The 40,579-nt window shown below is 70.8% G+C and carries 35 protein-coding genes and 1 pseudogene; 21 read left to right on the forward strand and 15 right to left on the reverse strand.

Annotated elements, in window-relative coordinates; all coding sequences use genetic code 11:
* Positions 1 to 95 precede the first annotated feature (95 nt).
* From ACIPUC_RS23295 to serA, 4 genes are all read left to right on the forward strand, one after another.
* Positions 96 to 1,982, forward strand: coding sequence for an acetolactate synthase large subunit (locus ACIPUC_RS23295; protein ID WP_446591824.1), 1,887 nt, complete (start codon positions 96 to 98; stop codon positions 1,980 to 1,982).
* Positions 1,983 to 2,013: 31 nt separating this feature from the next.
* Positions 2,014 to 2,538 (forward strand): acetolactate synthase small subunit, encoded by a 525-nt coding sequence (gene ilvN / locus ACIPUC_RS23300; protein ID WP_030010002.1) that lies wholly within the window; start codon positions 2,014 to 2,016, stop codon positions 2,536 to 2,538.
* Positions 2,539 to 2,694: 156 nt separating this feature from the next.
* Complete coding sequence (ilvC, locus tag ACIPUC_RS23305; protein ID WP_446591826.1) at positions 2,695 to 3,696, forward strand: ketol-acid reductoisomerase; 1,002 nt, start codon at positions 2,695 to 2,697, stop codon at positions 3,694 to 3,696.
* A gap of 264 nt (positions 3,697 to 3,960) precedes the next feature.
* A complete protein-coding gene (gene serA / locus ACIPUC_RS23310; protein ID WP_446591827.1) occupies positions 3,961 to 5,550 on the forward strand; it encodes a phosphoglycerate dehydrogenase in 1,590 nt (529 codons plus the stop codon).
* A gap of 87 nt (positions 5,551 to 5,637) precedes the next feature.
* On the opposite strand, the gene ACIPUC_RS23315 is transcribed toward serA, so the two are convergent.
* Positions 5,638 to 7,194, reverse strand: coding sequence for an MFS transporter (locus ACIPUC_RS23315; protein WP_446591828.1), 1,557 nt, complete (start codon positions 7,192 to 7,194; stop codon positions 5,638 to 5,640).
* A gap of 102 nt (positions 7,195 to 7,296) precedes the next feature.
* On the opposite strand from ACIPUC_RS23315, the gene ACIPUC_RS23320 reads away from it, so the two are divergent.
* Positions 7,297 to 7,911, forward strand: a complete 615-nt coding sequence (locus ACIPUC_RS23320) for a TetR/AcrR family transcriptional regulator (RefSeq protein WP_446591830.1) — start codon at positions 7,297 to 7,299, stop codon at positions 7,909 to 7,911.
* Positions 7,912 to 8,062: 151 nt separating this feature from the next.
* On the opposite strand, the gene ACIPUC_RS23325 is transcribed toward ACIPUC_RS23320, so the two are convergent.
* On the reverse strand, positions 8,063 to 9,271 hold the full coding sequence (locus ACIPUC_RS23325; RefSeq protein ID WP_446591831.1) for a PucR family transcriptional regulator: 1,209 nt from the start codon (positions 9,269 to 9,271) through the stop codon (positions 8,063 to 8,065).
* A 160-nt stretch (positions 9,272 to 9,431) separates the two neighbouring features.
* On the opposite strand from ACIPUC_RS23325, the gene ACIPUC_RS23330 reads away from it, so the two are divergent.
* Both ACIPUC_RS23330 and pruA read left to right on the forward strand, forming a co-directional pair.
* The gene (locus ACIPUC_RS23330; RefSeq protein ID WP_446591832.1) at positions 9,432 to 10,358 is read left to right on the forward strand and encodes a proline dehydrogenase family protein; all 927 of its coding nucleotides are present in this window, start codon (positions 9,432 to 9,434) and stop codon (positions 10,356 to 10,358) included.
* A 31-nt stretch (positions 10,359 to 10,389) separates the two neighbouring features.
* Positions 10,390 to 12,021: an L-glutamate gamma-semialdehyde dehydrogenase gene (gene pruA, locus ACIPUC_RS23335; protein WP_446591833.1), complete on the forward strand. Its 1,632-nt coding sequence runs from the start codon at positions 10,390 to 10,392 to the stop codon at positions 12,019 to 12,021.
* 85 nt (positions 12,022 to 12,106) lie between these two features.
* Here pruA and ACIPUC_RS23340 read toward each other — a convergent pair whose 3' ends face one another.
* Positions 12,107 to 12,808, reverse strand: a complete 702-nt coding sequence (locus ACIPUC_RS23340; protein ID WP_446591835.1) for a nitroreductase family protein — start codon at positions 12,806 to 12,808, stop codon at positions 12,107 to 12,109.
* An 88-nt stretch (positions 12,809 to 12,896) separates the two neighbouring features.
* Here ACIPUC_RS23340 and ACIPUC_RS23345 point away from each other — a divergent pair, with 88 nt between their 5' ends.
* Entirely contained in the window at positions 12,897 to 13,604 is a 708-nt protein-coding gene (locus ACIPUC_RS23345) for a tyrosine-protein phosphatase (protein WP_446591836.1), read from the forward strand.
* The gene (locus tag ACIPUC_RS23350) at positions 13,601 to 14,146 is read left to right on the forward strand and encodes a GNAT family N-acetyltransferase (protein WP_446591838.1); all 546 of its coding nucleotides are present in this window, start codon (positions 13,601 to 13,603) and stop codon (positions 14,144 to 14,146) included. The genes ACIPUC_RS23345 and ACIPUC_RS23350 overlap by 4 nt, the downstream gene beginning before the upstream one ends.
* Positions 14,147 to 14,149: 3 nt before the next feature.
* Here the strand turns inward: ACIPUC_RS23350 and ACIPUC_RS23355 are convergent, their stop codons facing one another.
* Entirely contained in the window at positions 14,150 to 16,177 is a 2,028-nt protein-coding gene (locus ACIPUC_RS23355) for a phosphocholine-specific phospholipase C (protein WP_446591839.1), read from the reverse strand.
* 119 nt (positions 16,178 to 16,296) lie between these two features.
* The gene (locus ACIPUC_RS23360) at positions 16,297 to 17,310 is read right to left on the reverse strand and encodes an NADP-dependent oxidoreductase (RefSeq protein WP_446591841.1); all 1,014 of its coding nucleotides are present in this window, start codon (positions 17,308 to 17,310) and stop codon (positions 16,297 to 16,299) included.
* A 66-nt stretch (positions 17,311 to 17,376) separates the two neighbouring features.
* On the opposite strand from ACIPUC_RS23360, the gene ACIPUC_RS23365 reads away from it, so the two are divergent.
* From ACIPUC_RS23365 to ACIPUC_RS23380, 4 genes are all read left to right on the forward strand, one after another.
* On the forward strand, positions 17,377 to 18,294 hold the full coding sequence (locus ACIPUC_RS23365) for a LysR family transcriptional regulator (RefSeq protein WP_446591843.1): 918 nt from the start codon (positions 17,377 to 17,379) through the stop codon (positions 18,292 to 18,294).
* A gap of 260 nt (positions 18,295 to 18,554) precedes the next feature.
* A complete protein-coding gene (locus tag ACIPUC_RS23370) occupies positions 18,555 to 18,686 on the forward strand; it encodes a hypothetical protein (protein ID WP_446591844.1) in 132 nt (43 codons plus the stop codon).
* A gap of 111 nt (positions 18,687 to 18,797) precedes the next feature.
* On the forward strand, positions 18,798 to 19,853 hold the full coding sequence (locus ACIPUC_RS23375; protein ID WP_446591845.1) for a 3-isopropylmalate dehydrogenase: 1,056 nt from the start codon (positions 18,798 to 18,800) through the stop codon (positions 19,851 to 19,853).
* 225 nt (positions 19,854 to 20,078) lie between these two features.
* On the forward strand, positions 20,079 to 21,164 hold the full coding sequence (locus ACIPUC_RS23380) for a branched-chain amino acid aminotransferase (RefSeq protein ID WP_446591846.1): 1,086 nt from the start codon (positions 20,079 to 20,081) through the stop codon (positions 21,162 to 21,164).
* An 85-nt stretch (positions 21,165 to 21,249) separates the two neighbouring features.
* Here the strand turns inward: ACIPUC_RS23380 and ACIPUC_RS23385 are convergent, their stop codons facing one another.
* Positions 21,250 to 22,665: a cytosine permease gene (locus tag ACIPUC_RS23385; protein ID WP_446591848.1), complete on the reverse strand. Its 1,416-nt coding sequence runs from the start codon at positions 22,663 to 22,665 to the stop codon at positions 21,250 to 21,252.
* A gap of 157 nt (positions 22,666 to 22,822) precedes the next feature.
* Here ACIPUC_RS23385 and ureA point away from each other — a divergent pair, with 157 nt between their 5' ends.
* The 6 genes from ureA to ACIPUC_RS23415 all read left to right on the forward strand — a co-directional run bounded on the left by ureA (position 22,823) and on the right by ACIPUC_RS23415 (position 30,457).
* Positions 22,823 to 23,560: an urease subunit gamma gene (gene ureA, locus ACIPUC_RS23390; protein ID WP_446591850.1), complete on the forward strand. Its 738-nt coding sequence runs from the start codon at positions 22,823 to 22,825 to the stop codon at positions 23,558 to 23,560.
* A 47-nt stretch (positions 23,561 to 23,607) separates the two neighbouring features.
* The gene (locus ACIPUC_RS23395; protein WP_446591905.1) at positions 23,608 to 25,290 is read left to right on the forward strand and encodes an urease subunit alpha; all 1,683 of its coding nucleotides are present in this window, start codon (positions 23,608 to 23,610) and stop codon (positions 25,288 to 25,290) included.
* Positions 25,291 to 25,341: 51 nt separating this feature from the next.
* On the forward strand, positions 25,342 to 26,388 hold the full coding sequence (locus ACIPUC_RS23400) for an agmatine deiminase family protein (protein WP_446591852.1): 1,047 nt from the start codon (positions 25,342 to 25,344) through the stop codon (positions 26,386 to 26,388).
* A 37-nt stretch (positions 26,389 to 26,425) separates the two neighbouring features.
* Positions 26,426 to 27,046, forward strand: coding sequence for a TetR/AcrR family transcriptional regulator (locus ACIPUC_RS23405; protein ID WP_446591854.1), 621 nt, complete (start codon positions 26,426 to 26,428; stop codon positions 27,044 to 27,046).
* A 327-nt stretch (positions 27,047 to 27,373) separates the two neighbouring features.
* Positions 27,374 to 28,993 carry a citramalate synthase gene (cimA, locus tag ACIPUC_RS23410; protein ID WP_446591856.1) on the forward strand — a complete coding sequence of 540 codons (1,620 nt, stop codon included), beginning with the start codon at positions 27,374 to 27,376 and terminating at the stop codon, positions 28,991 to 28,993.
* A 120-nt stretch (positions 28,994 to 29,113) separates the two neighbouring features.
* On the forward strand, positions 29,114 to 30,457 hold the full coding sequence (locus tag ACIPUC_RS23415) for a hypothetical protein (RefSeq protein WP_446591857.1): 1,344 nt from the start codon (positions 29,114 to 29,116) through the stop codon (positions 30,455 to 30,457).
* A 37-nt stretch (positions 30,458 to 30,494) separates the two neighbouring features.
* On the opposite strand, the gene ACIPUC_RS23420 is transcribed toward ACIPUC_RS23415, so the two are convergent.
* Positions 30,495 to 31,106, reverse strand: coding sequence for a YceI family protein (locus ACIPUC_RS23420; RefSeq protein ID WP_446591858.1), 612 nt, complete (start codon positions 31,104 to 31,106; stop codon positions 30,495 to 30,497).
* A 262-nt stretch (positions 31,107 to 31,368) separates the two neighbouring features.
* On the opposite strand from ACIPUC_RS23420, the gene ACIPUC_RS23425 reads away from it, so the two are divergent.
* A complete protein-coding gene (locus ACIPUC_RS23425) occupies positions 31,369 to 32,952 on the forward strand; it encodes an acyl-CoA carboxylase subunit beta (RefSeq protein WP_446591859.1) in 1,584 nt (527 codons plus the stop codon).
* Between the two features lie 17 nt (positions 32,953 to 32,969).
* Positions 32,970 to 33,161 carry an acyl-CoA carboxylase subunit epsilon gene (locus ACIPUC_RS23430; RefSeq protein WP_446591860.1) on the forward strand — a complete coding sequence of 64 codons (192 nt, stop codon included), beginning with the start codon at positions 32,970 to 32,972 and terminating at the stop codon, positions 33,159 to 33,161.
* A gap of 142 nt (positions 33,162 to 33,303) precedes the next feature.
* On the opposite strand, the gene ACIPUC_RS23435 is transcribed toward ACIPUC_RS23430, so the two are convergent.
* The 8 genes and pseudogenes from ACIPUC_RS23435 to ACIPUC_RS23470 form a co-directional block, all read right to left on the reverse strand.
* Entirely contained in the window at positions 33,304 to 33,891 is a 588-nt protein-coding gene (locus tag ACIPUC_RS23435; RefSeq protein ID WP_073911148.1) for a GTP-binding protein, read from the reverse strand.
* Positions 33,872 to 34,423: a DUF742 domain-containing protein gene (locus ACIPUC_RS23440; protein ID WP_446591861.1), complete on the reverse strand. Its 552-nt coding sequence runs from the start codon at positions 34,421 to 34,423 to the stop codon at positions 33,872 to 33,874. Before ACIPUC_RS23440 ends, ACIPUC_RS23435 begins: the two co-directional genes overlap by 20 nt.
* A gap of 93 nt (positions 34,424 to 34,516) precedes the next feature.
* Positions 34,517 to 34,930: a roadblock/LC7 domain-containing protein gene (locus ACIPUC_RS23445; protein WP_030037347.1), complete on the reverse strand. Its 414-nt coding sequence runs from the start codon at positions 34,928 to 34,930 to the stop codon at positions 34,517 to 34,519.
* A 10-nt stretch (positions 34,931 to 34,940) separates the two neighbouring features.
* Complete coding sequence (locus ACIPUC_RS23450; RefSeq protein WP_446591863.1) at positions 34,941 to 38,138, reverse strand: nitrate- and nitrite sensing domain-containing protein; 3,198 nt, start codon at positions 38,136 to 38,138, stop codon at positions 34,941 to 34,943.
* A 335-nt stretch (positions 38,139 to 38,473) separates the two neighbouring features.
* Entirely contained in the window at positions 38,474 to 39,058 is a 585-nt protein-coding gene (locus ACIPUC_RS23455) for a GTP-binding protein (protein ID WP_073776607.1), read from the reverse strand.
* Entirely contained in the window at positions 39,039 to 39,431 is a 393-nt protein-coding gene (locus ACIPUC_RS23460; RefSeq protein ID WP_215149806.1) for a DUF742 domain-containing protein, read from the reverse strand. Before ACIPUC_RS23460 ends, ACIPUC_RS23455 begins: the two co-directional genes overlap by 20 nt.
* 149 nt (positions 39,432 to 39,580) lie before the next feature.
* Positions 39,581 to 39,994 carry a roadblock/LC7 domain-containing protein gene (locus ACIPUC_RS23465; protein WP_069922098.1) on the reverse strand — a complete coding sequence of 138 codons (414 nt, stop codon included), beginning with the start codon at positions 39,992 to 39,994 and terminating at the stop codon, positions 39,581 to 39,583.
* Positions 39,995 to 40,003: 9 nt separating this feature from the next.
* A pseudogene (locus ACIPUC_RS23470) lies at positions 40,004 to 40,579 on the reverse strand (histidine kinase); the annotation flags it as partial.

The raw sequence follows: 40,579 nt of genomic DNA on the forward strand, positions 1-40,579 counted from the left end.
GACGCGCTCCCCTCGCTTGCCTCCCGGCACGAGGGGTTTTTTGTTGCACTGGCACAGAGTCGAATCCTCGTAAAACCCTCAGCTTCGAGAAGAGAATGCCGATGACCGAGCAGGCCACCGGGGCCCACCATCCGCAGCCGCGGCCCCGTTCCGGCGGACAGCAGTCCGCCGCAGTTGAGCACGTCACGGGCGCGCAGTCCCTCATCCGCTCTCTCGAAGAGGTGGGGTGCGACACCGTCTTCGGCATTCCGGGCGGCGCCATCCTCCCCGCGTACGACCCGATGATGGACTCGAAGAAGGTCCGTCACATCCTGGTCCGCCACGAGCAGGGGGCCGGCCACGCCGCCACCGGCTACGCGCAGGCCACCGGCAAGGTCGGCGTCTGTATGGCCACCTCCGGCCCGGGTGCCACGAACCTGGTCACCCCGATCGCCGACGCGCACATGGACTCCGTCCCGCTCGTCGCCATCACCGGCCAGGTCTCCTCCAAGGCGATCGGCACCGACGCCTTCCAGGAGGCGGACATCGTCGGCATCACCATGCCGATCACCAAGCACAACTTCCTGGTCACCAAGGCCGAGGACATCCCGCGGACGATCGCCGAGGCCTTCCACATCGCCTCCACCGGCCGTCCCGGCCCGGTCCTGGTCGACATCGCCAAGGACGCCCTGCAGGCGAAGACCACCTTCACCTGGCCGCCCGCCCAGGACCTCCCCGGTTACCGGCCGGTCACCAAGCCGCACGCCAAGCAGATCCGCGAGGCCGCCAAGCTCATCTGCCAGGCCAAGCGCCCGGTGCTGTACGTCGGCGGCGGCGTCATGAAGTCCGGCGCGACCGCCGAGCTGAAGGTCCTCGCCGAGCTGACCGGCCTCCCGGTCTGCACCACGCTGATGGCGCTCGGCTCCTTCCCCGACAGCCACCCGCTGCACGTCGGCATGCCCGGCATGCACGGCGCGGTCACCGCCGTCACCGCGCTGCAGAAGTCGGACCTGCTGATCGCGCTCGGCACCCGCTTCGACGACCGCGTCACCGGCAAGCTCGACAGCTTCGCCCCGTTCGCCAAGATCATCCACGCGGACATCGACCCGGCCGAGATCGGCAAGAACCGCGCGGTCGACGTCCCGATCGTCGGTGACGCCCGCGAGGTCATCGCCGACCTGATCCAGGCCGTCCAGGCCGAGCACACCGAGGGCAACGCCGGTGACTACAGCGCCTGGTGGAAGGACCTCAGCCGCTGGCGCGACACGTACCCGCTGGGCTACGACCTGCCCGAGGACGGCAGCCTCTCGCCGCAGCAGGTCATCGAGCGCATCGGCGCGCTCGCGCCGAAGGGCACGGTCTTCGCGGCCGGTGTCGGCCAGCACCAGATGTGGGCCTCGCACTTCGTCAAGTACGAGGAGCCCCGCACCTGGCTGAACTCCGGCGGCGCCGGAACCATGGGCTACGCGGTCCCGGCCGCCATGGGCGCCAAGGTCGGCATGCCCGAGCGCACGGTCTGGGCGATCGACGGCGACGGCTGCTTCCAGATGACCAACCAGGAACTGGTCACCTGCGCGCTGAACAACATCCCGATCAAGGTCGCGATCATCAACAACGGTGCGCTGGGCATGGTCCGCCAGTGGCAGACGCTGTTCTACAACCAGCGCTACTCGAACACCGTGCTGCACGCGGACGAGACCGGCCACGACACCGTCGGCTCGCAGCTCGGCGAGTCCGTCGCCCCCCGCAAGGGCACCCGCGTCCCGGACTTCGTCAAGCTGTCCGAGGCCATGGGCTGCGTCGCCCTGCGCTGCGAGGACCCGGCCGACCTCGACAAGGTCATCGCCGAGGCCAACGCGATCAACGACCGTACGGTCGTCATCGACTTCATCGTCCACGAGGACGCCATGGTGTGGCCGATGGTCGCCGCCGGCACCTCCAACGACGAGGTCATGGCAGCCCGGGGCGTCCGTCCCGACTTCGGCGACAACGAAGACGACTGAGCCGAGAGAGCCGAGAGAGAGAACGCCTCACATGTCCAAGCACACGCTCTCCGTCCTGGTCGAGAACACGCCCGGCATCCTCGCCCGGATCGCCGCGCTGTTCTCCCGCCGCGGGTTCAACATCGACTCCCTCGCGGTCGGTGTCACCGAGCACCCCGACATCTCCCGCATCACCATCGTCGTGAACGTCGAGGACCTCCCGCTGGAGCAGGTGACCAAGCAGCTCAACAAGCTGGTCAACGTGCTCAAGATCGTCGAGCTGGAGTCGCACAACGCGATCGAGCGCGAACTCGTCCTGGTGAAGGTCCGCGCCGACAACGAGACCCGCTCGCAGATCGTCGAGATCGTCCAGCTGTTCCGCGCCAAGACGGTCGACGTCTCCCCGGAGGCCGTCACCATCGAGGCCACCGGCGGCAGCGACAAGCTCGGCGCGATGCTCAAGATGCTGGAGCCCTTCGGCATCAAGGAGCTCGTGCAGTCCGGCACGATCGCCATAGGGCGTGGCGGACGGTCCATCACGGACCGCAGCCTGCGCGCGCTCGACCGCAGCGCCTGACGTGCCGCCCGTGCCCGACGTGAGCGAGGCGGCCGGTACAACGGACACGCAAGACACGTCGGACACGCTCACGTTCGCATAGCGAGACCGAGAAACTCAGATTCCGTTCCCCGCCGTACGGTGGGAGCAACACCAGCGCACCAAGGAGATATCCCAGTGGCCGAGCTGTTCTACGAGAACGACGCCGACCTGTCCATCATCCAGGGCCGCAAGGTCGCGGTCATCGGTTACGGCAGCCAGGGCCACGCCCACGCGCTGTCGCTCCGTGACTCCGGCGTCGACGTCGTCGTCGGCCTGAAGGAGGGCTCGAAGTCCAAGGCCAAGGCCGAGGAGCAGGGCCTGAAGGTCCTCCCGGTGGCCGAGGCCGCCGCGTGGGCGAACGTCATCATGATCCTGACGCCGGACCCGCTCCAGGCCGAGATCTACGAGGAGTCCATCAAGGACCACCTCAAGGAGGGTGACGCGCTCTTCTTCGGCCACGGCTTCAACGTCCGCTACGGCTTCATCAAGCCCCCGGCCAACGTGGACGTCGCCCTGGTCGCGCCGAAGGGCCCGGGCCACCTGGTCCGCCGCCAGTACGAGGAGGGCCGCGGCGTTCCGTGTATCGCGGCCGTCGAGCAGGACCACTCGGGCAACGCCTTCGCCCTCGCGCTCTCGTACGCGGCCGGCATCGGCGGCACCCGCGCCGGCGTCATCAAGACCACCTTCACCGAGGAGACCGAGACCGACCTGTTCGGTGAGCAGGCCGTCCTGTGCGGTGGCGCCTCCGCGCTGGTCAAGGCCGGTTTCGAGACCCTGACCGAGGCCGGCTACCAGCCGGAGATCGCGTACTTCGAGTGCCTGCACGAGCTGAAGCTCATCGTGGACCTCATGTACGAGGGCGGCCTGGAGAAGATGCGCTGGTCGGTTTCCGAGACCGCCGAGTGGGGCGACTACATCACCGGCCCGCGGATCATCACCGACGCCACCAAGGCCGAGATGAAGCAGGTCCTCGCGGAGATCCAGAGCGGCGAGTTCGCCAACACCTGGATGGCCGAGTACAAGGCCGGTCTGCCGAAGTACAACGAGTACAAGAAGGCCGACGAGGCGCACCTGCTCGAGACCACCGGCAAGAAGCTGCGCAAGCTGATGAGCTGGGTCGACAGCAGCGAGAGCTGATCGGGTGAACGGCGGGGCCGGGACGGTGTGTCCCGGCCCCGCGGCACATGGCCGGACGGCCGCGGGACACCCCGGCTTGTCCAAGGCGGCCAACCACGGACGGGTGATCCTTCCGTACAGGCGGAAATTCGGTCCGCCGCCGCCACTACACTGCTCAACACATACGCGTCAGGCCCACAGTGTCGTGCGTCTTCCACGCGGCTACCCCCTCCACCGCCTGCGGCCGTCGGGACGGCCGTCCGCACTGGACCTGTGAGGACCCACGTGAGCTCGAAACCTGTCGTACTCATCGCCGAAGAGCTGTCGCCCGCCACCGTGGAGGCGCTCGGCCCGGACTTCGAGATCCGGCACTGCAACGGCGCCGACCGCGCCGAGCTGCTGCCCGCGATCGTCGACGTCGACGCGATCCTCGTCCGCTCCGCGACCAAGGTCGACGCCGAGGCCATCGCCGCCGCCAGGAAGCTGCGGGTCGTCGCCCGCGCCGGCGTGGGCCTGGACAACGTCGACGTCTCCGCCGCCACCAAGGCCGGCGTGATGGTCGTCAACGCGCCGACCTCCAACATCGTGACCGCCGCCGAGCTCGCCTGCGGCCTGCTCGTCGCCACCGCCCGCAACATCCCGCAGGCCAACACCGCCCTGAAGAACGGCGAGTGGAAACGGAACAAGTACACGGGTGTCGAGCTCAGCGAGAAGACCCTCGGCGTCGTCGGCCTCGGCCGCATCGGCGTCCTGGTCGCGCAGCGCATGTCGGCCTTCGGCATGAAGGTCGTCGCGTACGACCCCTACGTACAGCCCGCGCGCGCCGCCCAGATGGGCGTCAAGATGCTGACGCTGGACGAGCTCCTCGAGGTTGCCGACTTCATCACCGTGCACCTGCCCAAGACCCCCGAGACCCTCGGTCTCATCGGGAACGAGGCCCTGCACAAGGTGAAGCCGTCCGTCCGCATCGTCAACGCCGCGCGCGGCGGGATCGTGGACGAGGCCGCGCTGTACTCGGCCATCAAGGAGGGCCGCGTCGCCGGCGCCGGCCTCGACGTGTACGCGAAGGAGCCCTGCACGGACTCCCCGCTCTTCGAGCTCGACCAGGTGGTCTGCACCCCGCACCTCGGCGCGTCCACGGACGAGGCCCAGGAGAAGGCCGGTGTCTCGGTCGCCAAGTCGGTGCGCCTCGCGCTCGCAGGCGAGCTCGTGCCGGACGCGGTCAACGTCCAGGGCGGTGTCATCGCCGAGGACGTCCGCCCGGGCCTGCCGCTCGCCGAGAAGCTCGGCCGGATCTTCACCGCCCTCGCGGGCGAGGTCGCGGTCCGCCTCGACGTCGAGGTCTGCGGCGAGATCACCCAGCACGACGTGAAGGTGCTCGAACTCTCCGCGCTCAAGGGTGTCTTCGAGGACGTCGTCGACGAGACGGTCTCGTACGTCAACGCCCCGCTGTTCGCTCAGGAGCGCGGTGTCGAGGTGCGCCTGACCACGAGCTCGGAGTCCCCCGACCACCGCAACGTGGTGACCGTCCGCGGCACCCTCTCGGACGGCCAGGAGGTTTCGGTCTCCGGCACGCTCGCGGGTCCGAAGCACCTGCAGAAGATCGTCGGCGTCGGCGAGTACGACGTGGACCTGGCGCTCGCCGACTTCATGGTCGTGCTGCGCTACACCGACCGCCCCGGCGTGGTCGGCAAGGTCGGCCAGCTGCTCGGCGAGGCCGGCCTGAACATCGCGGGCATGCAGGTCGCCCGCGCCGAGGAGCACGGCGAGGCGCTCGCGGTCCTCACCGTCGACGCCGAGGTCCCGGCGAACGTCCTCACGGACATCGCCGCCGAGATCGGCGCCGTCTCGGCGCGTACGGTCAGCCTCGGCTGATCCGCAGGACCGACGGGGAAGGGCCCGGGGGAGCACCCCCGGGCCCTTTCGCGTCCTACGGCTCCCGCGCCGTGGTCGGTTCCCCGATCAGTTGTACGTCGGCTCCTGCACGCCGTCTCCGGGAACCGGGGCCTGCTCCGCCGCGGCCGGGGCAGGGGCTTCGATCCCGCGCATCAGAGCCGCGGCGAGCACGGCCGCCGCGAGCAGCAGCGCCGTACCGCCCCAGGCCGCGTACTGCATGCCGTGGACGAAGGCCTCGCGGGCCAGGGCCAGCACCTGCTCGCCCGCGGCTCCGCCGAGCTGCTGGGCGGTGGCCACCGCGCCGCCCAGGGTCTCCCGGACCGCGGGCTCGGAGTCCGCGAGGTCGGCGCGGTAGACCGCGGTGGCGAGGCTGCCCAGCAGGGCCATGCCGAGGGCGCCGCCGAACTCCTGGCCCGTCTCCAGCAGGGAGGCGGCCGAGCCGGCCTTCTCCGCGGGGGCGGAACCCAGCGCCATGGCCGACACCAGCGACATCACGGTGACGAGGCCGGAGGCGAGCACGCCGGCGCCCGTCAGCAGCAGCCACAGCGAGTCTTCGCCGACCAGGCCGATCAGGGCGAATCCGGTCGCGGCCAGCACGAACCCGCCCGCGATGACGTAGGCCGGCTCCACCTTCTGGGCCAGGGCCGCGGAGGCCGGGGCGGCGGCGCCGATGACGACGGACGGGGCGAGGCTCCACAGGGCGGCCTCGAGGGTGCCCATCCCCAGCACCGACTGGAGGTACTGGGTGGTGAAGTAGGCCGAGCCCATCATGGCGAAGGCGGCGACGGTGTTGAGGCCGACGCCCGCGCCGAAACCGCGGCCCTGGAAGAGTGCCCGGCTGACCATCGCGTCGTCACGGGTGCGCTGGCGGCGGACGAAGACGTACGCGAAGGCCAGGCCGACGGCCACGCTGCCCAGGTAGAGGGGCTCGAAGCCCTCGGCGGCGATCTCCTTCAGGCCGTAGACGACGGGCAGGACGGCCGCCATGGACAGCGGCACGCTCAGCAGGTCGAAGCGGCCGGGGGCGGGATCCTTGAACTCCGGGACCAGCACCGGGACCAGGGCCAGCAGGAGCACCATCGCGGGGACGTTGATCAGGAAGACCGAACCCCACCAGAAGTGGTTCAGCATCAGTCCGCTGAGGACCGAACCGAGGGCGATGCCGCCGGTCATGACCCCGGACCAGATCGCGATCGCCTGGCCGCGCTGCTTGGCGTCCTGGAAGAGGTTCCGTACGAGCGCCAGCGTGGAGGGCATCAGGGTGGCCCCGCCGATGCCGAGCAGGACCCGGGCCGCGATCAGCATCTCCGCGCTGGTGGCGTAGGCGGCGGCGACCGAGGCGAGGCCGAAGGCGCCCGCGCCGATCAGGAGCAGCCGGCGCCGGCCGATCCGGTCTCCCAGCGAGCCCATCGTCATCAGCAGGCCGGAGAGGGCGAAGGCGTAGCTGTCGAAGATCCAGAGCTGCTGGGTGGCGCTGGGGTCCAGCTCGCGGGTGATGGCGGGGATGGCGAAGTAGAGGACGGAGACGTCCATCGAGACCAGGAGCAGCGGCAGCACGAGGACGGTGAAGGCGGTCCATTCGCGGCGGCCGGCGAGGCGCGCTGTGGCAGCGGGGTTCGTCATGAGCAGTAATGTACAGACGTCATAAACGTTTGTCTATGACGTTTGTATGGGACGGCTGTCTTGAACTTCCGTCTGTGACGGCTGTCTTGCTACGGTGGCGGCATGGGACATCGTGAAGATCTGCTCGAAGGCGCCAAGAAGTGCCTGGTCGAGAAGGGTTTCGTGCGCACCACGGCGCGAGACGTCGTGAAGGCCTCGGGCGCGAACCTGGCCTCGATCGGCTATCACTACGGTTCGAAGGACGCCCTGCTGACCGAGGCCTTCATCGCCTTGATGCAGGAGCTGGGCGCGGTCTTCCAGGACGGCGTGGAAGGCGAGGGCGGCTCGCTGGAACGGTTCCGCGCGGTCTGGGACGGCTTCCTCGCCCACCGGGACGACGCGGGTCCGGTCTGGGCGGCCAGCCTGGAGGTCGCGCTGGCCCGCGACCGGATGCCGGATCTTCGGGCGCTGCTCGCGGCCTCGCAGGCCGAGGGGCGCCGGGGTCTGATCGCGATGCTCGCCGGGACCCCGGAGGAGGAGATCACCGAACGGGAGGAGCGGACGCTGGGCGCGTTCTACCAGGCGCTGCTGAACGGCCTGATGATCCAGTGGCTGTTCGACCCGAAGTCGGCGGCGAGCGCGGAGGAGCTCACCGAGGGCATGCGGGCGGCCGCGGCGGCGGCGATGGGGCGCCCGCAGCCGCAGTCGGCGCCGGAGCGGGTCGCGGACCCGCAATAGGCGCCAAGGCCTTGGCGGTCTGAACGGGGAACGCACCCAGGCCGCCTGACGGACTGTTGACCAAGACCCGCTGCTTCAGGGCGACCACGTCCTGAAGGGCGCATGCGTAGGGCATCGGGGAACCCCCCTGGGAAGCCGGGGAGTTCAGGGCTCAGGCCAGGCGGGCGGCCTTGAGGGCCATGTGCAGCAGCAGCCGGTCCTCGCCCTCGTCCAGGTCCAGGCCGGTCAGCTGCTCCACCTTGGCGAGCCGGTAGTACAGCGTCTGCCGGTGGATGCCCAGGGCCGCCGCCGCGCGGCCCGCCTGGCCGGCGCAGTCCAGGAACACCTCCGCGGTACGGGCGAGTTCGCGGTGGGCCGGGGTCAGCAGGGTGCGCGTCGCGGGGTCGTCCACGCGGCCGGCTGCCACGGCTGCCAGCAGCCGGTACGGGCCGATCGCCGACCAGCGGGCGACGGGGCCGAGCCGGGGCTGGGCCGCGGCCGCCCGGGCCGCGGCCACCGCCTGTTCCCAGGCGGCGGGCAGCTCCGCGAGCGCCCGGACGGGGTCGGCCACTCCGGCCGTCACCGGCCGCGACCGCGCGTCACCCGCGCCGGCCCGCGGCAGGAGCCGTTCCGTCGCCGTGACGGCCGCGGCGACGGCGTCGGTCGAGCGCAGCCTCAGCAGCACGGCCAGGGCCGGGGCGCGGCCGGACGGCGTACGGCCGCCGTGCGCGCCCCCGGAGCCGTCCGCTCCGCCGGGCCCGGCCCCGCCCGGAACCACGCACACCGCCGCCGCGCCCGGCACCGAAGCCGGAGCCTCCCCGGTCCACGGCGCCACGCACACCGCTGCGTGCAGCCCCTCCGCGGCCGGGCCCAGGGCGACCCGCAGCGCGGCCACCGCCATCTCCTGCTGCCAGCCCGGGCCGGCCGTGAGCACCGCCAGGAACTCCCGCGACAGGTCCGCCCCCGCCTTCGCCTCCTGGTCGAGCAGGACCCCGATGCGCTGGGCCACCTCCATGGCCGCGGCCAGCTCCGCCGGCCCCGGGCCGGGTTCCTGGTCGAGGAGCCACACGTAGCCCTGCACGATGCCCCGGCACCGCACCGGCAGGCAGGTCCGCCCCCGGAAGACCCCGGCCTCGGGCGCCGCCGGGATGTGCACCGGTCCGGTGGCGCGGGCGATGCCGAAGCCCTCGAACCAGGACCGGACGGCCGCCGTCGACTGCCGGGTCAGGATCGAGCGGGTGCGTACCGGGTCCATGGCCTGGTCGTCGTCGCTGTCGTGCGCGCCGAAGGCGATCAGCCGGAAGTCCCGGTTCTCCAGCGTCGCCGGCGCGCCCAGCAGCGCCGAGATCTCGTCCACCAGGTCTTGGTAATCGCCCTTCACCCGGACATTCTCCCACCCCCGCCCGCCCGCTTCAGACAGATGTATGAGATCCGGGACACGGATGCGTGACAGCTGTCGATGGCAGAGGATCAAACCGATCCTTAGGTTTCACGGTGGTTTTACTTGCGCTTTTCTTCTGCCACCCGCTGGAGGTGCACCCGTGCTGGGTCCCGTGATCCTCGCCGCTTCGCGCAGCGACAAAATGCGTCGTATCGTCTCGGCCGCCCCGGTGACCAAGCCCGTGGTGAACCGGTTCATCCCCGGTGAAACCGTCGACCAGGTGATCCCGATCGTCGAGGACCTCACGCGCAGCGGCCTCGAGGTCACCCTCGACGTCGTGGGCGAGGACATCACGGAGGTGGCGCAGTCGCACGCCGCACGCGACGCCTACCTCGAGCTCATCGGGCGCCTCGCGGAGCTCGGCCTCGGCGAAACCGTCGAGATGTCCGTCAAGCTGTCGATGTTCGGCCAGGCGCTGGACGGCGGCCACGAGCTCGCGCTCGCCAACGTCCGCCCGGTCGTCGAGGCCGCCGCCGCCATCGGCACCACCGTGACGCTGGATGCCGAGGACCACACCACCCTCGACTCGATGTTCGCGATCCACGAGGAGCTGCGCCGGGACTTCCCGCAGACCGGCTGCGTCATCCAGGCCTACCTCTTCCGCACGGAGGCCGACGCCCGCCGGCTGGCCGAGTCCGGCAGCCGCGTCCGGATCGTGAAGGGCGCCTACAAGGAGCCCGCCGAGGTCGCCTACCAGGACAAGGCCGAGATCGACAAGGCGTACGTCCGGATCATGAAGATCCTGATGGACGGCGAGGGCTACCCGATGATCGGGTCCCACGACCCGCGGCTGATCGCCATCGGCCAGGAGCTGGCCCGGCAGGCCGGGCGCAAACTGGACGAGTACGAGTTCCAGATGCTGTACGGCATCCGCAGCGAGGAGCACCTGCGGCTCGCCGCCGAGGGCCACCGGATGCGGGTCTACACCGCGTACGGGACGGACTGGTACGGCTACTTCATGCGCCGCCTCGCGGAAAAGCCGGCCAACCTGCTCTTCTTCCTCCGCTCGATGATCACCAAGAACTAGCCAAGAACTAGGTCAAGGAGTTACCAGCCCCATGGATGCTGTGACCCAGGTCCCCGCTCCGGTCAACGAGCCGGTCCACTCGTACGCCCCCGGCACCCCGGAGCGCGCGCGGCTCGAAGCGCAGCTCAAGCAGCTGTCCGAGAACCCGATCGACCTCCCGATGACGATCAACGGCGTCAAGCGGATGGGCGGCGGCGAGCGTTTCGACGTGGTCCAGCCGCACGACCGCAAGTCGGTGCTCGGCACCTACGCCAACGCCACCCAGGCCGACGCGCAGGAGGCCGTCGACGCCGCCCTCGCCGCCGCCCCGGCCTGGCGCTCGATGTCCTTCGACGACCGCGCCGCGATCATCCTGCGCGCCGCCGAGCTGCTGTCCGGCCCGTGGCGCGAGAAGCTCGCCGCCTCGACCATGCTGGGCCAGTCGAAGACCGCGCAGCAGGCCGAGATCGACACCCCGTGCGAGCTCGTCGACTTCTGGCGCTTCAATGTCCACTTCGCCCGCCAGATCCTGGCCGAGCAGCCGGTCGCGAACTCCGCCGGCGTGTGGAACCGCAGCGACCACCGCCCGCTCGAGGGCTTCGTCTACGCGATCACGCCGTTCAACTTCACGGCCATCGCCGGCAACCTGCCGACCGCCCCCGCCCTGATGGGCAACGTGGTCCTGTGGAAGCCGTCCCCGACGCAGACCCACTCCGCGGTCCTGCTGATGGAGCTCCTGGAGGAGGCCGGCCTGCCCAAGGGCGTCATCAACCTGGTGACGGGCGACGGCATCGCCGTGTCCGAGGTGGCCCTGAACCACCCCGAGCTGGCCGGCATCCACTTCACCGGCTCGACCAAGACCTTCCAGTACCTGTGGAAGACGGTCGGCAACAACATCGAGAAGTACAAGTCCTACCCGCGCCTGGTCGGCGAGACCGGCGGCAAGGACTTCGTCGTCGCGCACCCGTCCGCGGACCGCGCGATCCTGAAGACCGCGCTGACCCGCGGCTCCTTCGAGTTCCAGGGCCAGAAGTGCTCGGCGTCCTCGCGCGCCTACATCCCGGCCTCCATCTGGAACGACGGCTTCAAGGAGGCCTTCGCGGCCGAGGTCGACGGCATCGCCATGGGCGACGTCCGCGACCTGACCAACTTCATCGGCGCCGTCATCGACGAGCGGTCCTTCGCGAAGAACAAGGCCGCGATCGACCGGGCGAAGGCCGACCCGACCTGCGAGATCATCGCCGGTGGCACGTACGACGACTCGGAGGGCTACTTCGTCCGCCCGACCGTCATCGCGTGCACCGACCCGGAGAACGAGGTCTTCACGACCGAGTACTTCGGTCCGATCCTCGCCGTGCACGTCTACCAGGACGCCGACTTCCACGCGATGCTGGCCCAGATGGAGTCCGTCTCGGCGTACGCCCTGACCGGCTCGATCATCGCGGCGGACCGGTACGCGGCCGCGGACGCGATGGAGAAGCTCCGCTTCGCGGCGGGCAACTTCTACATCAACGACAAGTCGACCGGCGCCGTCGTCGGCCAGCAGCCCTTCGGCGGCGGCCGCGCCTCGGGCACCAACGACAAGGCGGGCGCGGCGACCAACCTGATGCGCTGGACCTCGACCCGCTCCATCAAGGAGACCCTGGTCGCGCCGACCGAGTACGGCTATCCCCACATGGGCTGACCTCCCCGCCCAGCCGAACCCCGCCCCCGCTCCGGTACCCCCAAGTCCGGAGCGGGGGCGGTTTCCATGTCCGGGACCGCCCGGATCAGACCTCGACGATGACCTGGTCCAGGGACTTGCGGACCAGGTCCGGGACCTCGCAGTCGTCCGCGGGGTAGCCGACCGGGATGACCGCGAAGGCCTTCTCGTTCTCCGGGCGGTCCAGGACGTGGGCGAGGAAGCGCATCGGGCTCGGCGTGTGGATCAGGGCCGCCAGGCCCGACAGGTGGAGCGCGGTCAGGAGCATGCCGACCGCGATGCCGACCGACTCGTCGACGTAGTAGTGCTTGCGCTTCGTGCCGTCCGGGCCGAGCCAGTAGCGCTGCTGGAAGACGACGATCAGGGCCGGGGCGTCCGTCAGGTGGGTCTTCACGGCGTCCGTGCCGAGCGGGCGCAGGGCCTCGAGCCACTCGTCGCCGAGCCGGCCGTCGTACGAGAGCACCTCCTCCTGCTCGGCGGCGTCACGGATCTGCCGCCGCACCGCCGGGTCCTTGACGAGGACGAAGGTCCAGGGCTGCTGGTGCGCCCCGGAGGGAGCGGTCGCGGCGCACGCGACGGCGTCCCGGACGACCTGCTCGGGCACCGGATCGGGCGAGAAGTGGCGCACGGTCCGCCGCTCGTCCATGCGGGCGCGCAACTCGGCGGCCCGCGCGAGGGATTCCTGACTCGGCATCCGTACGGGCCGGTAGGCGGCGGGGCGGTAGGGGTGGCCGTGGGTGGGGGTCCATTGCTGGGTGCTGGGCGACATGACCCGAGTCTGCCGACGCCGGAACCGGCCTGACCAGTGCGACGTCATGACCCACTGTCCGTTGTGTACTGACAAGGGGGCTATGGCGATGGCGATCACCGGTCGATTCCTGGACTGGGAAGGCTGCTTCAACGTCCGCGAGCTGGGTGGGCTCGGCGGTGTCGCGCCGGGGGCGGTGGTCCGGTCCGACGCCCTCGACGGGCTGACCGCACGGGGCTGGACCACACTGGCCGACCACGGCATACGGACCGTCGTCGACCTGCGCAACGACGGTGAGGCCGAAGCAGACCGCGCGGCCCGCCCGGCCGGGCTGACGACCCTGCGGATCCCGCTCGACGGGATCGAGGACCGGGACTTCTGGGACGTGTGGTGGGGGACTCCGGGTTTCGGAACCCCCGCGTATTTCCGGCCTTTCCTGGCGCGCTTCCCGCAGCGCGTGGCCTCGGTCGCCCGAGCGGTCGCCGACGCGCCGCCCGGCGGGGTCGTCTTCCACTGCGGGCTCGGCCGGGACCGTACCGGGATCATCGCGATGGTGCTGCTGCGGCTGATGGGGGCGAGCGCCGAGGAGATCGCCGACGACCACGCGCTGAGCGAGCCCCGGGTCCGCGCGCGGTACGCCGCACAGGGCCGGCCGTACGACGCCGCGGAGATCGAGGAGTACGTTGCCGGGCTCGGCACCACCGCGCATCGGCTGGCCCGGGACACCGCCCGGTGGCTGGAGCCGGAGCCCTACCTGCGCGCGGCGGGCATGAGCGCCCGCGAACTCGCCCGGCTCCGGGCGAGACTGGAGACATGAGCGGGAAGCGGCTGCGCAGCGCGCACACCTCGGAGCTGACCGGGGAGGAACTCGGCGACATCAGGGTGCTGCTCGACCTCGCCTTCGACGGTGACTTCGGCGAGGACGACTTCGAGCACGCGCTCGGGGGGATGCACGTGCTCCTCCGCGAGGACGGGCGGCTCGTCGCCCACGGGAGCGTCGTGCAGCGCCGGGTCCTGCACGGCGGGCGGGCGCTGCGGGCCGGTTACGTCGAGGCGGTGGCCGTGCGGGCCGGCCACCGGCGGCGGGGGCTCGGCGGGCGGGTCATGGCCGAGCTGGAGCGGATCATCGCGGGGGCGTACGTGTTCGGGGCGCTGTCGGCGTCCGAGGACGGGGCCGCACTGTACGAGGGCCGGGGCTGGCAGGTGTGGGGCGGGCAGGTCGGGGTGCTCGGGCCGCGGGGGCCCGAGCGGCTCCCGGACGAGGAGGGGTCCACCTACGTGTGGGTGCCGCCCGGCGGGGTCCGGCTGGACCGCGCCGGGCGGCTCGACTTCGACTGGCGCGACGGGGACGTGCTGTAGCGGCTACCCGGAGATGCTCGGGGCGCCCGACTCGATGTGGCCCGTGTAGCGGCGCGACCAGGTGCCGTCGGAGCCGGCCAGGATCGTGAAGTCGTACCAGCCGCCGCTGTACGCCACCGCGTTGAAGTAGTCCTCGCGCGAGGAGTTCGCCGGGACCGCGTACGTCCACGGGCCGTCGGTGCGGTACGCGTTGGAGCGGATCGTGAAGGTGACCGCGGCGGCCGAGGCGTTGGTCATCTTGAAGTAGACCGCCGTCTTGCCCGTGCCCGGCTCGAGCGCGAAGCGGGCGGCGACCTCCAGGTCCTTGCCCGGCTTCGTGGCGTCGCCGAGGAAGCGCCGCAGGAAGCGGTTCGGGCCGTACATCGAGAGGTCGTACTTGCCCGAGCCGTGCCCGAGGCCGATGTTGAAGTAGTCGGAGGCCGAGGCGCCCGCGTCCACCGTGTACTGCCAGGCGGCCGTGTCCCGGTACTGGTGCGGGTGGATCGAGAAGTGCGCCGCCTGCTTCGCCTCCGCGCCCTGGTTGGCCATCGAGAACCAGGCCAGGATCTTGCCGGCCGCGCCGAACTCGAGCCGGTCCAGGTTGCCGTTGACCTGGTACGGGAGCGCCCGCGCCGGGCGGGTCCCGGGTTCCTGCGCCGGCAGGGCGTTGTCCTGCGGCACCGGGTTGGGCAGCGGGCCGCAGGTCGACTGGCCGATCACCTTGGCGGTGGACGGCAGGCCCGCCGGGACCCCGTAGACCGGATGCGCGAAGTCGAAGACGCCGGTCAGGTCACCGGTCACCTTGCGGCGCCAGGCGCTGATGTTCGGACAGGCGGCGGGGGTGCCGAGGGCGGCCGTCCACTTCTCCATGAACCGCAGCACCGAGGTGTGGTCGAAGACCTCCGAGCTCACCCAGCCGCCCCGGGTCCACGGGGACATCACGATCATCGGGACGCGGAAGCCCAGGCCGATCGGGACGCCGTCCAGGTACTCGCCGGGCGTGCCGGGCGGGGCGACCGGCGGCGGGACGTGGTCGAAGAAGCCGTCGTTCTCGTCGTAGTTGAGGAAGAGGACGGTGGAGTCGAAGACCTCGGGGTCCGCGGCGAGCGCCCGGTAGACCAGGTCGACGAAGTGCGCGCCGTCGCCGGGCGGGGCGTACGGGTGTTCGGAGAAGGCCTCGTTCGCCACGACCCAGGAGACCTGGGGGAGGGTGCCGGAGACGACGTCGGCGCGGATGGCGGCCGCGATGTCGTCCGGAGTGGAGCCGGTCACCTTCGGGACCGAGCCCATGCCGCGGTCCCACAGCGGGTCGCCGGGCCGGGCGTCGGTGAACTTCTTGAAGTAGGCGAGCCCGTTGTCGCCGTAGTTGTCCTGGGCGTTCTGGTAGACCTTCCAGCTCATGCCGGCGCGCTGCAGGGCCTCCGCGTACGTCTCCCAGGTCAGTCCGGACTCGTCGCCGCCGTCCTTGCTGGAGGCGTCGATCCTGCCGCTCCACAGGAAGGTGCGGTTCGGGCCGGTCGCGCTGAGCGTGGAGCAGAAGTAGGCGTCGCAGACGGTGTAGTGGTCGGCGAGGCCGTAGTGGAAGGGTATGGAACCGCGGTCCAGGTAGCCGAGCGTGTGGGTCTTGCCGACGGCGGCGACCCAGTTGTCCATCCGGCCCTTGTTCCAGGCCGCGTGCTGCGAGGTCCAGCTGTGCGGGAGGTCGCCGGTGCACTGGGCCAGGGTCTCGCCGTCGGCGCCGCCGGCGGCCGGGGTGGCGGAGAGCTTCCACGGGTACTGGCGGCCGCCCCAGTTCGGCTGGTTGAACGCGCCCCAGCCGCCCGGGATGTTTCCGGCGGCGCGGTCGCCGAAGCCGCGGACCCCCTTCAGCTTTCCGAAGTAGTGGTCGAAACTGCGGTTCTCCTGCATCAGGATCACCACGTGCTTCACGTCGCTGATCGTGCCGGTCGCGGCGGCCGCGGCTGCCGACGTCGGCGTGATCGCGGGCAGGGCGGCACCCGCCATCAGCCCGGCGCCGATTCCCACGAACCCTCTGCGGCTGATCGCTGTCACTGCCTGCCCGCCTCCAACTCCAGTGCCCCGTCGGCACATTGACCGCAAGAGTGACGGGCCCCGCGCCAAAGGTCTACATGCGTGCGGTAAGAAATCGGTGAACATCCGGGTGGCTGGGATCAGCCGTCGAGCCGGACGAGCATCTTGCCCAGGTTGTCCCCGCGGAACAGGCCCAGGAAGGCCTCCACGGTCTGGTCGAACCCCTGCACAACGGTGGAATCGGTACCGATCCGGCCACTGCGCAGATGGGGGACGAGGAAGTCCTCCAGCTCGTCCTGCAGATTGGTGTGGTTCCGAACCAATACCCCTTCCAGGCGCAGCGATTTGTGTACGACCTCGAAGAGGTTGCGGGGCGCGGCGGGGGAGCGGTCGCCGTTGTACGTCGAGAGGGCGCCGACCCAGGCGATCCGCCCGTACTCGCGCAGCACGTCGATGGCGCCCTCCAGGTGGTCGCCGCCGACGTTGTCCACGTAGACGTCGATCCCGTCGGGCGCCGCCTTCGCGAGCTGCTGGCCGACCGGGCCGTCGTGGTAGTCGAAGGCCGCGTCGAAACCGAGGTGGTCCGTGAGGTGGCGGACCTTGGCCGCCGACCCCGCGCTGCCGATGATCCGGCGGGCGCCGAGCAGCCGGGCGATGCGGCCGGTCGCGGTGCCGACCCCGCCCGCGGCGGCGGAGACGAAGAGGTCCTCGCCCTCCCGCAGCACCGCGGTCCGGGTCAGGGCGGCGTACGCGGTGAGACCGGTGCCGCCGAGGATGGACAGGTACGCCTCCAGCGGGATGCCCTCGTGGCCGCGCAGCTTGCGGGTTCCGGCCGCCCCGAGGGTGACGAGGGCGTGCGTGCGCCAGCCCTCGCGGTGGAAGACCAGGTCGCCCTCGGCCAGCCCCGGGTCGCGGGAGGCGATCACGCGGCCGACCGAGCGGCCCTCCAGAGGGGCGTTCAGCTCGAAGCCGCCTTCACCGCCGTCCATCAGCCCGCGGTGGTACGGGTCCACCGAGAGCAGGAGGTTCTCCACCAGGGCGGTCCCCGGGCCCGGTTCCGGGACGGGGAAGGCGGCGTACGCGAAATCGGCGGCGGTGGGGAAACCGGTGGGGCGGGCGATCTGGTGGACGGCGCAAGCGGTGTTCGTGGTCATGACGCAGACGCTAGGAAGGAATCTCCCGGCCGGGCAGGGGGTTGCGCTCATGGAAGCCGCACATGCATGAATGACGCTCATGGAACGAGGTGGGGGCCGGTGTCCGAGCTCCTCCCGCAGGAACTGCGGGTCCTGGTCGCCGTCGCCGAGTCCGGCGGGTTCTCCGCCGCGGCCGCCGCGCTCGGACTCACCCAGTCGGCCGTATCGCACTCCGTGCGCGGCAGCGAGGCCAAGATCGGTGCGGTGCTCTTCGAGCGCGGGCGGACCGGGGCCTCGCCCACCCCGGCGGGCGAGCGGGCCGTCGGCCACGCACGCAGGATCCTGCGGCTGTACGAGGTCATGGGCGCGGAGGTGCGCGGCGCGGGCCGCGCCGGGCCGGACGGCGGCGCCCTCGCGGGCGTGCTCCGGATCGCCGCGTTCCGCAGCGCGGCCCTGCACCTGCTGCCGCCCGCCCTGGAGCGGCTCACGGCCCGGCACCCGGGGATCCGCCCCGAGGTGCGGGTGGTGCGCGAACTCGGCGCGGGCACGGCAGGGGAGGTGGCCGCCGGCCGCGCCGACCTGGGGATCGCCACCCTGGGCGGGTCGGACGCGATGCCGCCGGGCCTGCTGACCGGGGTGCTCGCGCAGGAGGCGTACGCGCTGGTCCACCCGGCCGGACACCCGGACCCGAAGGCGCTGCCCCTGCTGGACTGGGACGAGAACTGCGGTTCCTACACGCGGGCCTGGTGGCGGGAGCAGGACTGGATCCCGCGGGCCACCGTCAAGGCCGAGGACGACGGCATGGTGCTGACCATGGTCGGCCGCGGGCTCGGCATGGCGATCCTGCCCGAGCTGTCGCTCCGCGAGGCCGGCGAGGCGGTGCAGATCACCGATCTGGGGCCGCGGAGGCCGGTGAGGCAGGTGGGATACGTCACCACGCCGGAATCCGCCGCCACCCTCACCGTACGGGCGCTGATCAGGGAACTTCGCTCCGAGAAAGGCTGAACCGGACCCTCGGACGGGAGCCTTCCGAGGGGTTCGGCGTCTCAGATAGTAGGAAGTCCGAGTAATTGCCGAGACATACAGCGGGACCTGCCCTAGCTTTGTAGAAGCCGAACGTCTCGCCGATCAGGCGAATGGTGGTCGAGAGCGCGCGCCCCCGGCAGGCAACCCCTGCGGCGCACTGCTCCCCGCCTCTTCCGGCGCCTTGAAGGAACCCCTCATCCGTGGCTTCGCCACGCCGTGATCTCAAGGAGTCGATCCACATGACCCACACCACCGCCGCAGTCCGCCGCGTCCGCCGCTCCTCCACGGCCGACGCCGACCGCCGGAATGCCGCCGCAGCGCTCCAGCGGGCCCTCGACCGCCGTGACAACGGCGGGTCGACCGGCCACTGAGCACGGCCGGACACCCGTCCGGCCGCACGAGCCCCCGGACGTGTTGCGTCCATTGGTCCAGATGCTGGACGCAATATGTCTGAGGGCTGATACACGGAGTACGGTTTCGCCATGTCGACCAGCATCAATCTCGCAGTGATCCCCGGTGATGGCATCGGCCAGGAAGTCGTGGCTCAGGGCCTCAAGGTCCTTACCGCGGTCCTGCCCCAGGATGTGAAGCTGGAGACCAGGCAGTACGACCTCGGCGCCCAGCGCTGGCACCGCACCGGCGAGACCCTCCCGGACGCGGAGCTCGAGGCCCTCAAGCACCACGACGCGATCCTGCTGGGCGCCATCGGCGACCCGTCGGTCCCGTCCGGCGTACTGGAGCGCGGGCTGCTGCTCAAGCTCCGCTTCGCCTTCGACCACTTCATCAACCTGCGCCCGTCGAAGCTGTTCCCGACCGCGCTCAATCCCTCCGGGGCCACCCCGCTGGCCGGCGATCACGACATCGACTTCATCGTGGTCCGCGAGGGCACCGAAGGCCCGTACACCGGCAACGGCGGCAGCCTGCGCACCGGCACCCCCGCCGAGGTGGCCACCGAGGTCAGCGTCAACACCGCCTACGGCGTCGAGCGCGTCGTCCGCGACGCGTACGAGCGGGCCAACGCCCGCCCCCGCAAGAAGCTGACGCTGGTGCACAAGAACAACGTCCTCGTGTACGCCGGCACCATGTGGAAGAACATCTTCGACAAGGTCGGCCAGGAGTACCCCGAGGTCACCACCGACTACCTGCACGTCGACGCCGCGACGATCTTCTTCGTCACGCAGCCCGAGCGCTTCGACGTCATCGTCACGGACAACCTCTTCGGTGACATCCTCACCGACCTGGCCGCCGCCGTGACCGGCGGAATCGGCCTGGCCGCCTCCGGGAACATCAACCCGACCGGCGCCTTCCCGTCCATGTTCGAGCCCGTCCACGGCTCGGCCCCGGACATCGCCGGCACCGGCAAGGCCGACCCGACCGCGACGATCCTCTCGGTCGCGCTCCTGCTGCGCCACCTGGGCTACGAGGCCCAGGCCGTCCGGATCGAGGACGCGGTGTCCGCCGATCTCGCGGAGCGGGACGGCACCTTCCGCTCCACCGACGCGATCGGCGACGCCCTGGCCGCGCGCGTAGCCGGCTGACCCGGCAGCACCACTCCAGGAAGCCGTCGGGTCAGATAGGGGACCCGGCGGCTTTTCCTGTGCGGCCCCGGGTGCCACCATCTCCCCTGGGCCGCTACCCCGCTTCTCCGAAGCCACCGTCCGCGCGATAATCGAACGCGAGGCCGCGGAATGCGGGGAAGCTCGGACGTCCTAGTACGCCGTGAGCGCGGTCCGCCATACACAACCGGTGAAGGACAAGCACTCATGACGACGCCCACGATCGAGCTCAAGCCCTCCTCGAACCCGCTGTCCGACGCGGAGCGCGAGGCGATCCTGGCCAGCCCCGGCTTCGGCCGCCACTTCACCGACCACATGGTGACGATCAAGTGGACCGAGGGCCGCGGCTGGCACGATGCCGAGCTGGTCCCGTACGCGCCCCTGTCGATCGACCCGGCGAACATGACGCTGCACTACGCGCAGACGATCTTCGAGGGCCTCAAGGCCTACCGCCAGCCCGACGGCACCGTCGCCACCTTCCGCCCGCAGGCCAACGCCGAGCGCTTCCAGTCCTCCGCCCGCCGCATGGCCATGCCGGAGCTGCCGACGGAGCTGTTCATCGAGGCCTGCGACGCCCTCATCCAGCAGGACCGCGCCTGGGTTCCGGACTCCGGCGAGGCCTCCCTGTACCTGCGGCCGTTCATGTTCGCCTCCGAGGTCGGCCTGGGCGTCCGCCCGGCGAACGAGTTCCTCTTCATCGTCATCGCCTCGCCCGCCGGCGCGTACTTCCCCGGCGGCGTCAAGCCCGTCTCCGTCTGGCTCTCCGAGGAGTACGTGCGCGCCGTCAAGGGCGGCACCGGCGCGGCCAAGACCGGCGGCAACTACGCGGCTTCGCTGGTCGCCCAGGCCCAGGCCGCCTCGCACGGCTGCGACCAGGTGGTCTGGCTCGACGCCGTCGAGCACCGCTGGATCGAGGAGATGGGCGGGATGAACCTGTACTTCGTGTACGGCGACCGCATCGTCACCCCCGAGCTCACGGGCTCCCTGCTTCCCGGCATCACCCGCGACTCCCTCCTCACGATCGCCCGCGACCTCGGCTACACCGCCGAGGAGGGCCGGATCACCACCGAGGACTGGCAGCGCGACAACGCGAACGGCACCCTCACCGAGGTGTTCGCCTGCGGCACCGCCGCCGTCATCACCCCGGTCGGCTCGGTCAAGTCCGAGCGCGCCGACTGGACCCAGGCCGACGGGCAGCCCGGCCCGGTCACCATGCGCCTGCGCAAGGCCCTGCTGGAACTCCAGACCGGCCACGCCGCCGACACCCACGGCTGGATGCACCCGCTCGGCTGACCGAGAGCCCCGCGCCGTACGTACGAAGGCCCGCGCTCCCCGTTCCGGGGGCGCGGGCCTTCGTGCGTACGGGCCTACCGGCGGCTCAGGCGGCCGCCGGCTCCTCGGCAGGGGCGGGCGCCGTGGAGGTCCGCGCGGTCAGGGCCGTGTAGAGGAGTCCGCCGGCCAGTCCGGAGAGGATGAAGGAGCAGTCCACGCCGCCGGTCAGGGCGAGCAGCGGGCCCTCGTAGAACGGGGTGGTCACGGCGAGCAGCCCGACTCCCGCGCCGAGGGCCCAGGAGGCGGTGGCGGCCGGGTTCCACCCGCCGCGGTACCAGTAGACCCCGCCCACCGAGCGGCGGTTGAAGACCTGGAGGGCGTCGGCGTCGTACCGGCCCTTGCAGCGCACGTGGCCGATGAGGGTGATCACGGCCCACGGGGTGCCGATCGCGGTCAGCAGCAGCACGAAGGAGGTCATCGCCGCCTGCACGTCCCACTCGAAGGAGCCGACGAAGACGAAGGCGGTGGCGACGACCGCGGCGATCACGGTGGCCGTGGTGCGGGTGGCCTTGGGGACGATCGCGTCGAGGTCCAGGCCCATGGAGTAGAGCATCAGCCCGGCGTTGCCCACGGAACCGGCGGCCGCCGCGGCGAGCAGCGGGAGCAGGTACCAGAACGGCGCGGCCTCGACCAGCGGCCCGGCGTAGTCGGCTCCGGCCCGGGCGGCGAGCGCGGTGTAGGTGCCGAAGAGCTGCGGTACCAGAAGGCCGACGAGCAGGCCGGCGCCCGTGGCCCACAGGACCTTGCGCGAGCCGTGCCGGCGCGGGGAGATGTAGCGCGTGTAGTCGCCGAGCAGGGTGATGAAGGCGACGGGGCCGCTGAGCCCGGCCGCGACGGCGGCGAGCAGCCAGGTCGGCCAGAAGGAGCCGAGCAGGTAAGCGGTGTCCGGAGGCGCGGCGGTGGTGAAGTCCGGGGCGTAGGCGAAGACGCCGACGGCGAGCAGGACCACCATGCCGATGGACAGCACCTTGCTCATGCGCAGCAGCAGCCGGTAGCCGAAGACGGCGGCGACGACGGTACAGGCGGCCAGTGCGCCGTACATCGCGCCCCGCGAGACTCCGCTGTCCGGCAGCCCGGTGAGCCGCGACAGGACGCCGACCATCACGTCGCCGCCGATCCACAGGGTGAGCGCGGTGTAGCCCAGCGACAGCAGCAGGCCGACGACCGAGCCGACGAGGCGGCCGCGGACGCCGAACTGGGCTCCGCTGGAGGTGGAGAGGTTGGTGGCGGTCCGCAGGGAGACCAGTGCCAGCGGCGCGGTGAAGGCGATGCCGACCAGGGTGCCGACGACGATGGCGGTGACGGACGGCCACAGACCCAGCCCGAAGGACGGGGGAAGCCAGCCGAACACGATCACGCCGAGGCAGAGATTGGAGCCGAGCAGGATCGAGATCAGGTCACGTGGGCCGCTCGTGCGCTCCTCCTCGGGGATGGTGTCGACTCCGCGCTGTTCGATGGGCATGGGGGGACTCCCTTGGCAGGGCGGGGGGTGGTTCCGCTTTTCTTTGAGCGACACTCAATGTGACCTAAGGCCTGGTCCCAGGTCAATGCTTCATGGATGGGAAACGAAGAGTTAGAGTGATGCTCTAACCCATCGACTCAAGAGGTGGTGGATCGGCGTGCGGCTGACCCCTACGGAGCGCGACCGGCTGCTGCTCCGCAGCGCTGCGGAACTGGCCAGGGCCCGACGAGCCCGCGGGCTGAAACTCAACGTCCCGGAGGCCGCCGCGCTGATCGCGGACACGGTCTGCGAGGCCGCGCGCGACGGCAAGCGGCTTGCGGAGGCCATCGAGGAGGCCCGCGGAGTGCTGGGCCCGGACGACGTCCTGCCCGGCGTGGCCGACGTGGTCACCGAGGTGCACGTGGAGGCCGTCTTCGACGACGGGTCCCGGCTCGCGGTGGTCTCGTCCCCCATCCGGGGCGCGGCGCCGCTCGGCGACGACGCCCCCGGGGCGGTCGTGCCCGGCCCCGGCGTCCCCCAGCCCGAGCCGGTGCTGCACCTGCGGGTGCGCAACACCGCCGCCGTACCGGTGAGCGTCACCTCGCACTTCCACTTCTTCGAGGCCAATCCCCGTCTCGACTTCGACCGTGCCGCGGCCTACGGAATGCGGCTGTGCGTGCCCGCGGGCTCGTCCGTGCGGTTCGACCCGCACGGCGAGGGCGAGGTCGGGCTCGTCCCGATCGGCGGCGACCGCATCGCGATCGGCTTCGCCGGACTGGTCGACGGCCCCCTCGACGCTCCCGGCGCCAAGGCGCTCGCGCTGACCAGGGCGGCGGCGTGCGGATACCTGGGCGCGGAGGCGCACGGGCAGCCCGCACCCGCACACACCGAGCACGCGGACGGAGACCAGGCGTGAGCAAGAAGACCCCCCACAGCGACCACTGCGCGCCGGGCAGCCGGCACATCGACCCGCACGAGTACGCCTCCGTCTTCGGCCCCCGGGCCGGGGACCGGGTGCGGCTCGGCGACTCCGGACTCACCGTCCGGGTCGAGTCCGACGCCCAGAAGCCCGGCGACGAGTTCCTGGCCGGCTTCGGCAAGACCGCCCGCGACGGCCTGCACCTGAAGGCCGCAGCCGTCCGCGACACCTGCGACGTCGTCATCAGCAACGTCCTGGTGATCGACGCCGTCCTCGGTATCCGCAAGGTCTCCATCGGCATCCGCGAGGGCCGCATCCACGCCATCGGCCGGGCCGGCAACCCCGACACCCTCGACGGGGTCGACGTGGTCGTCGGCACGGGCACGTCCATCGTGTCCGGCGAGGGCCTGATCGCCACCGCCGGAGCCGTCGACACCCACGTCCACCTCCTCTCCCCGCGGATCATGGAGGCCTCGCTCGCCGCGGGCGTCACCACGGTCATCGGCCAGGAGTTCGGCCCGGTCTGGGGCGTCGGCGTCAACTCCCCGTGGGCGCTGAAGCACGCCTTCAACGCCTTCGACGCCTGGCCCGTCAACATCGGATTCCTCGCCCGCGGCTCCTCCTCGGACTCCGCCCCGCTCGTCGAGGCCCTGGCCGAGGGCGGCGCCTGCGGCTTCAAGGTCCACGAGGACATGGGCGCCCACACCCGCGCCCTGGACACCGCCCTGCGCGTGGCCGAGGAGTACGACGTGCAGGTCGCCCTGCACAGTGACGGCCTCAACGAGTGCCTCTCCGTCGAGGACACCCTGCGGGTGCTGGACGGCCGGACCATCCACGCCTTCCACATCGAGGGCTGCGGCGGCGGACACGTCCCCAACGTGCTCAAGATGGCGGGCGTGCCCAACGTCATCGGCTCCTCCACCAACCCCACCCTGCCCTTCGGCCGGGACGCGGTCGCCGAGCACTACGGGATGATCGTCTCCGTCCACGACCTCAAGCCGGACCTGCCGGGCGACGCCGCCATGGCCCGCGACCGGATCCGCGCGGGCACCATGGGGGCCGAGGACGTCCTGCACGACCTGGGCGCGATCGGCATCACCTCCTCCGACGCCCAGGGCATGGGCCGCGCGGGCGAGACCATCCGCCGCACCTTCGCCATGGCAGCCAAGATGAAGGGCGAGCTGGGCCCCCTGGCCGGCGACGGCGAGGGCGACGACAACGCCCGCGTCCTGCGCTACATGGCCAAGCTCACCATCAACCCCGCCATCGCCCACGGCCTGGCCCACGAGATCGGCTCCATCGAGGTCGGCAAGCTCGCCGACATCGTGCTGTGGCGCCCGCAGTTCTTCGGCGCCAAGCCGCAGCTGGTCCTCAAGTCCGGCTTCCCGGCGTACGGGGTCACCGGCGACCCCAACGCGGCCACCGACACCTGCGAACCGCTGGTCCTCGGCCCGCAGTTCGGCTCGTACGGGGCCACCGCCGCCGACATCTCCGTCGCCTTCGTCTCGGCCGCCGCGGCCGCCCTGGGCAGCGACGAGATGCCGACCCGCCGACGCCGGGTCGCCGTCCGCGGCACCCGCGGCATCGGCCCAGGGGACCTGCTCCTCAACTCCCGGGTGGGCGCGGTCGATGTGGACGCGCGCAGCGGCCTCGTCTCCCTCGACGGGGAACCGCTGCGCTCCGAAGCCGCCGAGTCGGTCTCCCTCAACCGCCTGTACTTCCTTTAAACCAGCACAGCCTTTAAGCCAGCACGGCTTGCAAGCCCGTAAGGACCCCTCATGACTGCACAGCCCGCCAAGCCCGCGGACGACGGATTCCGGATGCCCGCCGAGTGGACCCCCCACGAGCGCACCTGGATGGCCTGGCCCAGCCCCAACCCCACCTTCACCACCGGACAGGAGCTCGCCGAGGCCCGCGAGGCCTGGGGCGCCGTGGCCCGCGCGGTGCGTGCGTACGAGCCCGTGACCCTGGTCGTCTCGCCCGGCGACGCCGAGAGCGCCCGCAGGATCGTCGGCGACGACGTGGAGCTGGTCGAGCAGGAGCTCGACGACGCCTGGATGCGCGACATCGGCCCGACCTTCGTCACCAACGACACCGGCGAGCTGGCGGCCGTCGACTGGACCTTCAACGGCTGGGGCGCCCAGGAGTGGGCCCGCTGGGAGCACGACTCGAAGATCGCCCGGCACGTCTCGGACGTGGTCGGCACCCGCACGTACAGCACCCCGCTCGTCAACGAGGGCGGCGCCGTCCACGTCGACGGCGAGGGCACCGTGCTCCTCACCGACACCGTGCAGCTCGGCGAGGGCCGCAACCCCGGCTGGTCCCGCCAGCAGGTCGAGGCCGAGGTCCACGCCCACCTCGGCACCACCAAGGCGATCTGGCTCCCGTACGGCCTGGCCGGCGACTACGGCACCTACGGCACCCAGGGCCACGTGGACATCGTCGCCGCCTTCGCCCGCCCCGGCGTGGTCATGGTGCACACCCAGCCCGACCCGGCCCACCCGGACCACGAGCGCTGCAAGACCATCGCCGCCATCCTGCGGGCGTCCACCGACGCGCAGGGCCGGCAGCTCCAGGTCGTGGAGATCCCGGCGCCGACCGTGCTGGAGGAGGACGGGGAGTGGGTGGACTACTCCTACATCAACCACTACCTGTGCAACGGCGGCGTCGTGCTGTGCTCCTTCGACGACCCGCGCGACGAGGAGGCCGCCGAGATCTTCCGCGGACTGTTCCCCGAGCGGACCGTGACCCTCGTTGACGCACGTACGATTTTCGCCGGGGGTGGCGGAATCCACTGCATCACCCAGCAGCAGCCGAAGGTCTGACGACCGGGACCGGCATCGGATCGACAAGGAGTGGGCCATGGCGGCGGGTGGAGTACCGGTACGGGCGGCGCGCAAGAACGCGCCCCCGCGCGAGGACGTACTCGTCGCCGCCATGGCCACGATCGCCGAACGCGGACTGGAAGGCCTGACCATGGCCGGCCTCGGCCGCGAGGTCGGCATGAGCAGCGGCCACCTCCTCTACTACTTCCGCAGCAAGGACGAGCTCCTGCTGCAGACCCTGGAGTGGAGCGAGGCGGAACTGGGCACCGCGCGCCGGGCACTGCTCGCCCGGCGCGGCCCGGTGGCCGAGCGGCTGCGGGCGTACGTCGACCTCTACGTGCCCACGCAGGCCCGCGACCCGCACTGGACGCTGTGGCTGGAGGTCTGGAACCGCTCCCAGAACGCCGGCCCCCAGGAACGCGACCGCCAGGCCGCCATCGAGGGCGCCTGGCACCGCGACCTGGTGGCGCTGCTCGCGGAGGGCATCTCGCGCGGCGAGTTCCGCCCGGTGGACCCCGACCGGGTGGCGGCCCGCATCCGGGCCCTGCTGGACGGATTCAGCATCCAGCTGGCGGTCGGACTGCCGACGGTGGACCGCGCGGAGATCCTGGACCACGTCCGAGAGTTCCTCACGGAGTCCCTCACCCCCGGGCCGTAGTCCCGGCCGGCGTGCCGCTGACCGCATGGTGAGATTGCTGTCCATCCACGGCGAGCGTTGTGGCACACTGCGAGCGTGCCTGCTCAGCTCATGATTATCGCCAGCAGCGCGCCGGTCCCCAGTGGCCGCTGAACCGCGGAAGAACTTCGCGGAAGCGGCCACCGTGCCTCGGACCCGCGCGCAGACCTCTCGCTACCCGCGAGGGGTCTTTTCGTTTCCCGGCCCACCCTGCCGGGGCCGGACCGCGCGCGATGATGGGGGCAGTGACGGCGGCCTGCCCCTTCGGCAGGCATCCGGAACCACTCATCCGACAGGAGTCAGATCAGCATGACGACGACACCAGAGGCGGCAGCAGCGGTCCTCGACGACAGCTTCCATGTCTTCGACACCACGCTGCGCGACGGCGCCCAGCGCGAAGGCATCAACCTCACGGTCGCCGACAAGCTCACGATCGCCCGGCACCTGGACGACTTCGGAGTGGGCTTCATCGAGGGCGGCTGGCCCGGCGCCAACCCCCGCGACACCGAGTTCTTCGCCCGCGCCCGCGCCGAGATCGACTTCAAGAACGCCCAGCTCGTCGCCTTCGGCGCAACCCGGCGGGCGGGCGGGGCGGCCGCCACGGACCCGCAGGTGCGGGCCCTGCTGGAGTCCGGCGCCCCGGTGATCACGCTCGTCGCCAAGTCCCATGACCGCCACGTCGAACTCGCCCTGCGCACCACCCTGGACGAGAACCTCGAGATGGTCCGGGACACGGTCTCCCACCTGGTGGCCCAGGGCCGCCGCGTCTTCGTCGACTGCGAGCACTTCTTCGACGGCTACCGGGCCAACGCCGAGTACGCGAAGTCCGTCGTACGCACCGCCCACGAGGCCGGCGCCGATGTCGTCATCCTGTGCGACACCAACGGCGGGATGCTGCCCGCCCAGATCAGCGCGACCGTCTCGACCGTCCTCGCCGACACCGGCGCCCGCCTGGGCATCCACGCCCAGGACGACACCGGCTGCGCCGTCGCCAACACCCTCGCCGCCGTGGACGCGGGCGCCACCCACGTGCAGTGCACGGCCAACGGCTACGGCGAGCGCGTCGGGAACGCGAACCTGTTCCCCGTCGTGGCCGCCCTGGAGATCAAGTACGGCCGCACGGTGCTCCCCGAGGGCGCCCTCGCCGAGATGACCCGGATCTCGCACGCCATCGCCGAGGTCGTCAACCTCACGCCGTCCACGCATCAGCCGTACGTGGGCGTCTCCGCCTTCGCGCACAAGGCGGGCCTGCACGCGTCGGCCATCAAGGTCGACCCGGACCTCTACCAGCACATCGACCCCGAGCGGGTCGGCAACACCATGCGGATGCTGGTCTCCGACATGGCCGGCCGCGCCTCGATCGAGCTCAAGGGCAAGGAACTCGGCGTCGACCTCGGCGGGGACCGGGCGCTGATCTCCCGGGTCGTGGAGCGGGTCAAGGAGCGGGAGCTCAAGGGCTACACGTACGAGGCCGCCGACGCCTCCTTCGAGCTGCTGCTGCGCGCCGAGGCCGAGGGCCGGGCCCGCAAGTACTTCCGGATCGAGTCCTGGCGGGCCATCGTCGAGGACCGCCCGGACGGGACCCACGCCAACGAGGCCACGGTCAAGCTGTGGGCCAAGGGCGAGCGGATCGTCGCGACGGCGGAGGGCAACGGCCCCGTCAACGCCCTGGACCGCGCCCTGCGCGTCGCCCTCGAACGCTTCTACCCCCAGCTGGCCAAGTTCGAGCTGGTCGACTACAAGGTCCGCATCCTGGAGGGCACGCACGGCACGGAGTCCACGACCCGCGTGCTGATCGCCACGACGGACGGCGTCCGCGAGTGGTCCACGGTCGGCGTGGCCCCGAACGTGATCGCGGCCTCCTGGCAGGCCCTGGAGGACGCCTTCACGTACGGCCTCCTCCACGCGGGCGTGGAGCCGGCGGAGTAGTCCCGCCGCCGGTCGGCACGGGTCACGGGTCCGCGACCGGCGCGCGGCGCGCGCTGGACGTCCGGACGGGCTTATGTCCTGCTCACACAGGAAATGACCGGTTCGGGTAGCGTCGTGGGTATGAGGACCAGGCTGATATCCGTACGCGTGGGATCGCTGTTCGCCGGTCTGCTGCTGGGCCTGTCGGGAGCCGTGCTCGCGGCCGCGCCGCAGGCTTCGGCGGCCACCGGGGTGGACGCCGTGGCGGAGGCCCTCAAGAAGGGGCCCGTCTACGTCGATCCCCGGGCCGGGGCGCAACTGTCCGAGGCCGAGGCCGACGCGCTCGCGCAGAAGATCAAGGACGCCGGGAAGCCGGTGTTCGTCGCCGTGCTGCCCGCCACCGGCGAGTTCCCGCAGGACAAGGTGCTCGGCGCCGTCCGCGCCGAGACCGGGATCACCGGGCTCTACGCGGTCCGGCTCGGCGACGGCTTCAATGCGGGCGCGGACCGCGCGGTCATGCCGGCCAACGCCGTGCGCAACCTGACCGAGGCCGTGAAGACCGGCACCCCGGTGGACGCCGGCACCCAGCTCAACAACTTCGTGGACCAGGCCCTGACCCAGGTCCAGGGCGGCGCCCCGGCCTCCTGGGGCAGCGTCGGCGAGGACAGCGGGGCCCCGGTCGCCGGCCTGATCACCCTCGGCGCGGTGGCCGCGGTCGGCGGCGGCGGCGCGTACGCGCTGGTCCGCCGCAACCGCAAGAAGAAGGAAGAGGCCCGGCGCGAGGCCATCGAGCGCCTGAGCGTGGTCGTGGACGAGGACATCACGGCCTTCGGCGAGGAACTCGAGCGCCTCGACTTCCACCCCGCCGAGCCCGGTGCGGACGACGCCATGCGCAGGGACTACGAGCAGGGCCTCGACTCGTACGAGAAGGCCAAGGGGATCATGGCCTCCGTGCGGTACCCGGAAGAGGTCACGGGCGTCACCCAGGCCCTGGAGGACGGCCGCTTCGCGCTGGCCACCCTCGACGCGCGCCGTCAGGGCAGGCCGCTGCCCGAGCGCCGCTCGCCCTGCTTCTTCGACCCGAGGCACGGTCCCAGTACCGAGGACGCCTCCTGGGCTCCGGCCGGCGGGGCCGTCCGTACCGTGCCGGTCTGCGCGGCGGACGCCGTACGGCTGCGCGACGGCCTGGACCCGGCGGTCCGCACGGTCGACACGGAGCGCGGCCCGCGCCCCTACTACGACGCGGGCCCGGCCTACGGCCCCTGGGCCGGCGGCTACTTCGGCGGCGGCATGCTGCCCGGCCTGCTCATGGGCACGATGCTGGGCTCGATGATGTCCAGCCCGGCCTACGCCTCCGACTTCGGCGGCGGCATGGGCGGCGGTTACGAGGGCGGGGACGTCTCCGGGGCCGACTTCAACCCGTCCGACTTCGGCGGCGGGGACTTCGGCGGCGGTGGCGGATTCGACGGCGGGGGCGGCTGGTAGCCGCCCCCGGAGCATCCGCTGGTGCGCCGGTCGCAGGTCAGGCCTGCTTGATGGCCGAGATGTCGAAGCCCAGCTTCACCTTGTCGCTGACCATCACACCGCCGGCCTCCAGCGCGGCGTTCCAGGTCAGGCCCCAGTCGGAGCGCAGGATCTCGGCGGAGCCCTCGAAGCCGACGCGCTCGTTGCCGTAGACGTCCGTGGCGGATCCGGTGAACTCCAGGTCGATGGAGAGCGGCCGCGTGACGTCCTTGATCGTCAGCTCGCCGGTGATGCGGTACGCGTCGCCGCCGAGCTGCGCCGCCCGGGTGGAGCGGAAGGTCATCAGCGGGAAGAGCTCGGCGTCGAAGAAGTCGCTGCCCAGCAGGTGGGCGTCGCGGTCGGCGATGCCGGTGTTGACCGAGCCGATCGTCACGTCGATGGACGCGGTGGAGCGGGCCGGGTCGCTTCCGTCCAGGTGCAGGCTGCCCTCGAACGTGTCGAAGCTGCCGCGGACGTTGGTGACCATGGCGTGGCGGACGGTGAAGCCGACGCTGCTGTGGGCGGCGTCGATGGCGTAGTCGCCGGTGAGGGCGGCAAGGGCCGGGTCCACCGCGAGAGCGGCGGTGGCGGTGGCGGCGGTGTCCTGGCTGCGGCGGCTGAACAGTCCCATGGTGTGCTCCTCGGTAGCTCTTCGAGATTCTGTTGAATCTTCAACGACTTCAACGGGAACGACGCTAGACCTATTCCGTTCAAATTTCAACATCTAGGCGGAGTGTCAGGCGTTTTTGTCGGGGAGCCACAAAGGACGAAGGTCTCCTCTGGCGGAGTCCTTGGTTCCTCCGGCTGTACTGTGCGGGCCGGACAGCGGAAGACTCCCGAGACTGTGCGGAATGAACGGAGGTTTTTCCTCGCGATCTTCGTAAGGTCGGTACATGACCGTTGTGGACCAGACCCCGAGCGAGCCGACGGACGCCCGTGGGCGCGTGGCCGAGCTGCACTCCCTGCGCGAGCAGGCACGGCGCGGCCCCAGTGACCGCGCGACCGAGACCCAGCACGCCAAGGGCAAGCTGACCGCCCGCGAGCGCATCGCGCTGCTCCTCGACGAAGGTTCCTTCAAGGAGGTCGAGCAGCTGCGCCGCCACCGCGCGACCGGCTTCGGCCTGGAGGGCAAGAAGCCCTACACCGACGGTGTCATCACCGGCTGGGGCACGGTCGAGGGCCGCACGGTCTTCGTCTACGCCCACGACTTCCGCATCTTCGGCGGCGCCCTGGGCGAGGCCCACGCCACGAAGATCCACAAGATCATGGACATGGCCATCGCGGCCGGCGCCCCGCTGGTCTCCCTGAACGACGGCGCCGGCGCCCGCATCCAGGAGGGCGTCTCCGCCCTCGCCGGCTACGGCGGCATCTTCCAGCGCAACACCAAGGCCTCGGGCGTCATCCCGCAGATCTCGGTCATGCTGGGCCCCTGTGCCGGTGGCGCCGCCTACTCCCCGGCCCTCACGGACTTCGTGTTCATGGTCCGGGAGACCTCGCAGATGTTCATCACCGGCCCGGACGTGGTCCGCGCGGTGACCGGCGAGGAGATCACCCAGAACGGCCTCGGCGGCGCCGACGTGCACGCCGAGACCTCGGGCGTCGCGCACTTCGCGTACGACGACGAGGAGACCTGCATTTCCGAGGTCCGCTACCTGATCTCGATGCTGCCCTCCAACAACCGCGAGAACCCGCCCGTCCACGAGACGAGCGACCCGGCGGACCGCCGCTCAGAGGTCCTCCTCGACCTGGTGCCCGCCGACGGCAACCGCCCGTACGACATGCTCAAGGTCATCGAGGAGCTCGTCGACGAGGGCGACGTCCTGGAGATCCACGAGCGCTGGGCCCGCAACATCATCTGCGCCCTGGCCCGGATGGACGGACAGGTCGTCGGCATCGTCGCCAACCAGCCCGGCCACCTCGCCGGCGTCCTCGACATCGAGGCCTCCGAGAAGGCCGCGCGTTTCGTCCAGATGTGCGACGCCTTCAACATCCCGATCATCACGCTGCTGGACGTCCCCGGCTTCCTGCCGGGCGTCGACCAGGAGCACGGCGGCATCATCCGCCACGGCGCCAAGCTGCTGTACGCGTACTGCAACGCCACCGTCCCGCGGATCTCGCTGATCCTGCGCAAGGCCTACGGCGGCGCGTACATCGTCATGGACTCCCAGTCCATCGGCGCCGACATCACCTACGCCTGGCCCACCAACGAGATCGCCGTGATGGGCGCCGAAGGTGCCGCCAACGTCATCTTCCGCAAGCAGATCGCGGACGCCGAGGACCCCGAGGCCATGCGCGTCCGCATGGTCAAGGAGTACAAGGCCGAGCTGATGCACCCGTACTACGCGGCCGAGCGCGGCCTCGTCGACGACGTCATCGACCCCGCCGAGACCCGCGAGACCCTCGTGGCCGCCCTCGCGATGCTCCGCAACAAGCACGCCGACCTGCCGTCCCGCAAGCACGGCAACCCGCCGCAGTAAGAGGAGACAAGCCACCGATGAGCACCGACACCCTGCTGCGCGTCGAAAAGGGCAACGCCGAGCCCGAGGAGCTGGCCGCGATCACCGCGATCCTGCTCGCCCGCGCCGCCGCCACCCCCGAGACGGTCCCCAGCCCCCGCTCCCAGGCCGGCTGGCGCCGCCTGGAGCGCACCCCGGGCTTCCGCGCCCCGCACAGCTGGCAGGGCTGAGACCCGAAGCCGAGAAGGCCCCGCACCCTCCCCGGGAGGTGCGGGGCCTTCTGCGTACCCGCGTACCCGCGTACGCAATCCACGGCGAAGGCCCCCGTGTTCAGGGACACGGGGGCCTTCGGGGTACGGGCGGGGCGGGCCGCTACCGCAGGCGGGCCATCAGGGCGTGCTCGACCAGAGTGATCAGCGCGCTCTTGGCGTCCGCGCGGTGGCGGGCGTCGGTGGTGATGATGGGGGCGTCCGGACCGATCTGCAGGGCCTCGCGGACTTCCTCCGGGGTGTACGGCTGGTGTCCGTCGAAGCCGTTGAGGGCGATGACGAACGGCAGGCCGCTGTTCTCGAAGTAGTCGACGGCGGGGAAGCAGTCGGCGAGGCGGCGCGTGTCCACCAGCACGACGGCGCCGATGGCTCCGCGGACGAGGTCGTCCCACATGAACCAGAAGCGGTCCTGGCCCGGCGTACCGAAGAGGTACAGGATCAGGTCCTGGTCCAGAGTGATGCGGCCGAAGTCCATCGCGACCGTGGTGGTCGTCTTGTCACCGGTGTGGGTGAGGTCGTCGATGCCGGCGGAGGCACTGGTCATGACGGCTTCGGTGCGCAGCGGGTTGATCTCGGAGACCGCGCCCACGAACGTGGTCTTGCCCACGCCGAAGCCGCCCGCCACCACGATCTTCGCGGAGGTGGTGGAGCGGGCGGGAGCCGCTCCGCCGTTAGAGCTTGCGAAGTCCACTGAGCACCCTTTCGAGCAGTGTCACATCTGGCTGGCCGCCGGCAGACTCGTCGCCGCCGGGCTGGTGAATGGCGACAAGGCCCGCCTCCGCCAGGTCGGCGACGAGGATCCGGGCGACACCAAGAGGAATGGAGAGAAGTGCCGAGATCTCCGCGACGGATTTGATCTCCTGGCACAGACGGCAGATGCGCTGGTGCTCGGGCAACTGCCCTTGCAGCCGCGCGGGGTCGGCCGTGGTACTGACCAGCGCCTCGATGGCGAGCTGGTAGCGCGGCCGCGTACGGCCGCCGGTCATCGCGTACGGGCGCACCAGCGGGTTGTGGGCCTTCGGAGCCGGCTGCCGCGCGGCGCGCGGAGGCTGCTGCTGAGGCATCTGGGGCTGCTGGGGCTGGCCGTACGGCTGCTGCTGGTACGGGTTGTGCTCCGGCACGGGCCGGCTGGGAGCAGAGGGAAAGTTGAAGCGGTTCTGGTCGTGCTGCCCACCCTGCGGCTGCTGAGCGCCGCCATAAGGATGACCTCCGGGTGTTGTCACGTTTCCTCCTCCGACTCCAAGAACGCAGTACTCCCTGTGGAACCGCGCCACCGCACCCTATGGTGCGATGGCGCGAAACGCACTGCCTGTCTGCTAGTTGAGAAGACTTCCCTGCAGCTCGGCGCGCAGGTCCGGGGTGAGGACACTGCCCGCGCGATCCACCAGAAGGGCCATCTCGTAGCCGACGAGGCCGATGTCGCACTCGGGGTGCGCGAGCACCGCGAGCGAGGATCCGTCGGAGACGGACATGAGGAAGAGGAATCCCCGGTCCATCTCGACCACGGTCTGGTTGACGGCGCCGCCCTCGAAGATGCGGGAGGCTCCGGCGGTCAGCGAGGTCAGTCCGGAGGCCACGGCCGCCAGCTGATCGGCGCGGTCGCGCGGAAACCCGTCGGACATCGCCAGAAGGAGTCCGTCGGCGGAGACCACCACGGTGTGGGACACCCCAGGGGTGTTGTCCACGAAGTTGGTGATCAACCAGTTCAGGTTCTGTGCCGCCTGGCTCATCGGGCTCACACTAACGCTCCTGGTCATAGCTGTTACTTGACTGCTCAGAACCCGCGCTGCGTCCCTGCTGGACACCGCGCCGCAGGTTGCTCAACCTGCCGCGGACGTCCTCCGGAGCGCGGGAGACCTGGGGGCCGCCCTGCGGGGTCGTCTCCGCCGCGCCCTCGACCAGGTTGGCCTTGGGCACCCGCCGAGGGAGACCGGACGGGGTGACCCCGCCCGCCTTCGGCTCGCGGAGTTTGGCGGCCTGCTCCCAGCGCTCGTCGTTGCCCGAGCGCCAGGCGGTGCTGCCTTCCTTCACCTGCTCCGGGGCCGCGGGCTGCTGCTGACGCTGCGGCCGCTGCTCGAAGAGGGATCCGGTGGACTCCGCTTCCTGCTGTGCCGGCTGCCACTGCTGCTGGCTGCCGCGTCGCGGCAGGCCCGCTCCGGTCATCTTGTGACCGGTGTCGGCAGCGGCGCCCGGACGGTCGAAGCCTACGCGCTCCGGGGCCCGTTCGGGGACGGCGGGGGATTCCGATTCGGTCCCGTAATCCTGCTGGTAGGCAGCCGGATACGTGTTCTGCTCGGGCCACTCGGCCTGCTGCGACCGGGAGTCGTAGCCCCCGTCGTAGTCCGGGGCGGCCGCCTGCCGGTTCTCGTACCCGGCTTCCGGATAGCCGTACCCCTGCTGCGGGTAGTCCTCGTACTCCTGCTGGGCCTGCTGCGCCTGCGGTGCCTCGTACGAGCCGTCGTAGCCCTGCTCGGACTGCTGCTCGTAACCCTGGTACGGCTGGTAGCCGTGTTCAGGCTGAGGTTCCGGATAACCCTGCGGGGCCTGGTCGTACTGCTGGTCCTGGCCCTGCGGGTAGCCGACCTGGGCCTCCAGCGCGGCACGCCGCTCCTCGCGTACGAGGGACCGCCCGACCGGGTCCAGATCGCGGACGTCGCCGCCCTGCTGGTCGTAGCGGGAGTCGTCGAACCCGAGCTCGGCGGCCGTGCGCAGCGGAGCGGCCTGCTGGGCCTGCTGCTGCGGGATCATCTGGGAGACCGTGAAGTCGTCGTCCGGGATGCCCTCGCCACCGCCACCGTGGGTGATGGCGTCGGGGAGCATGATCAGCGACGTCGTGCCGGCCGCCTCGCCCGAGGGGCGCAGCTGGACGCGGATGCTGTGGCGGTCCGCCAGCCGGCCGACCACGAACAGACCCATGCGCTGCGAGATCGCGGCGTCCACGGTCGGCGGGTTGGCCAGCTTGTGGTTGATGTCCGCGAAGTCCTCGGCGGTCAGGCCGATGCCCTTGTCGTGGATCTCGACCATCACGCGGCCGTCGGGCAGACGCGTGGCGTTGACGCGGACCTTGGTCTGCGGGGAGGAGAACGTGGTGGCGTTCTCCAGCAGCTCGGCGAGCAGGTGCACGAGGTCGGTCACGGCCTGGCCGTGGATCTCGGCGTCGGAGACGCCGGAGAGCTCGATGCGCTCGTACTGCTCCACCTCGGAGGAGGCGGCGCGCAGCACGTCGACGAGGGGGACCGGCTGGTCCCAGCGGCGGCCCGGGTTCTCACCCGCGAGGATGAGGAGGTTCTCGCCGTTGCGGCGCATACGGGTGGCCAGGTGGTCCAGGCGGAAGAGGTTCTCCAGCTGGTCCGGGTCCGCCTCGTTGTTCTCCAGGTCGGTGATGAGGGTCAGCTGGCCCTCGATCAGCGACTGGTTGCGCATGGAGAGGTTGGTGAAGATCGCGTTGACGTTCCCTCGCAGGAGCGCCTGCTCGGCCGCGAGCCGGACCGCTTCCCGGTGGACCTGGTCGAAGGCCCGGGCGACCTCGCCGATCTCGTCCTGGGAGTCGATCGGGATCGGGTGGACACGGGTGTCCACCTTGCCCGGGTCGGTGCGCGAGAGCTGGTCGACGAGCATCGGCAGGCGCTGCTCGGCGATGTCGAAGGCGGCCGTGCGCAGGCGGCGCATCGCGCGGCCCATCTGGCGGGCCATGAGACCGGCCATGATGAAGGCGGCGAGCAGGGCCACGACCACGATGGCGCCGTTGACGATGGCGTCGGTACGGGCCTCGTCGGAAACCGCGACGGCGTCGTTGACGGCCTTGTCGAGGAGGTCCTTCTCGATCTCGTCGTAGCCGTCGAACTTCGCGGTGGCGGCGGCCTGCCAGGCCATCGGCGTGGTGCCGCCGGCCGCCAGCTTGGTCTTGTTCTCGCCGCTGGCTATCGCCTCGGTCATGCCGGTGAGCGGCGACTTGTTGGCTCCGGCCACGGGCGGGGGCACGAAGCGGATGCCGGCCTGCTCGGCCTTGGCCTTGGCCTCGGCGAGCTTGGCGGCGCCCTCGTCGGACTTCCTCTGCATGACCTGCTTGAGGTTGTTCACGTCCTCCTCGGTACCCGCCGCGACGTACTCGCCGATGGCGATTTCTTCGAGGTAGGCGTACGAGGAGAAGGCGACGAGCTGGCTCTTGCGGATGTCCTCGTTCGTGCTCGGACGGACCAGCAGGTGGGTGCCGACGGAGCGCTGCAGCGAGTTCGCCGCCTTGGCCAGCTGGATCGCGTAGACCATGCGGCCGTACGAGGTCACGTTGCCGGTGCCGAGGCCGAGCTCGTTGGCGAACTGCATGAGGTAGTGCTGGACCAGCACGTAGCCCTCTTCGGTCGGGATCGGGCCCGCCGCGCTGGGGAGGTTCTTCTTCGGGGTCTCGGCCCCGACGGCGTACGCCGTCTCGCGGACCTTCTTGAGCTCGGGCTCCGCCCCGCGGAAGAGGTCCAGCCGTCGCTCCATGCCCAGGTTCTTCGGCATGTCCTGGACGGACTGGTCGAACTTCACCTTGGCCGCGTCGGTCGCGTTGCGGGCCTTGGTGACGATCTCGCTGTTCGGGTTGCCGCTCAGCAGCGGCTCGGCCGTGAGGTCGCGCTCGTTGAGCAGGGCCTGGCTGTATTCCGAAGAGGCCTGGACGACCCTGGCTATCTTCTCGGCGTCCTTGGCCTCGTTCCAGGTGTCGACGGAGCCCTTCACCTGGAAGCCGCCCATGACCAGGCCGACGAGGGCCGGCACGAGCAGGATCGCGTTCAGACGGGTCGGCACGCGCCAGTTGCGGGGCGAGAACCTGCTGGTGCTCCCACCGCTCACCGGTGGTTCCACGGGCACGTCGACGGGCGACGCGGCCGCTCGCGGCGGCGGGGTGAAGTTGCCACGCGCGGGTTCATCCGCGGGGCTCGTGATGCTTCGCCTCACTCGACCAACAACCTCTCGGCGGTGCTACTAGCTAGTTCGTTGAATTCCAGCACGGTTAACGGTCCTGTTCCAAACAGTTGAAACCGGCCATTCCCAGAACCTTATGCCCCGCATAAAACGGACATAAAGAGCTTCCTGCGGCAAAAATAGGGGCAGTTGTGCGCGTAGCGGCACCAGCCGAATGCGCGCCGTGGCCAACTGGCGGCAATTGTCTGTCGAAACGTTATGAACGAGAAGGGCGGGCCGTGTCGTATGACACAGCCCGCCCTTCTCCTCGTTGTGAAGAACCCGTGTTGCTTGCGTGGTGCCACTTGAGCCGCGAGACCGAAGTCGTGTTACTTGAGTCGGGCCATGAGGGCGTGCTCGACGAGCGTGATGAGTGCGCTCTTGGCGTCCGCGCGGTGGCGGGCGTCGGTGGTGATGATGGGGGCGTCCGGACCGATCTGCAGCGCCTCGCGGACTTCCTCCGGGGTGTACGGCTGGTACCCCTCGAAGCCGTTGAGCGCGACGACGAACGGCAGGCCGCTGTTCTCGAAGTAGTCGACGGCGGGGAAGCAGTCGGCGAGGCGGCGCGTGTCGACCAGGACGATCGCCCCGATGGCTCCGCGGACGAGGTCGTCCCACATGAACCAGAAGCGGTCCTGGCCCGGCGTACCGAAGAGGTACAGGATCAGGTCCTGGTCCAGGGTGATGCGGCCGAAGTCCATCGCGACGGTCGTCGTCGTCTTGTCACCGGTGTGGGTGAGGTCGTCGATGCCCGCCGAGGCGGAGGTCATGACGGCTTCGGTGCGCAGCGGGTTGATCTCGGAAACGGCTCCGACGAACGTGGTCTTGCCCACGCCGAAACCGCCTGCCACCACGATCTTCGCGGAGGTGGTGGAGCGAGGAGCCGCTCCGCCGTTAGAGCTTGCGAAGTCCACTGAGCACCCTTTCGAGCAGCGTGACGTCCGGCGTGCCGCCGGCCTCTCCATTGCCCGGCTGGTGGATGGCCACCATTCCGGCCTCCGCCAGGTCGGCGACGAGGATCCGGGCGACACCGAGCGGCATCGACAGCAGTGCGGAGACCTCCGCGACCGACTTGACCTCGCGGCACAGCGTGCAGATGCGCTGGTGCTCCGGGAGCAGGCCGGACAGGTGCATCGGATCGGCCGTGGTGCTGACCAGGGCTTCGATCGCGAGCTGGTAGCGGGGCCGGGTCCGGCCGCCGGTCATCGCGTACGGACGCACCAGCGGCTGGTCGCCATCCGAGTACGAATCTCCGTACGCATCGGGATAGGCGGGGGGCGGGGTCATTGATCCTCCGGGCTGGACAGCAGTGGTCAGCGTGCCGTCTGACGGGGCGGCCGGTGGGGGGACGGTATGACGGCCTGCGGTGGTACTGGGTTCCGGGGCGGGTGCCCGGTCCCCCGGCCGTTAGTACCGTCCGACCGGGGGAGGGGGAGTCAGGTGAGCAGGCTTCCCTGCAGTTCCGCGCGCAGGTCCGGGGTGAGGACACTGCCGGCGCGGTCCACGAGGAGGGCCATCTCGTAGCCGACGAGGCCGATGTCGCACTCGGGGTGCGCCAGTACGGCCAGGGACGAACCGTCCGAGACGGACATGAGGAAGAGGAATCCCCGGTCCATCTCGACCACGGTCTGGTTGACGGCGCCGCCCTCGAAGATGCGGGAGGCTCCGGCGGTCAGCGAGGTCAGTCCGGAGGCCACGGCCGCCAGCTGATCGGCGCGGTCGCGGGGGAATCCTTCGGACATCGCCAGAAGGAGTCCGTCGGCGGAGACCACCACGGTGTGGGACACCCCAGGGGTGTTGTCCACGAAGTTGGTGATCAACCAGTTCAGGTTCTGTGCCGCCTGGCTCATCGAACTCAACTATCGCTCCTGCTGGTAAGTGGGGTCGATGTGGTAACTGCCGGTTGCCGGACCGCTGTTGCCGGCCTGACGGCCCTGCTGGATACCGCGCCTGAGATTGGTCAGACGGCCACGGACGTCGTCCGGTGCCCGCGAGACCTGCGGACCGGCCTGCGCCTCGGCCTGCTGCTGCGCCGTGCCGGCCACGAGGTTCGCCCGCGGGACCCGGCGGGGCAGCCCCGAGGTGGTGATGCCGCCGGCGGCGGGCTGGCGCACGCGCTCGGCCTGCCGCATCAGCTCGTCGTTCGGCGAGGACCGCCAGCTGACCGTCGGCGTGGCGCCGGTGGCCGCGGTGGCGGACTCGGCCGGTGCCTGTCCGCGCTGCGGCAGCTGCGGAGCAGGGGCCGCAGGGCCGGACTGCTGCGGCTGCTGGGGCAGCGCTGCGGACGGTGCCTGCGCGGCGGGCTGCTGCCCTTCCTCGCGGAACCAGTTCGACTCCAGGGTGTCGAAGATCGGGCTGCGGGCCTCGCCGGAGTTCTGCGCCGGGGGCAGCGCCTGCGGCTGCTGGTACTGCTGCTGAGGCTGCTGAGGCTGCTG

The sequence above is a fragment of the Streptomyces sp. LARHCF249 genome (assembly GCF_052871255.1).

What these genes read in the sequence shown, in the direction of transcription:
- ACIPUC_RS23415 (WP_446591857.1), top strand. Translation starts at nt 29,114, where the DNA reads ATGAGGACCAGGCTGATATCCGTACGCGTGGGATCGCTGTTCGCCGGT.
- ACIPUC_RS23295 (WP_446591824.1), top strand. Translation starts at nt 96, where the DNA reads ATGCCGATGACCGAGCAGGCCACCGGGGCCCACCATCCGCAGCCGCGG.
- ACIPUC_RS23340 (WP_446591835.1), bottom strand. Translation starts at nt 12,808, where the DNA reads ATGTCGCCCAGCACCCAGCAATGGACCCCCACCCACGGCCACCCCTAC.
- ACIPUC_RS23380 (WP_446591846.1), top strand. Translation starts at nt 20,079, where the DNA reads ATGACGACGCCCACGATCGAGCTCAAGCCCTCCTCGAACCCGCTGTCC.
- ACIPUC_RS23430 (WP_446591860.1), top strand. Translation starts at nt 32,970, where the DNA reads ATGAGCACCGACACCCTGCTGCGCGTCGAAAAGGGCAACGCCGAGCCC.
- pruA (WP_446591833.1), top strand. Translation starts at nt 10,390, where the DNA reads ATGGATGCTGTGACCCAGGTCCCCGCTCCGGTCAACGAGCCGGTCCAC.
- cimA (WP_446591856.1), top strand. Translation starts at nt 27,374, where the DNA reads ATGACGACGACACCAGAGGCGGCAGCAGCGGTCCTCGACGACAGCTTC.
- ACIPUC_RS23445 (WP_030037347.1), bottom strand. Translation starts at nt 34,930, where the DNA reads ATGAGCCAGGCGGCACAGAACCTGAACTGGTTGATCACCAACTTCGTG.
- ACIPUC_RS23365 (WP_446591843.1), top strand. Translation starts at nt 17,377, where the DNA reads ATGAATGACGCTCATGGAACGAGGTGGGGGCCGGTGTCCGAGCTCCTC.
- ACIPUC_RS23360 (WP_446591841.1), bottom strand. Translation starts at nt 17,310, where the DNA reads ATGACCACGAACACCGCTTGCGCCGTCCACCAGATCGCCCGCCCCACC.
- ACIPUC_RS23345 (WP_446591836.1), top strand. Translation starts at nt 12,897, where the DNA reads ATGGCGATCACCGGTCGATTCCTGGACTGGGAAGGCTGCTTCAACGTC.
- ACIPUC_RS23375 (WP_446591845.1), top strand. Translation starts at nt 18,798, where the DNA reads ATGTCGACCAGCATCAATCTCGCAGTGATCCCCGGTGATGGCATCGGC.
- ACIPUC_RS23460 (WP_215149806.1), bottom strand. Translation starts at nt 39,431, where the DNA reads ATGACCCCGCCCCCCGCCTATCCCGATGCGTACGGAGATTCGTACTCG.
- ACIPUC_RS23350 (WP_446591838.1), top strand. Translation starts at nt 13,601, where the DNA reads ATGAGCGGGAAGCGGCTGCGCAGCGCGCACACCTCGGAGCTGACCGGG.
- ACIPUC_RS23465 (WP_069922098.1), bottom strand. Translation starts at nt 39,994, where the DNA reads ATGAGCCAGGCGGCACAGAACCTGAACTGGTTGATCACCAACTTCGTG.
- ACIPUC_RS23385 (WP_446591848.1), bottom strand. Translation starts at nt 22,665, where the DNA reads ATGCCCATCGAACAGCGCGGAGTCGACACCATCCCCGAGGAGGAGCGC.
- ACIPUC_RS23425 (WP_446591859.1), top strand. Translation starts at nt 31,369, where the DNA reads ATGACCGTTGTGGACCAGACCCCGAGCGAGCCGACGGACGCCCGTGGG.
- ACIPUC_RS23370 (WP_446591844.1), top strand. Translation starts at nt 18,555, where the DNA reads ATGACCCACACCACCGCCGCAGTCCGCCGCGTCCGCCGCTCCTCCACG.
- ACIPUC_RS23420 (WP_446591858.1), bottom strand. Translation starts at nt 31,106, where the DNA reads ATGGGACTGTTCAGCCGCCGCAGCCAGGACACCGCCGCCACCGCCACC.
- ACIPUC_RS23320 (WP_446591830.1), top strand. Translation starts at nt 7,297, where the DNA reads ATGGGACATCGTGAAGATCTGCTCGAAGGCGCCAAGAAGTGCCTGGTC.
- ACIPUC_RS23315 (WP_446591828.1), bottom strand. Translation starts at nt 7,194, where the DNA reads ATGACGAACCCCGCTGCCACAGCGCGCCTCGCCGGCCGCCGCGAATGG.
- ACIPUC_RS23405 (WP_446591854.1), top strand. Translation starts at nt 26,426, where the DNA reads ATGGCGGCGGGTGGAGTACCGGTACGGGCGGCGCGCAAGAACGCGCCC.
- ACIPUC_RS23400 (WP_446591852.1), top strand. Translation starts at nt 25,342, where the DNA reads ATGACTGCACAGCCCGCCAAGCCCGCGGACGACGGATTCCGGATGCCC.
- ilvN (WP_030010002.1), top strand. Translation starts at nt 2,014, where the DNA reads ATGTCCAAGCACACGCTCTCCGTCCTGGTCGAGAACACGCCCGGCATC.